This window comes from Metabacillus dongyingensis (assembly GCF_019933155.2).
Taxonomy (GTDB): Bacteria; Bacillota; Bacilli; order Bacillales; family Bacillaceae; genus Bacillus_P; species Bacillus_P dongyingensis.
The window spans coordinates 2,279,340-2,337,010 of record NZ_CP082944.1 but is presented as its reverse complement, the minus strand read 5'-3'; the positions used below and the strand labels follow the sequence as shown (position 1 = coordinate 2,337,010).

55 protein-coding genes and 4 pseudogenes (2 of these 59 cut by a window edge) are annotated in these 57,671 nt (G+C 39.2%); 8 read left to right on the top strand and 51 right to left on the bottom strand.

All coding sequences use genetic code 11. The annotated features are described in order from the left end of the window. The 7 genes from K8L98_RS26690 to K8L98_RS11540 all read right to left on the bottom strand — a co-directional run. On the bottom strand, positions 1 to 318 hold the 5' portion of the coding sequence (locus K8L98_RS26690; protein ID WP_338037039.1) for a Gfo/Idh/MocA family protein. 267 nt of this gene lie to the left of the window's left edge; 318 of the gene's 585 nt are visible here — the first part of the coding sequence; its start codon is at positions 316 to 318; the stop codon falls past the left edge of the window. A gap of 38 nt (positions 319 to 356) precedes the next feature. After that, the gene (locus K8L98_RS26685; protein ID WP_338037028.1) at positions 357 to 575 is read right to left on the bottom strand and encodes a Gfo/Idh/MocA family oxidoreductase; all 219 of its coding nucleotides are present in this window, start codon (positions 573 to 575) and stop codon (positions 357 to 359) included. Positions 576 to 594: 19 nt separating this feature from the next. Continuing rightward, positions 595 to 1,416 (bottom strand): carbohydrate ABC transporter permease, encoded by an 822-nt coding sequence (locus K8L98_RS11560; RefSeq protein WP_223442582.1) that lies wholly within the window; start codon positions 1,414 to 1,416, stop codon positions 595 to 597. Next, positions 1,413 to 2,360, bottom strand: coding sequence for a carbohydrate ABC transporter permease (locus K8L98_RS11555; RefSeq protein ID WP_223442580.1), 948 nt, complete (start codon positions 2,358 to 2,360; stop codon positions 1,413 to 1,415). The genes K8L98_RS11560 and K8L98_RS11555 overlap by 4 nt, the downstream gene beginning before the upstream one ends. 69 nt (positions 2,361 to 2,429) lie before the next feature. After that, positions 2,430 to 3,725: an ABC transporter substrate-binding protein gene (locus K8L98_RS11550; RefSeq protein ID WP_223442579.1), complete on the bottom strand. Its 1,296-nt coding sequence runs from the start codon at positions 3,723 to 3,725 to the stop codon at positions 2,430 to 2,432. A gap of 33 nt (positions 3,726 to 3,758) precedes the next feature. Next, positions 3,759 to 4,523, bottom strand: a complete 765-nt coding sequence (locus K8L98_RS11545; protein ID WP_223442578.1) for a sugar phosphate isomerase/epimerase family protein — start codon at positions 4,521 to 4,523, stop codon at positions 3,759 to 3,761. A 122-nt stretch (positions 4,524 to 4,645) separates the two neighbouring features. After that, complete coding sequence (locus K8L98_RS11540; RefSeq protein ID WP_223442576.1) at positions 4,646 to 5,656, bottom strand: LacI family DNA-binding transcriptional regulator; 1,011 nt, start codon at positions 5,654 to 5,656, stop codon at positions 4,646 to 4,648. A 1,003-nt stretch (positions 5,657 to 6,659) separates the two neighbouring features. Here K8L98_RS11540 and K8L98_RS11535 point away from each other — a divergent pair. Continuing rightward, positions 6,660 to 7,082, top strand: a complete 423-nt coding sequence (locus tag K8L98_RS11535) for a hypothetical protein (RefSeq protein WP_223442575.1) — start codon at positions 6,660 to 6,662, stop codon at positions 7,080 to 7,082. Positions 7,083 to 7,563: 481 nt separating this feature from the next. Here the strand turns inward: K8L98_RS11535 and K8L98_RS11530 are convergent. From K8L98_RS11530 to K8L98_RS11485, 10 genes and pseudogenes are all read right to left on the bottom strand, one after another. Then, positions 7,564 to 8,007: pseudogene (locus K8L98_RS11530) on the bottom strand (ASCH domain-containing protein); the annotation flags it as partial. Between the two features lie 128 nt (positions 8,008 to 8,135). Next, a complete protein-coding gene (locus K8L98_RS11525) occupies positions 8,136 to 8,471 on the bottom strand; it encodes a hypothetical protein (RefSeq protein ID WP_223442574.1) in 336 nt (111 codons plus the stop codon). Positions 8,472 to 8,632: 161 nt separating this feature from the next. After that, entirely contained in the window at positions 8,633 to 8,995 is a 363-nt protein-coding gene (locus K8L98_RS11520) for a YunG family protein (RefSeq protein WP_223442573.1), read from the bottom strand. A gap of 131 nt (positions 8,996 to 9,126) precedes the next feature. Next, positions 9,127 to 10,119, bottom strand: a complete 993-nt coding sequence (locus tag K8L98_RS11515) for an aminoglycoside phosphotransferase family protein (protein WP_223442572.1) — start codon at positions 10,117 to 10,119, stop codon at positions 9,127 to 9,129. Positions 10,120 to 10,488: 369 nt separating this feature from the next. Further along, entirely contained in the window at positions 10,489 to 10,959 is a 471-nt protein-coding gene (locus tag K8L98_RS11510) for a hypothetical protein (RefSeq protein ID WP_223442570.1), read from the bottom strand. 362 nt (positions 10,960 to 11,321) lie between these two features. Next, on the bottom strand, positions 11,322 to 12,383 hold the full coding sequence (locus K8L98_RS11505; protein ID WP_420828845.1) for an alkene reductase: 1,062 nt from the start codon (positions 12,381 to 12,383) through the stop codon (positions 11,322 to 11,324). Between the two features lie 601 nt (positions 12,384 to 12,984). Then, positions 12,985 to 13,716, bottom strand: a complete 732-nt coding sequence (locus K8L98_RS11500) for a class I SAM-dependent methyltransferase (RefSeq protein ID WP_223442568.1) — start codon at positions 13,714 to 13,716, stop codon at positions 12,985 to 12,987. 505 nt (positions 13,717 to 14,221) lie between these two features. Next, entirely contained in the window at positions 14,222 to 14,569 is a 348-nt protein-coding gene (locus K8L98_RS11495) for a hypothetical protein (RefSeq protein ID WP_223442566.1), read from the bottom strand. A gap of 280 nt (positions 14,570 to 14,849) precedes the next feature. Then, the gene (locus K8L98_RS11490; RefSeq protein ID WP_223443336.1) at positions 14,850 to 15,281 is read right to left on the bottom strand and encodes a VOC family protein; all 432 of its coding nucleotides are present in this window, start codon (positions 15,279 to 15,281) and stop codon (positions 14,850 to 14,852) included. Positions 15,282 to 15,571: 290 nt separating this feature from the next. Beyond that, entirely contained in the window at positions 15,572 to 16,108 is a 537-nt protein-coding gene (locus K8L98_RS11485; RefSeq protein WP_223442563.1) for a DinB family protein, read from the bottom strand. 623 nt (positions 16,109 to 16,731) lie between these two features. On the opposite strand from K8L98_RS11485, the pseudogene K8L98_RS11480 reads away from it, so the two are divergent. Then, positions 16,732 to 16,876, top strand: a pseudogene (locus tag K8L98_RS11480) (transcriptional regulator); the annotation flags it as partial. A gap of 95 nt (positions 16,877 to 16,971) precedes the next feature. On the opposite strand, the gene K8L98_RS11475 reads toward K8L98_RS11480, so the two are convergent. The 5 genes and pseudogenes from K8L98_RS11475 to K8L98_RS11455 all read right to left on the bottom strand — a co-directional run bounded on the left by K8L98_RS11475 (position 16,972) and on the right by K8L98_RS11455 (position 20,251). After that, on the bottom strand, positions 16,972 to 17,469 hold the full coding sequence (locus K8L98_RS11475; RefSeq protein WP_223442560.1) for a DinB family protein: 498 nt from the start codon (positions 17,467 to 17,469) through the stop codon (positions 16,972 to 16,974). Between the two features lie 274 nt (positions 17,470 to 17,743). Continuing rightward, complete coding sequence (locus K8L98_RS11470) at positions 17,744 to 18,286, bottom strand: DUF6022 family protein (RefSeq protein WP_223442557.1); 543 nt, start codon at positions 18,284 to 18,286, stop codon at positions 17,744 to 17,746. 83 nt (positions 18,287 to 18,369) lie between these two features. Continuing rightward, a pseudogene (locus K8L98_RS11465) lies at positions 18,370 to 18,510 on the bottom strand (helix-turn-helix domain-containing protein); the annotation flags it as partial. A gap of 205 nt (positions 18,511 to 18,715) precedes the next feature. Next, positions 18,716 to 19,066, bottom strand: coding sequence for a VOC family protein (locus K8L98_RS11460; RefSeq protein WP_223442554.1), 351 nt, complete (start codon positions 19,064 to 19,066; stop codon positions 18,716 to 18,718). Between the two features lie 222 nt (positions 19,067 to 19,288). Further along, entirely contained in the window at positions 19,289 to 20,251 is a 963-nt protein-coding gene (locus K8L98_RS11455) for a LacI family DNA-binding transcriptional regulator (protein ID WP_223442550.1), read from the bottom strand. A 380-nt stretch (positions 20,252 to 20,631) separates the two neighbouring features. Here K8L98_RS11455 and K8L98_RS11450 point away from each other — a divergent pair, with 380 nt between their 5' ends. Beyond that, positions 20,632 to 21,189 carry a GNAT family N-acetyltransferase gene (locus K8L98_RS11450; protein WP_223442547.1) on the top strand — a complete coding sequence of 186 codons (558 nt, stop codon included), beginning with the start codon at positions 20,632 to 20,634 and terminating at the stop codon, positions 21,187 to 21,189. A gap of 461 nt (positions 21,190 to 21,650) precedes the next feature. On the opposite strand, the gene K8L98_RS11445 is transcribed toward K8L98_RS11450, so the two are convergent. Continuing rightward, positions 21,651 to 22,400, bottom strand: coding sequence for an SAM-dependent methyltransferase (locus tag K8L98_RS11445; RefSeq protein WP_223442544.1), 750 nt, complete (start codon positions 22,398 to 22,400; stop codon positions 21,651 to 21,653). A gap of 487 nt (positions 22,401 to 22,887) precedes the next feature. Then, on the bottom strand, positions 22,888 to 23,349 hold the full coding sequence (locus K8L98_RS11440) for a DinB family protein (protein ID WP_223442540.1): 462 nt from the start codon (positions 23,347 to 23,349) through the stop codon (positions 22,888 to 22,890). A gap of 357 nt (positions 23,350 to 23,706) precedes the next feature. Between K8L98_RS11440 and K8L98_RS11435 the strand changes: the two genes are divergently transcribed. Next, a complete protein-coding gene (locus tag K8L98_RS11435; protein ID WP_223442537.1) occupies positions 23,707 to 24,081 on the top strand; it encodes a YmaF family protein in 375 nt (124 codons plus the stop codon). 487 nt (positions 24,082 to 24,568) lie between these two features. Beyond that, positions 24,569 to 25,051 carry a hypothetical protein gene (locus K8L98_RS11430; RefSeq protein ID WP_223442533.1) on the top strand — a complete coding sequence of 161 codons (483 nt, stop codon included), beginning with the start codon at positions 24,569 to 24,571 and terminating at the stop codon, positions 25,049 to 25,051. Positions 25,052 to 25,382: 331 nt separating this feature from the next. On the opposite strand, the gene hmpA is transcribed toward K8L98_RS11430, so the two are convergent. Both hmpA and K8L98_RS11420 read right to left on the bottom strand, forming a co-directional pair. Continuing rightward, on the bottom strand, positions 25,383 to 26,615 hold the full coding sequence (gene hmpA, locus K8L98_RS11425) for an NO-inducible flavohemoprotein (RefSeq protein WP_223442530.1): 1,233 nt from the start codon (positions 26,613 to 26,615) through the stop codon (positions 25,383 to 25,385). A 332-nt stretch (positions 26,616 to 26,947) separates the two neighbouring features. Next, the gene (locus tag K8L98_RS11420; protein ID WP_223442529.1) at positions 26,948 to 28,420 is read right to left on the bottom strand and encodes a flavin monoamine oxidase family protein; all 1,473 of its coding nucleotides are present in this window, start codon (positions 28,418 to 28,420) and stop codon (positions 26,948 to 26,950) included. A 199-nt stretch (positions 28,421 to 28,619) separates the two neighbouring features. On the opposite strand from K8L98_RS11420, the gene K8L98_RS11415 reads away from it, so the two are divergent. Both K8L98_RS11415 and K8L98_RS11410 read left to right on the top strand, forming a co-directional pair. Next, positions 28,620 to 28,868: a hypothetical protein gene (locus tag K8L98_RS11415; protein ID WP_223442528.1), complete on the top strand. Its 249-nt coding sequence runs from the start codon at positions 28,620 to 28,622 to the stop codon at positions 28,866 to 28,868. Between the two features lie 177 nt (positions 28,869 to 29,045). After that, on the top strand, positions 29,046 to 29,285 hold the full coding sequence (locus tag K8L98_RS11410; RefSeq protein WP_240549820.1) for a site-specific integrase: 240 nt from the start codon (positions 29,046 to 29,048) through the stop codon (positions 29,283 to 29,285). On the opposite strand, the gene mutL is transcribed toward K8L98_RS11410, so the two are convergent. The 3 genes from mutL to cotE form a co-directional block, all read right to left on the bottom strand. After that, positions 29,240 to 31,078, bottom strand: a complete 1,839-nt coding sequence (mutL, locus tag K8L98_RS11405) for a DNA mismatch repair endonuclease MutL (RefSeq protein ID WP_223442527.1) — start codon at positions 31,076 to 31,078, stop codon at positions 29,240 to 29,242. The genes K8L98_RS11410 and mutL overlap by 46 nt on opposite strands. Before the next feature lie 16 nt (positions 31,079 to 31,094). Further along, complete coding sequence (gene mutS, locus K8L98_RS11400; RefSeq protein ID WP_223442526.1) at positions 31,095 to 33,683, bottom strand: DNA mismatch repair protein MutS; 2,589 nt, start codon at positions 33,681 to 33,683, stop codon at positions 31,095 to 31,097. Between the two features lie 191 nt (positions 33,684 to 33,874). After that, positions 33,875 to 34,420, bottom strand: a complete 546-nt coding sequence (gene cotE / locus K8L98_RS11395; protein WP_223442525.1) for an outer spore coat protein CotE — start codon at positions 34,418 to 34,420, stop codon at positions 33,875 to 33,877. Positions 34,421 to 34,608: 188 nt separating this feature from the next. Between cotE and K8L98_RS11390 the strand changes: the two genes are divergently transcribed. After that, positions 34,609 to 34,770: a hypothetical protein gene (locus K8L98_RS11390; RefSeq protein ID WP_223442524.1), complete on the top strand. Its 162-nt coding sequence runs from the start codon at positions 34,609 to 34,611 to the stop codon at positions 34,768 to 34,770. 132 nt (positions 34,771 to 34,902) lie between these two features. Here the strand turns inward: K8L98_RS11390 and K8L98_RS11385 are convergent, their stop codons facing one another. From K8L98_RS11385 to K8L98_RS11280, 22 genes and pseudogenes are all read right to left on the bottom strand, one after another. Then, positions 34,903 to 35,334, bottom strand: coding sequence for a YlbF/YmcA family competence regulator (locus K8L98_RS11385; RefSeq protein ID WP_223442522.1), 432 nt, complete (start codon positions 35,332 to 35,334; stop codon positions 34,903 to 34,905). A gap of 3 nt (positions 35,335 to 35,337) precedes the next feature. Further along, positions 35,338 to 36,867 (bottom strand): tRNA (N6-isopentenyl adenosine(37)-C2)-methylthiotransferase MiaB, encoded by a 1,530-nt coding sequence (gene miaB, locus K8L98_RS11380; RefSeq protein WP_223442519.1) that lies wholly within the window; start codon positions 36,865 to 36,867, stop codon positions 35,338 to 35,340. Positions 36,868 to 37,195: 328 nt separating this feature from the next. Further along, a complete protein-coding gene (locus tag K8L98_RS11375) occupies positions 37,196 to 38,374 on the bottom strand; it encodes a glycine C-acetyltransferase (RefSeq protein WP_223442515.1) in 1,179 nt (392 codons plus the stop codon). 235 nt (positions 38,375 to 38,609) lie between these two features. Next, positions 38,610 to 39,650: an L-threonine 3-dehydrogenase gene (gene tdh, locus K8L98_RS11370; protein WP_223442511.1), complete on the bottom strand. Its 1,041-nt coding sequence runs from the start codon at positions 39,648 to 39,650 to the stop codon at positions 38,610 to 38,612. A gap of 199 nt (positions 39,651 to 39,849) precedes the next feature. Then, the gene (locus K8L98_RS11365; protein WP_223442508.1) at positions 39,850 to 40,716 is read right to left on the bottom strand and encodes a 2-oxoacid:ferredoxin oxidoreductase subunit beta; all 867 of its coding nucleotides are present in this window, start codon (positions 40,714 to 40,716) and stop codon (positions 39,850 to 39,852) included. Continuing rightward, positions 40,717 to 42,456, bottom strand: coding sequence for a 2-oxoacid:acceptor oxidoreductase subunit alpha (locus K8L98_RS11360; RefSeq protein WP_338037027.1), 1,740 nt, complete (start codon positions 42,454 to 42,456; stop codon positions 40,717 to 40,719). It abuts the gene before it with no gap. Between the two features lie 236 nt (positions 42,457 to 42,692). Continuing rightward, a complete protein-coding gene (locus tag K8L98_RS11355) occupies positions 42,693 to 43,610 on the bottom strand; it encodes a dipeptidase (RefSeq protein WP_223442505.1) in 918 nt (305 codons plus the stop codon). A gap of 251 nt (positions 43,611 to 43,861) precedes the next feature. Further along, the gene (gene spoVS / locus K8L98_RS11350) at positions 43,862 to 44,122 is read right to left on the bottom strand and encodes a stage V sporulation protein SpoVS (protein WP_029281188.1); all 261 of its coding nucleotides are present in this window, start codon (positions 44,120 to 44,122) and stop codon (positions 43,862 to 43,864) included. A gap of 199 nt (positions 44,123 to 44,321) precedes the next feature. Next, on the bottom strand, positions 44,322 to 45,116 hold the full coding sequence (locus K8L98_RS11345) for a TIGR00282 family metallophosphoesterase (protein WP_223442502.1): 795 nt from the start codon (positions 45,114 to 45,116) through the stop codon (positions 44,322 to 44,324). A gap of 92 nt (positions 45,117 to 45,208) precedes the next feature. After that, the gene (gene rny, locus K8L98_RS11340) at positions 45,209 to 46,771 is read right to left on the bottom strand and encodes a ribonuclease Y (protein ID WP_223442497.1); all 1,563 of its coding nucleotides are present in this window, start codon (positions 46,769 to 46,771) and stop codon (positions 45,209 to 45,211) included. A 370-nt stretch (positions 46,772 to 47,141) separates the two neighbouring features. Further along, positions 47,142 to 48,179, bottom strand: coding sequence for a recombinase RecA (gene recA / locus K8L98_RS11335; protein WP_223442494.1), 1,038 nt, complete (start codon positions 48,177 to 48,179; stop codon positions 47,142 to 47,144). A gap of 232 nt (positions 48,180 to 48,411) precedes the next feature. After that, positions 48,412 to 49,668: a competence/damage-inducible protein A gene (locus K8L98_RS11330; protein ID WP_223442490.1), complete on the bottom strand. Its 1,257-nt coding sequence runs from the start codon at positions 49,666 to 49,668 to the stop codon at positions 48,412 to 48,414. Between the two features lie 25 nt (positions 49,669 to 49,693). Further along, a complete protein-coding gene (pgsA, locus tag K8L98_RS11325; RefSeq protein WP_223442486.1) occupies positions 49,694 to 50,272 on the bottom strand; it encodes a CDP-diacylglycerol--glycerol-3-phosphate 3-phosphatidyltransferase in 579 nt (192 codons plus the stop codon). 73 nt (positions 50,273 to 50,345) lie between these two features. Further along, entirely contained in the window at positions 50,346 to 51,239 is an 894-nt protein-coding gene (locus K8L98_RS11320) for a helix-turn-helix domain-containing protein (protein ID WP_223442483.1), read from the bottom strand. Between the two features lie 18 nt (positions 51,240 to 51,257). Next, positions 51,258 to 52,049, bottom strand: a complete 792-nt coding sequence (locus K8L98_RS11315) for a DUF3388 domain-containing protein (protein WP_223442480.1) — start codon at positions 52,047 to 52,049, stop codon at positions 51,258 to 51,260. Positions 52,050 to 52,304: 255 nt separating this feature from the next. Further along, positions 52,305 to 52,562, bottom strand: a complete 258-nt coding sequence (locus K8L98_RS11310) for a DUF3243 domain-containing protein (protein WP_223442477.1) — start codon at positions 52,560 to 52,562, stop codon at positions 52,305 to 52,307. 80 nt (positions 52,563 to 52,642) lie between these two features. After that, positions 52,643 to 53,359, bottom strand: coding sequence for an elongation factor P 5-aminopentanone reductase (gene ymfI / locus K8L98_RS11305; protein WP_223442474.1), 717 nt, complete (start codon positions 53,357 to 53,359; stop codon positions 52,643 to 52,645). 66 nt (positions 53,360 to 53,425) lie between these two features. Further along, entirely contained in the window at positions 53,426 to 54,712 is a 1,287-nt protein-coding gene (gene yfmH / locus K8L98_RS11300) for an EF-P 5-aminopentanol modification-associated protein YfmH (protein WP_223442472.1), read from the bottom strand. Beyond that, positions 54,709 to 55,992: an EF-P 5-aminopentanol modification-associated protein YfmF gene (gene yfmF / locus K8L98_RS11295; RefSeq protein ID WP_223442469.1), complete on the bottom strand. Its 1,284-nt coding sequence runs from the start codon at positions 55,990 to 55,992 to the stop codon at positions 54,709 to 54,711. The genes yfmH and yfmF overlap by 4 nt, the downstream gene beginning before the upstream one ends. A gap of 174 nt (positions 55,993 to 56,166) precedes the next feature. Further along, a pseudogene (locus tag K8L98_RS11290) lies at positions 56,167 to 56,360 on the bottom strand (MFS transporter); the annotation flags it as partial. A 186-nt stretch (positions 56,361 to 56,546) separates the two neighbouring features. Continuing rightward, positions 56,547 to 57,491 carry an ABC transporter permease gene (locus K8L98_RS11285; protein ID WP_420828865.1) on the bottom strand — a complete coding sequence of 315 codons (945 nt, stop codon included), beginning with the start codon at positions 57,489 to 57,491 and terminating at the stop codon, positions 56,547 to 56,549. 15 nt (positions 57,492 to 57,506) lie between these two features. After that, a protein-coding gene (locus K8L98_RS11280) for an ABC transporter permease (RefSeq protein ID WP_223442465.1) crosses the window boundary here: on the bottom strand, positions 57,507 to 57,671 show its end. 882 nt of this gene lie beyond the right edge of the window; 165 of the gene's 1,047 nt are visible here — the last part of the coding sequence; its start codon lies off the right edge, out of view; it ends in the stop codon at positions 57,507 to 57,509.

The window sequence follows — 57,671 nt, the reverse complement described above, 5'->3', positions numbered from 1 at the left end:
CATAAGAGAAATAAATGCCGTTAAGTAGTAAGGACCCATGTCATACATCGGACCTCCGCCAAATTGATAAAAGAACGCAGGATTCGGATGCCAGTTCTCCGGTCCTCTCTTAAGCATAAAAGCGGTAGCTGCAACTGGCTGGCCGATTGCACCTTTCTCAATGAGCGTCCGGCACGTCTGAAGTCCTGCTCCTAGAAACGTGTCAGGCGCTGCACCTATCAATAAGCCATTCTTTTTGGCTGTAGCCAACAATTCTTTACCTTCTTGAATAGAAGCGCTGAGCGGTTTTTCCACATAGACATGCTTCCCAGCTTTCAAGGCCTGTAGACACAATGTATAATGTCCGCCAGGTGGTGTTAAGTTAAGTTCAGTACAATATCAATTTCCTCATGACAGATTAATTCATCAACCGAGAGTACATAAGGAATGCCATGTTCCTCCGCCTTCTGTTCCACCCGCCCGCGTTCCAAATCGGCAACAGCAATGACATCTAAATGCTCGAAACGACTGCAGTTTGTTAAATAAATATCACTGATTACACCACAGCCAATCAATCCAATGTTTATTTTTTTCAAGGTGTCACTCTCCTGCCTATTACTCTTTTACTGCTCCTCCAGCCAAGCCTTTCACCACTTTTTCCTGCGAAAAAAGATAGACGACAAGGATAGGCAGACTTGCCAGTGTAAGTGCGGCCATTAAGCCCGGAATATTAACGGAAAATTCTCCTTTAAAATCCTGTAAACCGAGTGGCAAGGTCATGTTTTCCGGACTTGAGATCAGCACAAGCGCAAATATAAATTCATTCCATAAATGAATAAAGTTATAGATTAAAACGGTCATTAACGCCGGTGTAAGCATCGGCAAAATCACACGCCAGAAAATGCCGAAGTGATTGCAGCCGTCAATTTTTGCAGCTTCCTCTAGGGACACCGGAATCTCTTGCATGAATTGCGTCAGAATAAAGATGGAAATTGGAAGACTGAATGCAATATATGGACCAAGCAGCGCCCAGATTGTGTCGTACATCCCCATGCTTTCTGAAAGCTTAAAGATAGGAATTAATGTCGCATGGATTGGAAGCATCATGCCGGCAATAAAAAGCAGGAACACGACGCGATTCAACTTGAATTTCATCCTGCTTAAAGGATAACTCGCCAATGCAGCGATCAGCATTACTGCAAATACAGCTACTACTGACACGAGGATGCTGTTTAGAAAATAACGGGACAGTCCCATTTCAAATACACTCTTATAGTTTTCAAGGGTAAAGGAAGAAAAAAGAGAATACGGTTTTTCGAAGAACTCTGTTCGGCTTTTTAAACTGGTCGAAATCATATAAAGAAAAGGAAAGCCTGTAAACACAAGAAGAATAATGGCAATCACGTACAGAGGGATTTTTTTTATCGCTAAATTCATGCATAGGCTCCTTTCTTCTTCCGGTAAAAATCAAGTGCCTGAATGATGATGGTCACTATCATCGCAAGGAAAAACATGACAAACCCTATTGCACTGGCATATCCCATGTTAAAGTTCACAAATGCCTGCTTGAACATGTATGTTCCAAGCAGCTCAGTTCCGTGGTTTGGTCCGCCACCCGTCATAACATAGAAAATATCAAACGCCTTGAGCGATCCGACAATCGCCAAGATGGAAGAACTGATAATCGTAGGCATTAACAGCGGAAAGGTGATACGGAAAAACTTCGTGAACGCATTCGCACCATCGATCTCTGCTGCTTCATAAAGCTCTTCCGGAATACCAACGATTGCTGCTTTAAACAGAATCATATAAAACGGAGAAAACTGCCATACGATAACAAGTAAAACCGCAAACATGGCCGTACGGGATTTGCTCAGCCATTCAACGTTTTCAAAACCTAAAAAACTCACGAGCTGGTTAATGATTCCATTCAACGGATCAAGCATGAGCACCCATAGGAGTCCAACTGCCACAGTGGAGATTAAGAATGGAAAAAAGTAAACACCGCTGAACAGCCGGATGCCTCGGATTGGTGCAAGCAGCATAAGCGCCATAATCAGTCCAAGAGGAATCTGTACAAAAACTGAGGTCAGCACGACCCAAGTGTTATTCGTCAATGACGTCCAAAAAATGCTGTCACTCAATAAATTGACATAGTTCTGCAGTCCAACATATGTGCCCGCACCCACACCGTCCCACTCGTAAAAACTGTAGAGCAAGGTCGAGAAAATCGGGTACAGAACATAAATGACATAAATGATAATTGCCGGAGCTAGAAACAGACTGATGGTTACAAACTTGTTCAATGATTTACTCTTTGGTCTCACAGCCGGCTGCACAACCTTCTTCGCCGTTGGTATTCCTTTTAATTGCGTTTCCACGTCATCCCTCCTCAACGTTTAACAAATGAAAGGATCAAAGGGGTCATAGCCCCTTTGGCACCTCAGCAATTACTCCTTCTTCAGATCTTCCTTGGCTTTTTGCTCCATTTTTTCCGCTGCTTCTTCCGGGGTCATATCAAGACCGAACACTGCTTGCGTTGTATCTTTGTGGAGCTCTGCAAGCTCTGGTGGAAGTGTCTGGTCATATGGCATCTGAAGGTGGGTAGCATTTTTTACCACATCGTAAAAACGTTTAGTGAATGGATCTGTTGGAACGACATTGTCCACCGCTGTTAATGAACCAGTGCGGTCAACATACTGCTGGGCGGTTTCCGTGCTGCTCAGCTCCTTGGCAAGTTTAATTGCCAGCTTCTGGTTTTTGCTGTTTTTTGCAACAGACCATACCGGACTCGCTGATGCGCCAATATGGGTTTGATCGCCTTTGCCGCCATCCACTGTCGGGAATACAAAGAAATCCAGCTTACTTTCAAAATCAGGAGCTTCTTCTTTCATGTTGTTCACAAACGAAATGGTCATATCGGTCATCGCAGCCTTGCCGGAATACATGAGCTGGCGCCCTTGTCCTTCATCGTAGGGAAGACCATTAAAGCCTGAGTTAAACGCTTTCATTTTTACCATTTCCTGAATAAGTTCTCCCGCTTTCAGATAAGCCGGATCATCAAAGCCTTTTCCAGTCCGGTGGAACGCACTGTCAAATAGCTCAGGGCCGCCTATACGGCTCGCAAAGTTCATCAAATAGTACGCACCTGGCCACTTAGTTTTATTCGCCAACGCAATTGGAATGATGTCATTTTTGTTGAGGGTATCAACAATCTTAAGCCACTCATCGTATGTCTCTGGAGGGGTTAACCCGTATTTCTTGAAAATGTCTTTGTTGAAGAATACAACATCAATGGATAAGCCGAGCGGCAATCCGAACACTTTGTTATCATACGTTGAATTGTCCAGAGCCAGTTTGTTGAAATGATCTTTGTCAGTATCGGCAGTAATGTCAAGCACCTTATCTTGATCTACAAAATTCTTCAGCCAGCCTCCGCCCCAGCTTACAAATACGTCTGGAGCACGGTCGCCAGACATGGCAACGGAGAGCTTCTGTTTGTAGGCATCGTTTGGAATCTGCAGCATTTTCACTTTAACGTCCGGATGCTCTTTTTCAAAACGCTCCACGGCTTCCTTGTACACTTTTTCTTTCTCTCCCGGATCAATCTGCCAGAACTCTAGCGTCTGTTTCCCTTTGGAACCTGATTCATTTACTGACGATTCCTTCGCACCCCCGCCGTTTAAACCGCATGCGGATAACAACATAACCGCAACAATACTTAACGTCAACACTACTCTTTTCACAGCTATCCCCTCTTTTCTCATTTAAAATAGCGGTTACACCTTTATGTAGTTCTTTGTAAGGTATTGAAAACTTATTTCGATGCTATCAAGCGGTGAGCGTCGGCTCTGATCTTGCTCTACAATCCACCAATTCACTTTGGATGATTCTCCTTTGTTTAAAATTGCTTCCAGATTCACGCCGCCTGTACCAAGCTCCGCAAAGAACTGTTCGCCTTCGGTGGTCATATCTTTCAAATGAACAAGTGGTGTTCTTCCCTGATATTTTTCCAGCCACTTCACTGGGTCTTCTCCTGCTTTGGTCAGCCAGTACACATCAAACTCCGCTTTCACCCAATCATGATTTGTTTCTTCAAGCAGCAGTTCAAGTGGCTTTATGCCATCAGACAAAGGCTGAAGTTCAAAATCATGGTTATGATAGGCGAACGATAATCCTTCTTTATGACATGTTTCACCAATGGAATTCAGGATGGATACAAGCTCACGGTAATCCTGCTCACTTCGCCGCTCTGGCGGGAGGAACGGACAGACAATGTATTTGTTTCCAATGACGTGCTGATATTCTATGACAGAATTCAAATCCAACTCCAATGTCTCTAAGGGAATATGGCTTGATGCTGGCTTAAGTCCGAAATCATCCAGCGCCTTTTTCAGCTCTGATGCTTCCAGTCCGCCATATCCGGCGAACTCAACGCCATCGTATCCGATATTAGCAACCTTTTTCAGCGTCCCAATAAAATCTTTTTCTGTTTCATTTCGCAGCGTGTACATTTGCAGTGCCACAGGTATGCGTTTTGACATTTCAACCTCTCCTCTTCTAAAACTATTATTTTATTAAATGTAATCAGTTACATTTTCAATTAACCTCAAACCCTCTATTTCAAAAGTTATTCAGTTTTCGAAAAATGAAACCGATTACAATATTAATCATCATTTAGAAGTTTTGCACCGCATGAATCACGAATAATCAATTCGCTCTCTAGTACATATTGCCTTTTTGTCATCTCAACTCCAGTAATCTGATGAAGCAACAGTTCAGCTGCTTTTTTGCCCATCTCAAACATCGGCTGAGCTATTGTGGTTATTCCTGGATCATAAATAGCTGAAAGCTTAATATTATCAAATCCCACAACTGCAAGATCCTCAGGAGCCGAAAGACCGTAATCTTTCGCCGCCTTGATCACGCCTGTTGCCATTTCATCATTCGCAGAAAATACAGCAGTCGGCGGATGTTCCAGCGCCAACATCTTGGTCATCTGGTTGTAGCCGGATTCATGGGAGAAATCTCCCTCCTGTATTAAGATATTATCCACATCCAGGTTATTTTGCAAAAGTGCCTGACGATACCCTTTCAGACGGTCCTGGCTCACCTGAAGATGAAGTGGGCCTGTGATATGAGCGACTCGGGAGTGACCTAGTTTGATGAGATGCTCAGTTGCCGTTCGAGCGCTGCTCACATTATCAATGCTGACAGTTGGAATGGCGATGCCTTCGAGATAGTCCGCCGTAAGAACGACCGGATACTGTTTCATCACTTCAGCTATGATTCCTTTATCCATTCGGGCAGACAGCAAAATCATTCCGTCCACCTGGCGCTGTTTTAGGTGATCAAGGTATTCATATTCCTTTTCCACCTGTTGATTTGTGTTTGCGAGCAACACACGGTAACCATTCTCTCCTGCGGCATGCTCAATCCCGCCAAGAATATGAGAAAACACCGTATTCATGATGTTCGGAACAACGACCAGGATCGTATTGGTCTCACTTCTTCTGAAATGCCGTGCCAAAATATTCGGTTGATAATTCAGCTGCTCAATGATCGCCAACACCTTATCCCGCGTAGCCTTCTTCACCGTTTCTGGGTTCCTCAGCACCCTCGAAACCGTAGCTTTTGAAACATTTGCTCTCTCTGCAACATCGTTCATCTTTACCATTGGTGCATCCCCTATACTACTGAAATTGAATCTATAAAATGTAACCGGTTACATAGAGTATAACATAAACTGTCAGAATTTAAAGATAATTCATTAAAAAACTATTAATATAGTCCGTATTTCCTCTTCAGGGGGGTTACCCCCTCATTTTTTTCTTCTATATAATCCTTTAGTTCCATAGGAACTATCTACCCTTTACCAGAGGAATGTGGCCATCCTCTGTTTAAGCTAGAAACATTTCGCACATCTAATCTGCCCTTTACTTAAAAAGAAGAGAGAACGTTCTCGTTCCGTTATTGAGTAGTTCCATCTAGTTCTGCACAATAAAAAAGCCAGCATTATTTTTGCTGACATCTGATTCTATGTTTAATTGTAATACAATATAAAAAGAAAAAATTTTCAGATGCTACTCATAGCAAGTAGAAATGTACCATTAAAAGTAAAAAACTTATGCCCACTTTAGTAACCATTTTATCTAACACACCCTATCTTCAATAGAATATTGTTGTCTTCATCGTTACAATTTAAAGTTAACATAATTATATTTAGCTAATGTTTATTGATTATAAATACTTTATTAATTTTGTAAACGCGCCCGTTTGTTGAAGATCCTTAACTCTATGAGTTATTTTCTACCCATATTATTGAACTCATTAACTTCCTTCCAAGTTCTATTATCTTAGTTTCAAATTCTATATCATAATTTTCAACTCGATCTTGAGAGATACTTAGTTGTCATCTCCAATTACTACTTATATCAAATTAGGTCTATTCTTATTCAACAATCAAGCCCTTTACCTTAAAAAGAAGAGGCGACACTTTGTTAAGCAATCGCCTCCGATTATGGAAGATTATTATCTTTTCTTATAGAAGATAAGCACCCGAAGCTATTAAATCTGCATTTTCTTATACCGCCTAGGTTTCACGAAATAAGCCTTTGTCCATTTCAATTCAAATGAAGAATACATATCTTATTATATATTCAAAGAAAGGAGGCAATCTCATGTCTAGTATAACAACCGGTCCATTTCGTGTTCCAGTATCTTTTCCCGGTGGCAGTCCTTCGCGTCTAATTATCACTTTAAAGAACCATACAGATAAGGTTAAAGATGTTAGAGTAGTAGTTCAGGAATGTCCTGCACCTACTCAACCACTATTTCCGTCAGGTGCAAGATGCGTAGTGTCAAATGAAACTCCTGAAATAGTAATCTGTGATGAAGATATCGTTTTGGGCAGTCAATCATGTCGTCAAGTATTTGTTGATGTTGCAATAAGAAATATTTACAGAGTTACTGTTATCGGCAAAATAAAAGAGAACGAAAAAGATGTTGAAGTTAGTGTAGTAGGTTCAGATATAAATTTACAATTCCATGAACCTACCATGTTTTTCCGTCATGAAGACTTTGTCAAGGCTGACGATAAGTAACATACCGCCTTACCATTATCAAAGAGATTATAACCTTAGTCAGATATAGCCAACACATGACTAAGGTTGTTTTAATTTTCTCGTAAACGAACCCGATTCGCCATTTTTATATTCTAGTAATTGTAAGTATTGTTAGTTTGATTTTCTTCTTGAACTAACTAACTTGCTTCTTTACTTCAATAAGAAGAGACGACACTTTATTAAGCAATCGCCCCCGATTGTTGAATAACGCAATTCAGCATACATATTCGATATAAGCAGATAATAACCTGAATACTTCAACTAAGAATAGTAAAGGAAGTGGTTATTATTAGGAACATCGTGCTAGTATTGGACCTCTAATTAAACCAGCAAATGCAATCGATAGTGTTGCTTCCGGTGTGCTTAAGACCAATTATTTCAAAATTAGTTGATTAACACTATCTTCTATTCCATTAAAAAGGACACTAACCTTATTACAGATAAGCGCCCAAGTTTTAACTTTTTTCACATCAACTACTATAAAACGTTCACAAATAAGCAGCATATCTTCTGAAAATTCACGTCCTATTGCACTTAGTTCATTTCTAAAGAATTTTTCATGAGCTTCTCTCCAATATTGGTATGTTCTATCCCCTTCTCCTTCTGCAATAGCAAACTCTTCAGACACTTCGTTCATCGGCGTTAATGTGACTTCCACCGTTTTAATGATTGCTAAAGGCTTGTCTTCACTGTTTAAAATAATGCTATAATCCTCTATTGTTGGAACCGGTTCATTTTCCAACTCATAAAAAATATAACCAGAACATGTTGCTGTTTTTATACCATCTATCACTAATTGAGCTAGATGATCTGGATTAGCTCCAAATTGCCATGCACTAACTGACTGAGGTTTTTCTTGACCTTTCCAATGTTCATTCCAGTAAGCCTGAGCTGCCTTATTCATTATGTAGCCCTCCGTAACCCCAAACGTAAATTTGCTTAGAGATAATTTTATCAACTTGGATGTTTATTAATTAGAAAGAGCGATTGCAGTGTGCTGCAGCCGCCCCCGTTTGTTGAGCTAGTTGAGAATTAATTCTCCTTTTTGAAATTGAAGCCTGTCCCTTCTTTTTGTGAAACAAATCCCGCTGAAATTGATGTATTTTCTACCATAGTTTGTTCATCTGCTGTGATTACAGTAGTAATATCTTTTACTTTATATGAGTCTTTCTCTCTCATTTCTTGTTCTTCTACTGATACAACTCTGATTTTATCCTCATCTTCCACGTATACTTGACCTTTGTAATCATTTTCTGAAAATGGGTAAACATTAGCTAAAGCCTTTGGGTTTTCCAAATCTTTCTTTATTCCAATTGATAGTGTAAGAACTGCTACAGCACCAATAACTAATACCGATTTTCTTATCATAAAAAAGCCCCCTTTTAGATTTGCATTGCATTATATTGTAAATAATACCACAAAAATACAAATATTTCTTATTCAACAATCCTGCCCTTTACTTCAATAAGAAGTGGCGACACAATCGCCCCCGATTATTGAATAAGTAAGTTTTATATTAAGAAAACTTATTATTCAGTTTTACTTAGTTCTTTTAAAACACTACTTTTTAGATAGTTGTATTGATTAAAGTTTGTATCCATAAAAGCCTCTTCTCTATTTGAAGGCAAATCTTCATAACTTATACTTTCATTGAATTGAGACTCTGTAAAATCATAGCGTGTATTGTGAATCATATTGTAAAAGTGCCAACCTTCAAATAAGGGGGTTTTTCGTATTTCCCCACCTAAAATGTCGTTGACTACTAATGATGTTACACCACATTGTCCTTTCGAAGGATTATCCATACTCCATTTGGAACTTGATTTAAATGACCACGTTTGTTTTAAAGCGTGTAATAACTGTGCTATTGTAACTTTATCAAGTGTACTCATTAATGGTCCCCCTATTAAAGCAGTATTACTATATTTTCTAGTACCTTATTCCATTAAACTGTCCTTTACTTTAAAAAGAAGAGGTGACACTCTGTTAAGCAATCGCCCCCGTTTGTTGAGGGAATATATTATTATTTAAAGACCTTTTTCATTTCCGATTGAAAACTATCAGTATTTTTACTCGCATCCAGATTTAGTTTTAAGAGTTCAACTGTAACTTCTTTTGATTTTACTAATCCTTCAAAACGTAAATCCTTAATCCATTCCCAGATATCTTCGAGTTTTCGCTTTAGAGAGTAAAACTCCAATGCATCTAAATCGGGATTTTCATATTCTATATATTTTTTATATTCTCTTAAAAACTGCTGAGCATAAGACTCCGTTACAATTAAAATTAAATCTTGTTCTTGTGGAGCAAGTTTTAAGCACTCCCAATCAATAAGCATCAAATTACTACCTTGCATTACATTCCAATTATGGGCATCTGCATGGGACAAAACAAACTTGTGAGGTTTGCATTTCAAAGTTTTTGATAAATACTCCATCCTGTGAATATTATCGAACAAACAACCAGCATAAGGCTTTACGACCTCATATACCGCATCAAATTTTTTATCCAGATCATTATAAATAAAAGAACTCAATAGATCGCAAAAGTCTATGTTAAAACTTTCTTTTGTTTGTTGCTCTTTCAATTCATATGGGATATTGGGAGTATTCTTGTGAAGTATTCCAATAATCTTTGCCAGTTCATTAATCTGTTCTGAATTAAGTTTCTTTTCACCAATTGTAGTGCCCTCTATATACTCTGATAGCAAGTAAACGTACTCTTCGTCTTCACATTTATTACTCTCTGCTTTCGTAAGGATTGGATTTACAATATTATTTTTTAAAACTGTTTGTTCATTCAACCACTTTACTAAGGGAGTATACCTGTCAATTGCTTTAATCCACGGTTTAACAGAAGGCTTTTTTTTGTTATAAACTTTTAAAAAATACTTTTTACTTTCATCCTCGATTAAGAAAGCTAAAGCAGACCATCCGCCTGGCTTTTGTTCAATTAAAGTTACTTTAATTCCATAGTTATCTTTTAATATAGCTACTATCCGATTATTAATTTCCATTTGTACACCTCTTCTTTAAAAGGTTTTTATTTCTATCGGGGATTATATTCATTTCATTTAATGACATTTCCTTCTTCCACAATCCTGCCCTTTGCTTCAATAAGAAGAGGCGACACTTTGTTAAGCAATCGCCCCCGATTGTTGAAAAACTTAGTTATTAAATGGATTATTATTTTTTTGCAATCGAGTTAGTCTCCGTTCTAAATAACCTAAATCATATGTATATCTGTTCAATGTATCTTCAATGGCATCCATTACTATACTTGATATTCGCCACTCAACTCTTTTTCCAATTTTTCAATACATTCGAATTGCTTCTATAATCTCGCTTTTATTAATCATCCGATACACAGGTCTAATGTAAAATAATCATAGGTTTTCTAAAACTTCAATTTTCTTAAGGTCTTTATTATTATTCTTTGTTCTTCTATAACCGTCTTTTAATGCTCTTTTATAAACATTAAGGTAATCTTCAACTGATAGTAAACGATATGATACCCCATCATCATACATTTCTTTTAAATCTTCATAGTTCACACCAGCAAAGGGCTTTAAGTCTTCTTCAAATGAATATCCAATTTCAACCTTCCCGTTTACAAATTTATGTTCGTGTAAATCTACCAATGTGTAGCCTAGCTCTTCCATTGTCTCCTTTAATGTCTGCCACTCATTTTTTATAAATCTCAAAGGAACTAGTATATCTATGTCCTGTGGGGAAAATTCTACTTCAATTACTTTCTCAAGCCCTAAAGAACCATATAAAACGGGAGCTATCTTTAATTTCTGGTTCAATTTCCTGGAGACATTTAAGAATTCTGTATAAAGATAGTCGCTTTTCAAATACCACACCTCCAACCTACAATAATCATTCGCTGCTTATTCAAGAAAACTGCCCTTTACATCAATAAGAAGAGGCCACCATAATCCATTTCCTCTTTCCTCTGTTTCCCCTGAATCCCTTTTATTTATCCTTTCTTGACTACAGTTTTGGGTCTAATATTGATATTAGTGAGCATTAAATATAAAGTTCTCTTTAATAAAACCACTTAATTTGAACAGAATTCTTGAAATCACTCTTCAACTATCCTGCCCGAATGCTTAATACCAATTATTTCAAAATCGGGTGATTAACTCAATCTTTTATTCCATTAAAAAAGACACTTACCTTATTACAGATAAGCGCCCGATTCTTGAATAAAGGACTAAATTAATTCTTTCAGATGAATTTTTGCATCATAGGGAATAATTTCTTCTCCTTTTTCCACTCTATGAAGAAAATTTGGATTGGCAAGTAACGGACGTCCAAAAGCAGCGATATCAACCGTTCCTTCTGCTATTGCTTGTTCAGCTGTTTCAGCATTTAAATCTCCGACTCCGACAATAATTCCATCCCAATATTTACGGACGAGCTGATGCATTGTTTTTCCATCGGCAATTGTTTTGGTAAATTCCATGGTTGACGGATGAATCATTGTCATACCAACCTCTTTATAAGCTTCAATAAAAGTTTGAATAGCTTCTTCCGGATCTTCCCACATGTAATCCGGCTGGTCAATTTTTAACGCTGAAAATCGAATAAGTGTACGATTAGCTCCCACTGCATTAATAACTTCCTTTAAGACTTCTTTCATAAATGTTAGTCTGCCTGCAAGATCTCCTCCGTATCTATCTTTCCGGTGATTGGAAACATCTGAATTAAATTGATCAATTAAATAGCCGTGGGCACCGTGCACTTCAACTCCGTCAAAACCTGCTTCAATCGCATTTATTGCAGCTTGTGCATATTGGCCAATGACTTCTTTAATATCGTCGATACTCATTTCTTCAGGTATATCAAAAGGTTTTCCAAATCGTGATACTTTTCCTTCTGCTCGTATAGCTGATGGTGCCTGTGGTGGTAGATTGCCAGCAATCTCATGATGACTCGCTCTTCCAACATGCCAAATTTGTGCGATGATCGTTCCACCTTCTCGATGCACAGCTTCTGTTACCTTTTTCCACGCATTAATTTGTTCTTGAGTATACAGCCCCGGAACGCCTGGATTACCTTTTGCGCGAGGACTAATGACAATGCCTTCAGTAATAATCAGACCAATTCCATCCGCTGCACGTCGACGGTAATATTCCACGACATCTTCACCAACTACTCCTGTTTGAACATCAGCAAAACAGCGTGTCATTGGTGCCATGGCTGTTCTTGTACGCAACTTCCACCCACCTATGGTTACAGGTTCAAAAAGCTTACTGATCATCGTATGTTCCATTATGCTTTCCTCCTGATTATTTCTTATTTATTTTCAACAGCTAACTTTAAGTAATAGCTATGTTATCTAGGATAAAGATATTTAGTAAATATTACAAATTATATACTCACTCAAAAAAGCTAGTACTCAGTTTAAAAAATGTTTTAGAAAGAAAGATACTGATGTTGTAAGATTTTTACATTTGCTTTTTGTGTATGTTTCATCCGATCTTTAGGAGTCATTTGTTTACTTATATAACGCCAGATTCTCTTATCTAACTTATGATCATATTTATTTATATACCTACCGTATAATCATTGTTTAGTCATAAGCGCTATTCCATTATCTTGACCTTAACATTAAGAAAGAGCACAATTCTTGCTCCAGAATAGCGCCCGTTTGCTTAATAACGATCTCTTTGATTTTCTTTACTTTTATAAACATATAGCGAAATTCCTTTACCTGCCAGAGGTTCATCTCTTGGGATGAGTAACAAGATAGTAGTTGTGCAACTAACGCCACCCGGTAGTTCAACTATCGTTTTCGTTTAACAAAATAATTGCGATGCCCTTACGTCTTCAAGAATACCAGTCCCTTATGTTTAACAAGTATGGATGTATCTTTAGTCTGGGCTGCGAGCGATGAAGACGAATTCTAGTCCAGGGCGATCTGGTGCATCTCGAATATCCTCGACAGGTAAGTTTGCGGTCAATAAAGTGTCAATAATCTCGGACTTACTCCGGAACCTCAATGTCGAATCTGAGGTCAGTACCGTCCCTGTCCTCTGAAAAACGAATGTTTGACGGAACGAAACTAGCGGCAGTTGCACATCGAGAAGATCCACCCACTTCTCTACCTTTCCGATTTTAGGTGCTTCAATCACCTGATAGGACTGCTCACGATTCCAGTCCTTCCACGCTTCCTTTGAAGGGTCACGAACCTCGAATACTAGCCGTCCACCCGGTCGAATAACACTACGACATTCACGAAGTGTTGACATCCACTCTTCGTCAGTTACAAAGACTTGGGCGACGTTTCCAGTCATCATGATTAGATCCACTTGCACTCCAGCGAGCATCGCAGCTGTTCCATGAAGCCATCTGACCCGATCTGCATACGACTTACGGCTTGCGACTTTGAGCGAGGCTGCGGCTGGATCGACCCCAATGACTTCCTTACCAAGTGCAGCAAGTCGGCAGGCAAGGATGCCGGTTCCACAACCAATGTCAATTACGGATTGAGCACCGAATTCGTCTGTCATTGCAACATACGGGTCAAGATCTAGACGTTCTGACGAATCAAACAAATCGTAAATATCTGCAAGCCTTGGCTCTTCAAATATCCTGTCAGCCATGTCTATGTTTCCTCCTTGATACCTTTTTATCTCTTCTGCCATGGTAAAGCCATCTCAAATGAACTGATCCCCATGCTTTTGGGTTTTCAATTTCTAAAAAAGGATTTTCATTTAAATTTCTATTTAATTTAAGTACCCCTTTCGGTTTATAGGGGCATTGCGTGTTTATTGGGAAAATAATGCTATCCCCTCATATTTGTGCCCATATAAATTCTTGCTATTTTTCATTGACACCGACTCCTTTTTATCACATAAATAAAAATATTCTATATTTCCTAAATAAATCCCTTTAAATGACCTACATCTTAGTTTAAATACAATTTTTCACAATCTCGTCTAAATTCCAAAATAAATATCCATTTATTATAAAAGTGAGTTACTCAATAATCTGGCCCGATTGCTGAATAAAAAGTTGAATCCACTCTTCAATTAAACTGCCCTTTACTTCAATAAGAAGAGGCGACACTTTTTTTAAGCAATCGCCCTCTTTAGCTTAATAAGGATTTCACTTTTGCTTCTCATTTAACTGCTTCAACCAATCAATAAACCACACGTGAGGTAACTTTACTTTTGAAAGATCTAATTTCTGCAATTCTTCTAATGAGTATGTATTTACTAAAAACAAATCCCATTGACATTCAATATCTCTTGCTATGTTGAAAGCCATTGAATCATTCTCATCTAATTCGGTACCTTCATCATTATCGAATACCATTGTTAAGTTATCGCACCAATTAACAAAATCATATTGTGAAAAACTGTTTTCTTTACTACACAGGGTTTCTAATAATGTCTTTAAGTTTCCAACTGTATATGGAATATTTATGCTCGTCTCATTACAATTCCAATCCATTTAAGAATCCCTTCATTTATATATATTGACTATAAGTTTATTTTACATCCTGTCATATTCTTTGATAAAGGAGACGATCACAATATGCTGCAATCGCCCCCGATTGCGGAATATCACTTTTTGTTGTCTTATCGAAGAAAAGCGCCCAATTATTGAGGAAACTTGGTCTCGTATGATTTACTCATTAGACACACAACCATTGTATTGCAACTGAGGAAGCCTCCTGTCCATTCGCGAACAGGAGGCTTTGTTTGTTGGTGAAGCGGAAGTCTGTTTGTTATTACTGCGGCTGCTCCCCTGGGACATTCACATTGAAATTAACCCCAAACTTGTCCTTTACCATCCCGTACAAGGGGCTAAAATCCGTCTTATGAAGGGGTATAACGACTTGTCCGCCATCTTCCAAAGCGGCGAAGATTTCCCTCGCTATTGCCTCTTCTTTGGGATGGATTGCAATCTGAATCGTATTCCCTGGCTGATAAGGCATGCCTGCAAACGTATCGGAGAACATGAGATCCGCGTCGCCGACTTTCAAGTGTGCATGCATAACGCGATCCTTCATGTCATCCGTCAACGGATGATTCGGGTCAGCCGGCATATCTCCGTAAGTCATGATACCCATCACTTTCCCGCCAAGCGCTTTCTCGTAAAAATGGACCGCTTCTCTCGTGTTACCGTCAAAAAACAAATACGGGTTCAAACTAATTGACATCATTCAACAACTCCTTTGGAATAATGTGGACAACCTCATACATGATACATCAAAATTGAGCTTGCGCAAACTGGACTAACCCACTTGATGGATAACTGTTCCAATTCTAAATAATCCTTATTCGATTAAATGGCCCGATTGTGGAATAACGATCAAATTCGATTACTCCGTTAAACTGCCCTTTACCTTAATAAGAAGAGGCGACACTTGGTTAAGCAATCGCCCCCTATAATGGAATAACGAGCGCAATCCAATACTTTAGAATTGCGCCCTATAGCGGAATATACAAATTATTCTCGCTCCTTTGGCCAAGAGCCTTGTTGTTTACGAATTAATACAATTTGCCCTGTATGGTATACGTTGTGCAAAATTTGACGAGCCAGCCCCCCAACATGTTCCTCTTCCAGCTGACTGTCATTAATTTGTGCTAGTGATTTACGCAAATTTTCACAAATTTGGCGTGTTTCTGCCAAGACTGCCTCCCATTTTTCAGAATCTGCTGGGTCCCCGATATCTCCAAATGTATTCTCTGCCAAGATTGCCTTCCATTTAGAATCTGCTGGGTCCCCGATATCTCCAAATGTAGCCTCGTTATTAGATGCCTTTTTTCTAGGCGTTGTGTCATTGATTTGTCTAACAAGTAGGGCGTTGTAATAATTTAGATGGTTCATAGTTTGCAAAATTGTATTCCCTCCTCCAGGGGGTTGCCAGCTTGCATCTGTGGAATTTAAACCCTCAAGAGCAGATTCTAAAGGTAAAAACCAGGTCTCAGTATCCCAACTAAAGTCAAATTCCATGCGAAAAATATCCATTAGTTCTAGGTTCATTTGATTTTCTCCCCTCACCTTAAATTATTAAAATTTAGATATAAGGAATAGCTAAAACATTATCACAGGGGCCGGTCGGTTTCTCAAAACAAGATAACACACTTCCTTCACTCCTTTATTTTTATTTTTTTTGATTGGTTTAATAATAAAACAACTCCCCTGACAAACCCAGTCAGTGAAGATGTTATTCTACAATCTGGCCTTTTTGTGGATTAAAGAATCCTGCCCTTTAATGGATACCTTACAAATTCAAGATGAACTATCTAATTTCCTTTCTTACGCTAGAAGCTGGCCATTCTTTTGTGGAGTATGAACAAAAAGAAAAACCGGGTAAATTAATACAGGAGTTTACTCAAACTTTATTCCAAGCGATCAATCTTCTTTATAAAGTATCAGACTTTATTCAAAATCCACATTTAGAATTTTGATAAAATGTCTATTATGAATACACTTAAAATGTACAAAAACAAATCCCTTTGTTATGCAGTTTTTATTGTGAATTTTAAATTGTCTATTAAATAGTAGAAGATTTTTTTGTATTGGGGGTCCTACCAACAAAACGCGGAAAACATACGCTAAGCAAATTTCGACTTAGAAAAAGCCGATTTTCCCTACGCTAAGGACTAAAACAAGTTCGCCATGCTCGAACCTGTTACGATCATCTAGCCGGTGAACTTGGTGTGAAGGTTACTGAGGTACTATTATATTTCCGGTTGGTTAGGATCTGCGATAGCTACTTGTTATTTTGACAAAGGATGGATTACAAAAGCAGTATTCGACGACAATAAAAACAGTCGCAGAGTACCGGCGTTCATGCCGTGCCCTACGACCTTTTTGGCGCGTATCGGGTCGAGAAACTTAGTTCATTGGGCTTCCTCGTCGGCCGAGGGACCGTAGATGCCCGGCACCGGAATATCGAGAAGCCGCAAATATACTCCCAGCTGCGCCCGGTGGTGGACCATGTGGCTTAATCCGAAGGTGCGGAGCGCGATCGCCCGCGGCTCGCTGAGGATGATATGGTTGCCGTGGCGCAGCGTCCATTCCTCGCCGAGCGTTTTCTCGTCGCATTCGGCGAGCAGCTTTTCAAACTTGCCGACGTTCGCGTCGAACTCCTCCAGAACGTCAGCGCGTTTTTCCAAAGGCTCCCGCCGCAACGGCACGGTCGAAAGATCGAACTCAGGGTACTGAAAAATCGCGATTTGCCAGTTCAGCAGGTTGATCAGGTGCGTGGCCAGCCCGCCGAGCGTCATCGATTTCTCGTGCGGCTTCCACAACATATGCTCCTCGGGCAAGCGTTCCAGAATGCGGCGCGTAGTGGCCAGTTCATGCGTTGCATCGCCGACGATCAGTTGTTTGACCATAAATTACTCTCCTTCCATTTTTTCATCTCATAACATTTCTCGGTATTGTCGAATTTATTTATAGTCGTAACAAAAGCAGATAGGTAGTCCGCCCGAAAATCCGAAAAGGCAGAGGAAATCACCCTTATTGTTCTGTTTTGAAGTCCGATCGACAGCTGCCGGCTGCTTTTTTCGTTCGTATTTTAATTTCATACAATAGAAGGCTCATAGGGTTAACCTTGATGCTTCTATTTTTATAGACTGAGGACTCTATAAGCCGTAACCCTTTGGTTCTTCAGCCTTTGTTATGCTGATTCTGCACGTATTCTTCGTATTCAATCTTGAATTCACGCGCCTGCTTGAAGTCAACGGAACTGAAAGAGAGGGCCTCAACGACATCCTCCTTGTGCGTTTCGAGTAAAGCGATGATTTCAGGCTGACGGGGAACCCGAAACTGCGTGTGATCATGAAACACAATAGTGACTAAGGTACCTAAAGGCTCTTCATTCATAGAAAAAATGGTGCTCCACATCCAACGTTGTCTGTCTTCCATGTTGCCCCACTCTCTTGAAATGCCGAAATCGCCTGGCAATCTAGGTTCCGCACGCAATCCTGCCTTATTAAGCTCTTTATGAACAGATAAAAACAGCAGATGCAAATACGTCCCGTACGCCCTATCGCCTGCCTCATTATATGCTTGCATCAACTTATCCCGGTTATTCTCGAAGAGGCTTTGCCAGTTTTCCGCGATATGGTCCTCAATGTACTGAGCGATCGTGGCAATGCTACTTTCTTTCCTTTCCTGAAGAAACTCTTTTAACGGTTTGGTCTCATTCATTGTTAATCCCCTCCCAAATGTTCTTCATTCAGTGACAACAGCATCTTTCGAATCCATTTTAACAAATAATACCAACTTTGCAATTATTTTTTATGAATGAACAATTGGTTTAAATGGAATAAAGAAAGACTATTTGTTCCTTCTGATAGCTTTCTATATAATGAAGCTCTAGACACATTTGTAATTTCACAAATTTGATTAACCGTCATATTTCCTTCTTTATAGGGATACCGTCAGGAAAATGCGGATATACAACGATAAGGAAATTCCAATACTAAAAAACTCAGCTTCTCCGTAAATTAATAGGAGAAATTTACTTCATTAAAGAGCCCGTTTGCGGAACAACTTTATCTACGTGATTACATATTTCACTGGCGGTATGTCAAAATCCATCAATTATTGGCCCGATAACTATTAATTACCCTTAATTTATTTGATTTGCTGCGCCAACTCTAAAATAATTTCCTCTGGCCCACGACAGTAGCATAACTTATATCTTTCTTCATAGTTTTGTATCTCACTAAAGATTTCCATACCTTTCTTTTTCAATTTGGCAACAACGGCTTCAATATCTTCAACAGCAAATGCAATATGCCGGATACCCAGGGTATTTGCAAAAGGTTGCTGAATATCTTTTTCATCTGACGGCGTATAAAAATTGATTAGCTCTATCCATGCCTGACCGTCTGGCGTCCCCAATCCTACACATGCTACTTTAACGTCATTAAGCCCAACTACCTGATCCATCAACTCTCCTTCCATTTCCCATTCCCCTTGCACCTCAAGGCCAAAACCGAGAAAAAACTCTTTAGCGGCAGAGAGATCATTTACTGATCTATTCTATGGATCTTCAAATCTCATATCCCCTATGTTCCTGTTATTTTGCAATATCCTGTATTCCTGATAAGTTTGTTTGTATTTCTAATTTGCTAAAAACAGAAAATATCCTTCTTCAACAAACTGGTCCGATTGCTGAACAAGAAAAGCAAATTTCTATTTTTACTATACCGTTAGTCGTTCGACTAATTTCACTGATATTTCTTCCTGAGAAATATTTTTATTATTGATTGCCCGAAGAAATAATTTTCTTCCCATCTCCACTAAAGGTATTTCAATTGTAGTGATATTCATTATTTTAGCTATAGGCTGATTATCAAATCCTATAATTGCCAGTTCATGCGGTATTGAAATTCGTTTTTCCTTACTGCATGTAACAATTCCTGCAGCTACTTGGTCATTAGAAACCAATAAAGCAGAGGGAGGATTATTCATATTTATTAATCTTTGAACAATCTCCTCCCCGTTTTCGAAATCATAACAATCAGAGAAAATATATTCTGATTCAAAAGGTTCGTTGATTTTATTCAGAAAATCCCTGTAGGCTAATATTCTTTGTTCACCGTTGAATCCCGTTCTTCTCCCTACACATATGCCAACCTTTCTATGACCTTTAAAATGCAAATACTCTAACGCTTTGGAGAAACTTTTATAATGATCCATAAAGATTGAAGATACTTTTTTATCTCTTGTATCTTCACAAAAGATTATCGGACCATAGTCTAAATAAGCATCTATAGTGTCCCATTGACAAATTCTAGAACAAATGATTAAAGCATCTATTTGCTTTTGTTTTAACATATCTAACGCTTCAATTTCCCTAAATTCCTCATAATTAGTTTGGAAAAGAACAAGCTTATAGTTATTATTCAATGCTTCATTCGCTATTCCCTCGACTATCAAAGCAAAAAATGGATGATTTGAAAATGGAATAGCAATACCTATAAGGAAGGTTTTCCCTTTACTCAAATGGACAGCATTTATATTTTTTTCATATTTGCTTACCTCAATGGCACGCAAAACGGCTTCCCTTTTTTCAAAGCTTACATATGGATGATTATTTATCACACGGGATACGGTTGTAACTGAGACTCCGGCCATCTTTGCTATATCCTTAATGTTTGCCATATTTTACTTTCTCCTCTCAAAATTTATGCCTTGCTCTGAAACGGTTTCCATAATTTAAGCTGTTGTTAAAAAGAAAAATGAGGAGGAAACTTGTATGGTCTTTTTGTTAGGCATACTGTGCTTAATTTTCTTGTGTACTTCTATTATAATATTAGCATCTTTTCCTATTTCACTATGTGAAAAAAAGACATTTGAAGAAAAGAAAAATGATCCTTTTGGCTATTTATTCGATATTTATGAGTAATAAATGCCTAAGGGTGTTAGTGTATATCACAACTATTAATGGAGTATTTACCAAAAAGCATGTAGCCAAATAAATTTGAAGTTAATAACCAAATTTGCATTCACAAAAAAACTAAATAGGGGAAAGAGGAATAAAAATGAGCAATAAACAAGTAACTCTTCATGCATTTGAAACAGAAAATATAAAGGAATTACATCGCTGGTTGAACGACTCTGTTTCCATTTCAATGGTAGGAAGAACACCATTGACTTTTGAACAAACTGTAAATCATGTGGAGAAAAAACGACAAAACGGAGACCTTTTGTTAGCTATTAAAAATGAAGAAAAACGGCTCATCGGATGGATTTTTCTTCGAAATATAGAACTTGAACATGGTAGAGCAAGTATCGGTATCTTGTTAGCCCCTGAAGCTCGTGGCCAAGGTTATGGAAAACCTGCTATGGAGCAAATGATTGACATTGGTTTCAAGCAACTGCGTCTAAATAAAATTTATTTAACAACAAGGGGAGTTAACGAACAAGCAATTAGTTTGTATAAAAAGATTGGATTTATTGTAGAAGGACAGTTAAGGAAGCATGCTTTTTTTGAGGGAAACTTCTATGATACGTATTTTATGGGAGTATTAGCTTCAGAATGGGGTGGCAAAATTAATCAAGAGGGGTATCGTCAGGAAAATGCGGATTTACAACATTAAGGAAATTCCCATATTAAAAAGCCCAATTTCTCAATTTCTCAGCATTAAAATTGAGAAATTGGTTTTTTTTCAATACTCTACAAACGCGCCCGATTGCTGAATATCGATTTTACTCAGAATATAGTAAAAAGACTTCCGTTAAAGCCCCCGATTATTAAATAATGGTCGTCAAGTAAGCTAATAAATATATCGGTGAGTCTCATATTCTCCATATTTAATTTCAGTCATATATTCCTCTCCACCATTTTTATCACTTAGGACAGAGCTTATTTCTTCACAGATGATGTTGTAATGGGCTTTTATTCAGAAATCCTACATTTCGTTGGATGGTCTATTATTGGTGATAAGTCGCCATCTAACACCCTATCATTTATAGGCAATCACGTTTTGCTGCAATCGCCCCCGATTGTTGAAGATCATTTATTTTGTCTTATCGAAGAATAGCGCCCTTTAATTGAATTTTACATATTCCTAAAAAGATATATCCCAAATCCAAGGGTATCTCTGCCCCATTTCAGATATGTACTTCTCCAAGTCCGGATCTTTTGTAACATTGCATCGCAATCTGGATCATCAGGATGTTCGTAGCAATAATTCTCAATGGACATAGCATAAAGCCACTCGTATTCATCCCATTCATCGTCGTTAGTAGTGTAAGACCAGAGTGGAATTAGGCCTAGTTTTTCGCCAACCTTCACATTCTCGAAGTGGCTTAGTAATTCGGATTCTTCCGCTCCTCCGAGCGCCTCCAAATATTCGTTACTTGGCTGCTGCTTCCAGTAGCCTTCACCGATGAGCACATATCCACCCTTTTTTACACACTTCCTCAGCGTATCCAACGTTTCATGCAATCCGCCTAATGCGTGAGTTGAACCAATACAAATCGCTACATCAAACTGCTCATTTATTGTGTTAATTGCTACTTTAGCATCTTCTGTAATGATTTCAATATTATTTAAAACCCCTCTATTTTTAGCATTTATTTGAAGTTGTTCTGTGAAATCACCATATTTCTCGATAGCAATACATTTAGATTTGTACCTTTCAATAATCCGAAGAAGAATTTCACCTTTCCCAGCACCTATATCAATTACTTTGTCATTATCTTTTAAAGCAAGTAACTCAATAACTTTGTCTATTTTTGATGGATTAATCGGATTATAAAAAGTATGGCTTTGATGGGCTATTGCTGAATATCTGTTTCTATCCATAATACCTCCAGAGACTTATTTTATTTCCCTCTATCATATTGTAAAAGTAAGGGAAAGGGGAAGCTTATTCGATTATCTGGCCCGATTGTTGAACAAAAAGTTGAATCCACTCTTCAATTAAACTCCCCGATTGCTTAATACCAATTATTTAAAAATCAGATGATTAACTCAATCTTTTTTCCATTAAACAGGACGCTTACCTTTACAGATAAGCGCCATTTCATGGAAGATTAATCATGAATATTCCATGCTGAACAGATATTCAAGAAAAACCCTCGATTGTGAAATATCATTTAAGTTGTCTTATTGAAGAAAAACACCCGTAGCCATCCATGCAGCAGAAATATTGTCGCTGCACCAGAGAGAATGAAAATATGTTGAACTTGTCCATACTGGTTTTTAATCCAGTCAACCCAATCCATAGTTTAATGATTTTGCGGCGGAATTATAGAAGTTTATTTTCATGGTAGCTGAATAAGAATTAAATTTAAAAGTCGCTATTTTCAATCAAGATTTGATTGTGAATATGGTGTTCCATATGCCCAAGATAATCTTGTATAAGCCACTCCAGTGTTTTATGTTGATTATTTCCTATGTCACAAAGGTTGGATAGCTTTTCGTTAGGAACATTCTTAACAATATTAACAATTTGCTTATTTAACGTCTGAAAAAGGTTTACTATTTCATCAAGTGTTCTATCTTGATAATTCTGAACCGTTACCCATTGGTCTTGATTATACGATTGAATAACATAAACTTGTTCTTCATATTGAATTTTTATAAACCTCTCAATATTATTTATCGCAGAGTCACATAGATGTCCTAAAATTTCTTTTTTTGACCATTTATTTGGTAATGGCCGATTTGAAATTTCTTCTTCAGACATAGAGTTGTACTCTTCTGGTAATGTTTTTATCCAATGACTTATTCCCTCAGCTACCTTTTGCATTTTTCTACTCCTCCTAAATTTCTTATAAATCCACTATTCGGCTTCCTCCCTTAAAATCCCTTTTTTAAACAATCCTGCGGCGTTAGCATAATAAGAAAAAAGAGCTGCGGATTCATTCAGTGATCTACCACTCTTGCACCCGCACCTTCTCTCCATTTTAAATAAACTTAGAAGCAGCTAAAGAAGCAAGCTTATTTTAATTTAATCGATAACTCCTCCCTTTTTGGAGAGGTATTTTATTTATTAATTCTTTAAAGTGTCAATTGTGTTAATTTCCTTTAATAACTTTTCCCAATCTTACATCTTTTGTTTTGTCCTTGAATAATGTGTTAAAAAGGATTTAAGGGGCGGTTATTAATGGATATCCCTGTTAATGGTTTCTTGTATCATTCAGATGATTCAGACCCAATGCATTCCCATAAACTCTTTATAACATCATGGGATGGAATGCCGGTTCATACCCACGAATTTAAAGGCATTACATCTTTTGATGACGGACACAGTCATCAATATGCTGGAACTACTGAACCTGCACCAAGTGGAATCCAACATACACACAGATATTTTACTTTTACATCTATTGATAACAGACATAGACATCAAATACGCGGTATAACTGGACCAGCAATTCCTGTTCAGAATGGTGGTCATTATCATGAATTTAGTGGGGTAACCACTGTCGATGGAATTACACCACATAGACACAGATATAGCGGAAGAACAAGTCTATAACATAAATTTCTTAACTCACCGATAAGGTGAGTTTTTATTATTCAGGGAATCAATTACTCTTCTGCACACTAAAAAAGCTGAGCTATTAAACATCGAAATATATTAATCATTTTCCTTACAAATAGGACATTCTTAAAAAACTAAATTTCATCGCTATTCAGTAAAAAAGCGAGCCTCCAAAATTGAAGAATGCCCCTCTTTATAGAAGATGGATAAAACTCCTCTTGCTGCACTTTGAGAAGAGTTAACTTAAAAGTGTTATAGGCAATTAAAGGAGTTGAAGATTATCTCTCGCACTCCTTTATTATTTTCGATTTATATGTTTCATTTTCAACTAATCCGCACCTTTACTTTAATAAGTAATAACTTTATTCCTTATTAAAGTAAAGCACGCTTTAGCTTAAGAAGAAGGTCTTACATTAATTTTGATACTAAATCATAGTATGGAAATGGGGGATCCAATTTTCTATAAAAAGGAGATGTTTTTTTGCAGCCTTACTATTTTTATCGGGTTAACAACTGGGGACATATTTTAAATTTGTTACACAAAAGTTTATATGCTGAAGAAATGGTATGTGCTATGAGCTCTGAACTTTTCCATATACCAAAAACCAAAAATTTAAAAGGGAATCGCGAGATGCATAATCATCTAGTGCCTGCTTCCTATCATCGCGTTACAGCAGTAGGTTCATCTCAGAGACTAGTAAATGGTGAGCAGCAGCAATCCATTGTAGAAACACTGGTGGCTTGTATAAAAAATGCAGAAAACCAGGATAAAAAGGTAAGTGAAGGATTAATAACTATGGAGGAAAATGCAAGTCCTGAGTTCAAAACGTTTATTAAAGTGATTATCAAGTGGCAAGAACAAGCAGAATCCTATTTAAAACAAGCAAAAGAATCTTTGCGAACTATGGGAGTTTCGGTTCCTGCTGAAAGTGATCAGCAGAATGGAGATGACAATTTTTATTAAAATATTATCAGGTTGGTTCTAGCAACCAACCTCTTTTTGTATGGAAGAATCGCTTTTTTTATTGAGCTTACGCTGCAGGTTAGTTTAATAAGAAATTTCTGTCAGAGAAAAACAAGGGATTACCTTAAAATTTCGGTCAGAGCACTTTCGAGCATTGTGAGAAATAAAAAGCATGTGACGGACGATCAAATTGTAAGAGTTTGTAAATTATTTGATGTCGATACAGATGATTTGAAGGAGTAATTCTTCAATAAATGTCACTAAAAAATATGAGGTGAGAATGAAGGACAAAAAAAGCCAACATCATTTGTTGACTCGTTTTCACTTTCATTCACAGGTTCATGTCTTCTTCCCCCAACATTGCCACTGGACGAAAAACCTCGTAGTGTATATGTTCTTTCGGAACTTCCCATTCATTTAAGGCTTTAATTATCGCTTCCATAAACGGAATTGAACCGCAGAAATAAAAATCAGCTTCTTTTGTAGGAAGTAAGGATTGCAGGAAGTTCAAGTCAATATGACCTTCTTTATCATAATTTTTTGCTTTTTTATCCTCTACAGTTGGTGAATTATAACAAACATATGACTTTAAGTAATCAAAGTTGTTTTCTAATTCCTTCACATGTTCTCTAAAAGCATGTGTTTTGCTGTTACTTGTAGCATGAATGAACGTAACTTGACGTGATAGTTTTTCTTCTGCGATTGTATTTAACATGCTTAATAAAGGAGTAATTCCAATTCCTCCACTAATCAGCACAATTGGTACATTATCTTTGCGGATAACAAAATCACCAGCAGGTGCGGAAAATTGCAGTGTATCACCAGATTGAATCTGATCATGCAGATAGTTTGAAACAATTCCATCTGGAGAATTTCCATGCTCATCTTCACGCTTAACGCTGATGCGATAGTAATCTTTACCAGGTGCCTCAGATAGGCTGTAATGACGAATATGCGTGTATTGCTCTCCAGGGATTTCTGCCCTGATCGTAAGATATTGACCAGCTTTATACGAAGATATTGCTTCTCCATCTTTGGACTTTAAATAAAATGATGTGACCTCATCACTTTCCTTTACTTTTTTATCTACATAAAAAGTCCGATATCCTTCCCAACCTCCTGGTTGTTGTTCTGATTCTTCATAAAGTTTTTTCTCCAGACTAATAAAAGCGTCTGATATATATCCATATGCTTTACCCCACGCTTCAATAATTTCATCTGTTGCATTATCACCAAGAACATCTTTTACTGCTTGAAGTAACGTTTCACCTACAACTGGATATTGTTCAGGTTTTATTCCAATGGCACGGTGTTTTTGAGAAATCCTTTCAATTACTGGTTTAATAGCATCCAGATTTGTAATGTATTCTCCAGCTGCATAAACGGCATATCCTAATGCTTCCTGCTGAAGACCTCTTTTTTGATTCGTTTGGTTGAAGATGTTAAGTAAGTCTGGAGCTTTTTCAAATAATAGCTTGTAAAATCTTTTTCCTATTTCTTTACTATTCTCTTTTAAAACAGGGGCGGTTGATTGTACAATATTAATGGTTTTATCATCAAGCATATTAATGCACCCTTCTATGTTTAATTTTCTCGGATTTTACTAACATGCCCAAACGATTTTACCAATAAACAACAATTCTGCCGATTTTACCTCACAACAGAACAAGTTAAAGCTTGCCTTCACTGCCTTTTAACTTCGGCTAAAGGTATATAAAATCATTATTTTCGTTAAAAACGCACTTTTTAATATTACCAGCTGGTGAACCATCTTCAAAAGAGAGTAAAATTCCAAATTGCTTCTTTCTTAATCCGTAGATTAAGATATTTTTATACTGATAGTCAATGACTTTAAGCCAGTTCCTATTTATACAGTCCTGATCTATCTATTTTGTTTTACTTTGGCATGTCATTCACTTCATAAGCAACCCGTATTCCGGATTCAATTGCGCCTTGCATCCAACCGTGGATAAGAGTAGTATGTTCACCGGCAAAGTGCACTCTTCCTTCAGGTATAGCAATATAAGGATATAGATCGGTTTCCTGACCCGTTTCAAAAGCCGTGAAAGCACCAGAAGAATATGGATTATCTATCCAGCTAAAGGAAGTTCCTGATACAAACTCAGAATAGACTTGGTCTCCGTATATTTCAGCTAAGTTCTTTAAAGCATAGCGAATGCGATCTTCGTTTGATAGCCCGTTCCAAGTTAAAGCCTCGTCCGCCCATGTATAGCTTGCCAAAACCACAGCAGGTCCTTTTGTACCAATCCCTTGACTTGGGTAATAAGTGAATCGAATCGGCAGGTCTGTTATGGATTTACCGCCATATTGATCATGCCTTTCCCAAAACCTGCTTTTAAACTCGATACCGATTTTTATTGCGCCTATATAGTTCAGTTCCCGAATCGCTCTCCGTTTGTAATAGGAAAAAGAATGGTATGGTTCAATTTCCACAAATCGCAACACTGAAAAGGGAATGGTTATGATGGCAAGATCACCCGTTATGGTGGAGTGCTCTAAGGTGTCCTGATGGGTGGAATGGATAGTTACTCTGTTGTTATGTTGGACAATTTTCGTCATCCTTTGAGAGAATGCAATGTCTTCTTTTAATTGCGGAAGAAATGCCCTTGGCAGCAGATCCATGCCGCCGGTTATCTCATAGAAACGATTTGCGCTAAAGGACATTTCTTCTCGCAAAGCTTCAACAAATGACATTCCCATAAATGCTTCTAAGTCAAGAAGTACACCGATCATATCAATTGCTCCAGCTGAAAAAGTCGTTCCATATTGATAATGGTAAGATTTTAAGAAAGAACCCAGCGAATAGTCTTCAAATTCTTTTTCTACGAGTTGCCAATTTCTAGTTGGGTTTTGGTTAATGAAATCGATAATTGGCTGTATAGCTAATTTCCACAGATCCTCTGCACTTTTACCACGTTCATTCGGAGCAATGGGAAAGTTTAAAATACTTGGATTACGTTCAAATATAGTAAGACGTGTTTTGATTCCATTTACATAAAGAATATCCAATGGAGTTCGGTTAATAAAAGGGTTTACGGTTAGCCCGAATTTATTAATATACTCTAATGTCAAAAAATGACTATGAGGAATACGCATTGCGCCTGCGTTAAAATAAAGCCCATCGCTAAAGGGGGATCGTATGGTAAAGACACGTCCGCCAACCCTATTGCTGGCTTCAAGAATTGCAACGTTGTGCCCTGCCTCCTTCAATAGAGATGCCGTAACCAGTCCTGCTAGTCCTGCGCCGACAATAGTAATTTGTTTGGGAACTTGCGACTTTTTAAGACCATTTCTAATAATGTTAATCATTTGTTGCGTCGATAATTGATAATTTATGTTTTTAGGCATCTCTTCATCCCCAGTGAAATAGATTTATTCCATTGTATTCACCGGAATAGATGCCTATGAATTCTTACTATTTATGTATAAACCCTAACAAGGAACAGCTTCTTCGAATTACTCATGAGTATAATTGGGCTAATCATGGTATTCAAAGCTCCTTGGATGGCAGCCTGGTTTACGACTGATGCAGAAGCGATTCGAGTGGTTGCCATTACTTTGCGAATCGATGCTTTTATCCCAACTTGCCTTGGCGATTGGACTCGTTTTAGCAGGCGCCCTGCAGGCGGCTGGTGATACTAAGGGCACGATGTATAGACGGCTGTTGGGATGTGGTTATAGGGTTGTAGGAATCTATATTTTAGGAATCTATTCTCATATGGGGATTGCAGAAATATGGATCGCCATTGCATTAGATATTCACAATACGTGCGATATTCCTAACTTGGAAATATAGAACCTTTTTTAGACGCTGAATAAGAAAGACATTGAAGAGCAGGGATATTTGGTATCAAAGTGAAAAAATTTTGAGCTGTAAATAAAATAATACCCCTCTCAGGTTAAGAGAAGGGCTTTTGGTTACTTCTAGATTATTTCATAATGCCATCAGGGATTAAGACATACACATGCCATAATGCTTTTGGAAAGCGATGCAGATATTAAATTTGTTAGTGATAGACTAGGTCATAGTACTGTAACTATGACTGCAGACGTTTATCTCCACATTACAAAGAAATACGAGGAAGAAAACGTCAGTAAGTTTGAAAAGTATTTAAACACTAGGTGGGCAAAAAGTGGGCAAAGTCTTATTTCCTTCGTTAAAACCCTCTACATAATGCGCTTAAACATCTTTTCCATCTCATACGTCGAATAATGAATAATAATTGGTCTTCCGTGCGGACAAGTAAAAGGATCTGTTGATTTCCTCAGCGTTTCAAGCAAAGCAAACATTTCATCATTGCGAAGATGATGATTTGCTTTTATAGCTGCCTTGCAGCTCATCATAATCGCTGCTTCTTCACGAAGCTTTTTAATATCCGCCTGTTTATGATCGAGCACTTCCTGAATAATTTCTTCAATTAATTCCCGTTCTTCTCCGCGTGGAAACCATTGAGGGTGAGAACGCACGATAAAACTATTTCCCCCAAAGGGCTCAAGGAAGATTCCGACTTCACCCAATGCCTGCATTTTCTCATTGATGATCAGGGCTTCATCTGCAGAATAGTGCATGGTAATCGGGACTAGGAGCTCTTGAACTTCCGTAGCAACTTGTCCTACTTTTTCTTTAAAGTATTCATAATTGATTCTCTCCTGAGCCGCGTGCTGATCGATAATGTATAATCCAGTCTCATTTTGAGCGAGGATATATGTTCCATGCATTTGGCCTATTGGATAAAGTACAGGCACTCTCGGTTCAGATTCTGTCGTTAACAGTTCTTCATGATAATCAGCTGGCTGTTCATCATAAACTTCAAATTCCTCCTCAATAACTGGAGAACTTTGTTCGATGATCTTTTCTTCTGGTTCTAGAGCTTCTGCTGCTTCAATCACTGGCTTTTCCATTACTTGCGGAAGAGATGCTGCTGATAGTGGTTTTTTCTCAGCATGACTGAACGAAAATGTTTGCTGTTCATCAAAGCTTTTTTCTTTCCGCTTCGGCAAGACGGCTTCAGGAATCAGCTTTTGATGCGAAAATGCGTCTTTAATTCCAGCAGTAATCAGATCATTTAATTCAGCCTCTTTGCTTAGCCGGACTTCCATTTTGGCAGGGTGAACGTTTACGTCGACTAAAATAGGATCCATATTAATTTCCAGAAAGACAATTGGAAACCGGCCGATTGGAAGCAGGGTATGATAGCCTTGCTGAATGGCTTTTACAAGCGGATAGTTTTTAATAAATCTGCCATTTACGATCGTTGATATATAGTTTCTTGATGCTCTGGTGATTTCAGGAAGAGATATATAGCCTTTCACTTCAAAATCAAGAGACTGTAAGTTAATAGGAATCATTTTTTTTGCAATGCCCAGTCCATAAATGCCCGCTATGACTTGGCGCACATCACCGTTCCCGCTCGTATGCAGCATTGGCTTTCCGTTATGAGTCAGCTTGAAAGAAATAGTTGGATTGGACAATGCCAGGCGATTGACAACATCTGTAATGTTGCCAAGCTCGGTATGAACTGTTTTGACATATTTTAAACGGGCTGGTGTGTTGAAAAATAAATTCGTAACAGTAAGGTCGCTTCCTTTTCTGCTTGAAGCAGCTTCATGGATGTCTACCTTTCCTCCTGAAAGCACCATTCTCGTGCCTGCACCAGACCCTGTGCTTGTTTTTAATTCAACATGGGAAACAGACGCGATACTCGGCAGGGCCTCTCCCCGGAAACCAAGAGTCCGGATCCGGAAAAGGTCGTTTTCATCTTTGATTTTGCTTGTAGCATGCCTGTGAAAAGCGTTCAGACAATCTTCAGGCAGAATGCCGTCTCCATTGTCTATGATGCGGATTTTGCTTAAACCCGCTTCTTCTATATGAATTTCAATGACAGTGCTGCCGGCGTCTATACTATTTTCCGTTAACTCTTTTACAACAGAAGCCGGACGTTCGACAACTTCTCCTGCAGCTATCTTATTTGATAGTGAATCGTCAAGGCGAATAATTTTCCCCATGCTGTTCACCTCTTCATTATTTTAATTTTTTTTGAATTTGATAGAGTTCATTCATTGCATCAAGCGGCGTCATTTCAAGCAGATTGATCGCCCGTATCTGTTCTAGTACCAGTATATCTTTTTTCGGAACCGGTCTGCTTTCCTTCTTAGCAGGCTGTTCATTAAAAAAGGAGAGCTGAGCTTCATCGCTTTTAAATGTTTCCGACTTTTCCATGATAGATGCTGGGACTTTTACTGTCTGTTCGGCTTCAAGGCTTTCTAAAATTGCTTTTGCTCTGATGATCAGCTCATTTGGCAGCTCGGCAAGCTCGGCGACATGAATTCCATAACTTTTATCTGCCGGACCTTCCTCGATTTTGTGAAGGAACACTACCTTGCCGTTTTCTTCTACGGCTGATACATGGACATTCTGAAGCTGCGGCAAACCGTCAGCAAGACCAGTCAGTTCATGATAATGCGTGGAGAACAAAGTTTTAGCTCCGATATGATGGTGAATATGTTCAATAATGGCCTGCGCGAGTGCCATTCCATCATACGTTGAAGTTCCCCGCCCGATTTCATCAAATAATATTAAACTTCTTTCCGTAGCATTGACAATCGCATTCTTCGCTTCAAGCATTTCAACCATAAAGGTACTTTGCCCTGATATTAGGTCATCCGCTGCTCCTATTCGGGTAAAAATTTGATCAAAGATCGGAAGAACAGCTTCTGAAGCAGGAACAAAACACCCGATCTGAGCGAGGATGGCTGTTAATGCAACCTGTCTCATATACGTGCTTTTTCCGGACATGTTAGGTCCTGTAATCAGCAGCATTCCGCGGTCATTTGAGAAATAACAATCGTTTGGAACATATTCTTGAGAATTCATTACTTTTTCAACAACTGGATGTCTGCCGTCCTTAATGAACAGCTCCTGATCTGAAAAAGAGGGTTTAGAATAATGTCTTTTTTCACTGATGACAGCAAAGCACTGAAGCACATCCAATTCACTTATGCACTTAGATAAGGATTGAAGTCTTGGAATAAACTTCTTCACCTGTTCACGAAGCTCGACAAACAATTCATATTCAATGTCTACCATTTTTTCTTCTGCTTCTAGAATGAGCGTTTCTTTCTCTTTAAGCTCCGGTGTTATAAATCTTTCAGCGTTTGTCAATGTTTGCTTCCGTGTGTACCTGCCTTCTTCAAGCAAGTGTACATTTGCTCTTGTCACTTCAATATAGTAGCCGAATACCCTGTTAAACCCTATTTTAAGTGATTTGATGCCTGTACGCACCCGCTCTTGCTGTTCAAGCTCTGCTATCCATGATTTGCCGTTTCTGCTTGCATCTCTGAATTGATCGAGCTGTTCATGAAAGCCGTCTTTCATGATATTGCCGTCTTTAATAGACAGGGGCGGATTCTCTACTAAAGCAGAATCAAGTAAGTCTGTCAGTTCTGTACAAGTGTCAATTTGTTCTGCCTTTTCATTTATTTGGTTATCCTTTACAGATGTTATCACTTCTTTGATCGCAGGCACCTGCTGCAATGATTTCTTGAGCTGGATTAAGTCTCTTGCATTGACATTTCCGAATGCCACTCTCCCCGCAAGTCTTTCAAGATCATAGACTTCCTTTAGCCGTTCTCTGAGGTCTTCGCGTTCAAAATAGTGATCAAGCAAGGATTGGACCATTTGAAGACGGCTTTTGATTTCATTTTTGGAAAGCAATGGCCGATCGATCCACTGCTTGAGCATTCTCGCGCCCATTGCTGTTTTAGTCTCGTCAAGAAGCCAGAGCAGCGAGCCTTTTTTGCCTTTAGAACGGATCGTTTCCGTCAGCTCCAAATTCCGCTTTGAGTATAAATCGATTTTCATAAAATCCTGCAGCTGATAGACTTTTACTTTTTGCAGATGATCAAGGCTTCTCTTTTGCGTTTTCTGCAAATAGTTATGCAGTCTCCCAAATGTTTCTTTTAATCTCACATCTTCAAGATGATCGATAATCGCTTCAAATTTCTCTGTGCCCGCATCTATTTCAAACGAAACGGTCACTCTTGATTTTTCAGCAATTTTTTTAATATATGATTCAGGAAAGTCAGGATGTACAACTAATTCCTTTGCACCAAGTGAATACACTTCATTTATAATTTCATCAATATGATTTAATAAGGTCACTTGATTTTCACCAGTCGATAGATCTGTAACCGCAAAACCAAACTTAGAAGGAAAGGCAGTTACAGACGCTAAATAGTTATTTTCCCGCTCCTGCAGACCTTTTCCATTCATAACCGTTCCTGGTGTGATCAGCTGCACAACTTCGCGGCGTACAACACCTTTTGCCTGTTTTGGATCTTCAGTTTGTTCACATATGGCTACCTTGTAGCCTTTTTCAATTAAAGATTCTATATATCCAGGAGCAGAATGATACGGTACACCGCACATTGGAATTCGCTCGGCGCCTCCACCATCTCTGCTCGTTAATGTAATTTCAAGTTCAGCAGATGCTCTTTTTGCATCTTCAAAAAACATTTCATAAAAGTCGCCTAAACGAAAAAATAAAAAGGCATCCTGATACTCTGCCTTTATTTTTAAATATTGCTGTATCATCGGCGTATATGTAGCCATAGTAATCCCCCATTGCATTTGCGTACGTTTCAAAACAAACTTTATTATAACATACATGGAGGATTTTTTGCTTCGCCCGAATCCCGGAAGGTTGTCCCAGGAATAGTATATTAAGAATACGAAAGGTGCAAAATTATTAGAATTCCATAAAAAAAGAAAAACCAGGAAGATAGATTCTCCCTAGTTTCCTCTTATTCTTCATCTCCGCCGACTAAAAATTCCGGATTCAGATCTTCAAACTCCTCATCAAGATCTTCTTCCCAGTCTTCATCCGCTTCAGCAAATGATTCTGTGTTAATTGCGACAACCACCTTTGTTTCCCCGACAACTTCCGCCAAAAACTCACGCTCAGCTGAAACAACAACCTTGCTTCCATTTGGAGAAATATTGACCTCCATGCAGTTTGGCTGCTGCATAACCTTTGCAATGACTTCATGCTCATCGTCCAAAAAGTTGTTATCTTTATATTTCAACTTAATGACGTCCACATATGAAACTTTTTCAGTGACAACTTCTGTTTTCGTATTATCAGCATACGAATACCATACGTTAATGTCGTAAGTACCTTCAACCTCGACTGTTTTCCCAACCTTTTTGGCATCATATTTATGGTTGATCAACCAGCCGCCTAGAATGCTTGTTGGTTTTTGCGAAGGAGCAATGCTGTGCGTGGATTGAGTAAACTTCTTGCCTTTCGCAACTACCGCTTTGGTGATTATTTCTCTGTATTCAGCCATTCGTACATACCCTCCTCAATCAATCTTCATTTAATCCTATGCTGGGCTAGTAGGGTTTGTGCTACTAATATAAAGGAATAAATAATATGTTCCACCAATACATGAATCGGTATAGTTCATTGTATGCGTGTACGCCCAGATATGTGCCTAAAATTTGAAAAGAAAAGCTGAATTGCCAAGGGGGTCAGTTGATCACAAAGGTTTTGGCAGGAAAGGCGCTTTTTGCCTTTGCTGCCGGCAGTATAAAAAACTATGATTATTTAGAACATAGTTTAATTAGATATTTATTTAGTGAAGTGGCGTGGTTTTCTGCAGGAATTTTTAACGCTGTTGGAGCTAGGGCGGATTAGCAATAAATTTTATCGGTCTCTATATAATTTTTATCAGGCTCTTTTCGAAATTTATCAGAAACATCCTCTATTGAAGCTTTGCAATATAAAGAAAATAAAAAAGCACACTGCTCTGAACAGTGTGCTCCTCTTTTAGTGACAGGCTGAGCCTGGTGAATTATTTAGTTTTGAACCCGTTTCACCGCTTAACAGATCTCCGCCGGTTGTGCGGATAATTTCGTCTGTCACATGGTTTGAGATCGTGACTGCAATCAATTGAAGCAAATCGTTCACTTCAACTTGAGATTCTTTAAATTCCTGAATGATTGGAAGTTCATCCAATTCTTCCTGAATTTTATCAATTTTATCTTCTACCTGCTTTAATGCTTCCTGCTTGCTGTAATGCTGGAAGTTAACAGCCTGTTTTTGAAGACTTTTAATACTTGCTACTTTTTCACGGATTTTTTGATTCTCATTGATTTGCGCTTCCGCTTTTTTGAAAAACTCAACTTCTTTGGTATCAGCAACCATTTGTGCTAATTCACGGGCTTTTGCTACGATTTCTTCTTTAGTATATAATGACATCCCCTATTTCACCTCTATCGCTTCTTCTACCATTTCCCCATCTAAAGACCACGTTTTTGCTTTGTTTATTTTCACTTTAACAATTTGGCCGACAGCAGACTTTGGACCTTTAAAGTTTACAAGTTTGCTTTTAGTTGTATAGCCTGCAAGTACTTCAGGGTTATTTTTGCTTTCCCCTTCTACAAGCACTTCTACAACCTGACCTTCGTATTCCATCATTTTTTTAGCTGAAATTTCTTTAACAAGATCATTCAGTTTTTGCAGACGTGCTTTCTTTACTTCCATAGGAACGTTATCTTGCATTTTTGCTGCAGGCGTCCCTTCACGAGGAGAGTAAATGAACGTATAAGCACTGTCGAATTCAACTTCACGGTACATTGACAGCGTTTCTTCAAATTGCTCATTTGTTTCATTTGGGAAACCTACAATGATATCTGTCGTCAAAGAAGCCGTTGGAATCGCTTCCTTAATTTTTTTCACTAATGTCATATATTTTTCCCGGTCGTATTTGCGGGCCATCAGCTTTAAGATCTCAGAGCTTCCTGACTGAACAGGCAAGTGAATATGATCAAGCAGGTTACCGCCTTTAGCAAGCACCTCAATCAGATGATCATCAAAATCACGAGGGTGACTTGTTGTAAAGCGGACACGGGCAACATCAATTTTACGGATTTCATCCATTAAATCGCCGAGGCCGTATGAGATGTCTTCAAAATCTTTTCCATATGCATTTACATTCTGGCCAAGCAAAGTAATTTCCTTATATCCGCTTGCAGCAAGCTGACGCACTTCCTGAATGATTTCCTCAGGGCGTCTGCTTCTTTCTTTTCCGCGAGTATAAGGAACGATGCAGTACGTACAAAATTTATCGCAGCCAAACATGATATTAACCCATGCTTTGACATTTCCTTTGCGCTCTCTTGGAAGGTTTTCAATAACGTCGCCTTCTTTAGACCAAACTTCGATGACCATTTCTTTCGACATGTAGGCGTCTTTAAGAATATTAGGCAAGCGGTGAATGTTATGCGTTCCAAAGATCATGTCAACATGCTGATGTTTCTTCATGATTCTTGTGACAACAGATTCTTCCTGCGACATACATCCGCAGACACCGATCAATAAACCTGGTTTTTCTCTTTTAAGGGACTTCAGGTGACCGATTTCACCGAATACTTTATTTTCTGCATTTTCACGGATGGCACATGTATTCAAGAGAATCACATCTGCATCTTCTGTTGTGTTCGTAGCTTCATAGCCGAGTGCCATGAAAATTCCAGCCATGACTTCAGTATCATGTTCGTTCATTTGGCATCCGTATGTGCGAATCAGAAATTTCTTTCCATTCCCAAGGCCTCTGAACTCTTCTGAAATGCTGAAATCATTTTGGTATTTCACTTCCTCTTTGCCGCGCTTTTTTGCATCCTTTAAGGAAGGTGGCATATAAACGGCTTGGAAATACTTGCTGTAATCCTTTTCGGATTTTTTGTCCGCAGGATTTACCTGTGTATTTTCCAAACGCTGCTTTTCATTCATGTAAAACAGTCTCCTTTCAAACCCTTCTAACCTTACTCTCGGAGTGAGAGTATACCAATTTTATAGTATATATGTTCTTAAATGACAAAACAATATACAAATCAAGAAAGGACATATATCTATAGTAAAACAATCTTACTAAATAAACAAATCAAGAAACGCGAAAGCGTCTTTTAGTCACCCGCAGAAAATAAGAATTGACGGGAGGAAGGTGCTTTTTCTTCAATTGTTTTCAAAGTGGGCTATGAACTGCAGCAAGACATCAGAATTTGATGGAATGAAATTTGTTTCTAATGGAAAAGAGAGGACTTAGCCTCTCTTTAAAAAATTATGACAAAATATTCAATTCTTTTGCTGCTTTTTCAAAGATATCTAAAGCTGTTTGCAATTCTTCTTTAGAATGCTCAGCTGTTACAATTGTACGCACGCGAGCCTGCCCTTTTGCAACTGTCGGGAATGCTATGCCTTGTGCAAAAACACCATATTCCCGCAATTTATCTGAGAACTGATGAGACAAGGCTTCGTCCCCGACTATAACCGGTGTTACAGGTGTTTCGCTTTTACCTGTATCAAAACCTAGATCTTCAAGGCCTTTTTTGAAGAATTTTGCGTTATCCCATAGCTTTTCAATCAGTTCAGGCTCTTCTATAAGTACGTTGATCGCTTCTATACAGGCGGCTGTAACAGCTGGAGGATGGGACGTACTGAATAAAAATGGACGGCCTTTTTGAATAAGGTAATCAATTAGAGTACGTGTGCTTGCTACATATCCTCCTAAAACACCAACCGCTTTGCTTAATGTCCCGACCTGGATATGTACACGTCCATCAAGTCCAAAGTGATTAACTGTTCCGCGGCCGTTTTGTCCAAGAACACCAGAAGCGTGGGCATCATCCACCATGACAAGTGCATCGTATTTTTCAGCAAGCTCAACAATTTCCGGAAGTGGAGCAATATTTCCATCCATAGAGAAAACACCATCAGTAACAATTAGACGGACTCTAAAGTCTCCTGATTCTTTTAATGCTCTTTCTAAATCTGCCATATCAACATGGTTATACACTTTGCGCGCAGCCTTTGTTAATCGGATTCCGTCGATGATTGAAGCATGATTCAGAGAATCTGAGATCACAACGTCTTCTTTTGTCAGAATAGAAGAAAGAACGCCCTGGTTTGTTGTAAAACCTGACTGAAACACTAGTGCAGCTTCTGTATGCTTAAATTCAGCAAGCTTTGTTTCAAGTTCTTCATGCATTGTAAAAGTACCGGCAATCGTTCTGACAGATCCGGTTCCTGCACCAAATTTCTCTGCAGCCTTGATTGCTGCTTCTACCAGTCTTGGATGAGTTGTTAATCCTAAATAGTTATTAGATGATAATTGAATTAATTCTTTTCCATCGATGACAACTTTTGATGCCTGGTCTGATTCGAGAGGAATCAGCGTCCGGAATGTTCCTTGCTGTTTCATTTCATCAAGTTCTGCCTGTAAATATTCAAAACCTTTCATCATAGCCCCTCCATTTTCATTCTTTTATCACGCATTAATGGACAGTAATTCCTCCGCCTTATGGTATGTATGGTGGATTCTAGAAAACTAAGGTTGGATTTACTGCCAGTAATAGCACTAGCTTAGAACACATACTAATGGCTCCACTCACTGCGGCAACGTCTGTGTACCTGCAATTCTGCGGGCCTTAACTAACATTCAACGGGGGAGAAGCCCCCGCTGAATGAAGTTCACACTATGGGTGTAATACGACTTTACCACATTTACCTTCGATCATTAAATCGAAGCCTTTTTTAAATTCTTCTAAAGAGAAGTGATGAGTAATCAGCGGGGTTACATCTACTTGCCCTGATTTTAAAAGTCTTGAAACCTGCTGCCACGTTTCATACATTTTTCTCCCTGTAATTCCCTGTACCGTGATTCCTTTAAAAACGACATCATTGGTGATATCTATTTCAACTGGACGGACAGGAAGACTCAGGATCGAAACACGTCCGCCATTGGTTACCATTTTAAATCCTTGATCCATCGCAATTGGATGCCCTGACATTTCACAGACAACATCTACACCGTTGCCGTCTGTTAATTCATTAATCTTCGCCAAAGGATCTTCATTTTTCGAATTGACGACCGTTGTTGCGCCCATTTCTTTTGCTAAATTTAAACGGTAGTCGTTCAAATCAAGGGCAATGACCTGAGATGCTCCTGCTGCTTTTGCAACTCCTACAGCCATAATCCCAATAGGGCCGCATCCAATGACAGCAACACTTTTCCCTGCAACATCTCCTGCTAAAACTGTGTGCACCGCATTTCCCATCGGTTCTTGAATAGATGCTACATCAAAAGGCATTTCATTTGGATTTTTCCAAAGGTTCACTGCCGGCAAAGCCACATACTCTGCAAAGCATCCATCTGTATCGACACCTATAATTTTTGTGTTTTTGCAAATATGATACTGTCCTGTTAAACATTGCGGACATTCATAGCATACTAAATGCGTTTCAGCGGAAACAAAATCTCCGATTTCAACGCTTGTTACTTTACTTCCTATTTCTACAACTTCTCCAGAAAATTCATGGCCAAAAACATAAGGCGGATTCACTCTGCTTTCCGACCATGCATCCCATGTATATATATGAACATCTGTTCCGCAGATTGAAGTAGCTTTTACTTTGATCAGCACTTCATTTTCTTTAATCTGAGGGATGTCTACCATCTGCAGTTCAGCACCAAAGCCTTTGCGGTGCTTAACGATTGCTTTCATTTTTCCATTCACTGTGAACACTCCTCGCTCCAAAAAACATCTATTTTAATGAGTATATATGAAATTCTATCATCCTTAAATAGTGGTGTAAAGGAGACTGTCCACCCAGTGTAGACGTTTGAACACATGAGAAAAAAACTCGCTTATTTTTTTATAAAACTTAAAATCAATAAAAAAAAAACGCCTATCCTGAGGATAGACATTTTTCTCATTACATAAATTCTGAGAGCAATTCGTTGAATTTCTCTTCGCTGATTTGCAGATCGGCATGTGATAAAGGAGTTTCGCTGTAGTTGTAGACAAGCTCCTGATAGGATGGCTGATTCTTGTTTTGATAAATCAAACCCGTTACAAGTCCGTTTTTCTCCATCAGAGTCTGCATGGCAGTCATGCGGTTTGATGGGTCATATCCTTCAATATCACTAAGTTTTGTAAGATTTTCTTTAAACCAGTCATATGTGTTGATTTTATTGTAAGTGACACATGGACTGAAGACGTTGATTAAAGAAAATCCTTTATGATTGATCCCTGCTTCAATGATTGACGTCAAATCTTTTAAATCAGTTGAGAAGCTCTGTGCTACAAATGTTGCTCCTGCCGTAAGTGCCATTTCCATGACTGATAAGGAAGATTCAATTGAACCTTTCGGCGTGCTCTTAGTTTTGAAGCCAACATCACTTCGCGGAGACGTCTGGCCCTTTGTCAATCCATAAATTTGATTGTCCATTACGATATAGGTGACATCAATATTTCTTCTGATGGCATGAATCGTATGGCCCATTCCGATGGCAAATCCGTCACCGTCGCCGCCTGATGCAATGACGGTTAAATCTTTATTTGCCATTTTTACACCTTGCGCAATTGGAAGGGAACGGCCGTGAATACCATGGAAACCGTAAGCGTTGATATAGCCCGAAATACGGCCTGAACATCCGATTCCTGAAACTACAGCAAGCTGATCAGGTTCGAGGCCTGCATTTGCAGCAGCACGCTGAATGGCGGCTTGTACAGAGAAGTCTCCGCAGCCGGGGCACCAGTTAGGCTTTACATTGTTTCTAAATTCTTTAAACGTCGCCATTTAGAACAACTCCTTGCATTTTGAATGAACTTCATGCGGCAAGAGCGGATTTCCATCATATTTAAGAATACTGGAAATTTTCTCTGCATGACCCACATTCATTTTTATAAGACTAGCAAGCTGTCCAGTTGCATTATTTTCTACCACTACAACCTTTTTAGCTGCTTTAACAAGCGGAAGCAACTCAACGGACGGGAATGGATGAAGCAGACGGACATGTGCATGATTCACTTTTACACCGTCATTTTCAAGGCGGATCATCGCTTCTTCAATTGTGCCTCTTGTAGAGTTAAATCCAACGAATAGTACATCCGGATCAGGATGAGTCAGATTTTGATGGACGGGCGTGTCAAACTTGATGTCTGACAGCTTACGCAGACGTTTGTCCATTTGGGCTTTACGGTTTGTTGCCACCTCGGAAGGTTTGCCGGTCTCATCATGTTCAACACCTGTAACATGGTGAATGCCATTCTTCATTCCCGGCACTACACGCGGCGATACGCCATCTTCTGTTACTTCAAATCGTTTAAAGTATCCTTTATTTTCTATCTCAGGCAGCTCCTCGCCCTGTACAAGCTTGCCTCTTCGTATTTGGATTTTATCATATTGAAGCGGTTCTACAGACTGTTTACCAAGTGAGAGCTGAAGATCTGTCAGCAAAATAACAGGACATTGATATTCCTCCGCTAAGTTGAAAGCTTCAATTGTATCGTAAAATGCTTCTTGTACTGTGCTTGGCGCCATGACGATTTTCGGAATTTCTCCATGCGTTCCGTAAATCATCGCCATTAAATCGGATTGCTCCTGTTTCGTCGGAAGTCCTGTACTTGGTCCGCCGCGCTGAGTATCAATGATCACCAGCGGCTGCTCTGTAATGCCTGAGAGCCCGATTGCTTCCATCATCAATGACAACCCCGGTCCTGCAGAAGCCGTCAATGTGCGGGTGCCTGCATAGTTTGCACCAATGGCCATCGTACAAGCGGCAATTTCATCTTCTGTTTGAATAACTGTACCGCCGAAATCAGGCAGCTTCTTAATGAGATATTCCATGATTTCAGAAGCTGGTGTAATTGGGTATGCAGCCATGAAACGTGCTCCGCCGGCAACTGCGCCTAATGCTATCGCATCGTTGCCGATCATGAACATGCGTTTTTGCCCGTCCGCTTTTTCTAGATACATATCTACACGGTCAAAGTTCAGTTCTTGTTTCATATAAGCTGAGCCTTTTTTAATGGCTTCAAGATTCTTTTCAACAATCTGCTGCCCTTTTTTTCCGTAAATCTCCTGCACGACATTTTGGAATTGTGATGTTCCAAGATCAAGCACAGCACTTGTTGCACCAATTGCAACCATATTTTTCATTAATGAAGTGCCTAATTCTGCGGCAATCTCTGTAAAAGGCACGGAATACAAAACAGCGTTGCAGTCATCAGGAATCACTGGATTAAACTTTGAATCTGCAAGAACAAGGCCGCCCTTGCGAAGCTCATATACGTTCACATCGATTGTTTCCTGATCAAAAGCTACTAATATATCAAGATCATCCGAAATAGAACGAACTTGAGTTGTGCTGACGCGGATTTTATTATTTGTATGACCGCCTTTAATTCGAGATGAAAAATGACGGTAACCATATAAATAATAGCCCATTCTGTTTAATGCGATTGAAAACACTTCTCCGGTACTTTCGATACCTTCACCTTGCTGTCCTCCAACTTTCCATGAAAGTTGACTGATCATGTGCCCTACACCCCTTCTTAAGAAACACTCATATATTTTTCGCCCTATTTAAGAGCTCTTACACACGGAATTAAATATTGTTAGAATATGTACTAAACGTTTACAATTGTAGAACGAACATGAGAAAAAAACAAGCGTTTCAGGGAAATAAACATGCTTTTGCTGTTTATTTTTTTGATTTTTCCAAATCTTATATTCATTCATTCCGTATACTTGATATGCAATAGAACCTTTGTCTAAAAAGGAATGGAATCAGCAAAATTTTTATACATAAATTTTTCAACCTGACTTTCTGAATAATGCTTCGAGAGTGTATTCAGCAAGTAAGGATACTGTTCATAACCTTCAAGCCCTTCAATCGTTTCATCTATCCCGTCAAAATCAGACCCAAATCCTACAGCATTTTCTCCTGCAAGACCACTCACGTAATCTAAATGATTAAGTAGATGCTTCATTGAAGCCCTCGAGCGGGAAGAGGTAAATTGCGGCACGAACGTTATGCCAATCAAACCATTTTTTGCAACGATTGCTTTAATTTGATCGTCTTTTAAATTTCTTGGATGGGGACACAGTGCATATGAATTTGAATGACTGGCAATCGGATGGTCTGCAAGCTGAATGACATCCCAAAAGCTTCGTTCGGAAAGGTGAGATACGTCAGTCCACATGTGATAATGATTTAATTTCCCGACTACATGTCTCCCATAAAATGATAGACCTGCATTTCTTGTTTCGAGCGCTCCATCAGCAAGTAAGTTGGCAAAATTCCAAGTCAGTCCCGCGGATCTAACACCTAGCTGATGAAAAATGGAAAGAAGGCTTAAATCATGGCCGATCGGGTCGCAGCCTTCAAGTGTCAAAATGGCTCCAATTTCATCATCCTTTAATGCAAGAAGATCCTGTTTTGTCCTTAAATGTATGATCTTTTCAAACCCATTAATAATCCGATCATAAAAGATGGAAGCCTGTGCAAAGGCGGCTTCTAATTTATTCGTGACATCAACTGGTATAAAGATGGCAAAGCACTGGACTTTTGCTCCAAACTGAAATAGCTTTTCAATGGTGACATGCAGATTCATGTCATTCCATTCACTAATTTCAGGCCTGCGCCATAATTGATAGAGCAAATCACAATGAGCATCAAAAATACGCACGTCATCATCTCTCCTAAAGATAAATAAAGGACTGTGTTCGTAAAAAATTTCTGTATGAAAATCGTTCACCTAATAAACTTTATATGGTGCTCTTTTCCTGTAAAAACTGTTACGGAATCAACTCCCGTTTATGATGAAAAAAATCCAAAAGTCATTTATTTAGTGATCTATGATTGAAAAGGATATGAAAAGTGCGAAATAAAAACAAACCTGTTTGCGTGACCCGCAAACAGGTTGATCATTTTGTCTATTTAACGAGGCTCAATAATTAATTTAATGGCCGTACGCTCTTCTCCATCAATGAGAATATCCGTAAAGGCAGGAATACAGATTAAATCAACACCGCTCGGGGCAACAAACCCTCTGGCAATAGCTACTGCTTTTACAGCCTGGTTAAGTGCTCCAGCTCCAATTGCCTGGATTTCGGCAGCGCCTCTTTCACGCAGGACACCTGCTAGTGCTCCCGCTACAGAGTTAGGATTGGACTTTGCTGAAACTTTTAATATTTCCATTTCTAGTATCCCCCTTATTTTTCAATAGATCGTGAATGTACATTGGATCATGCCTTATTAGATCTGTTCGGAGGGCCCATCCCCTTTATGAAGCCTTCTGAACCTCTTTCACAGCCATTCCATTGATACTATATTCACTAGAGGGAACTAGTATTCCTGCTTGGTTCATTATTTTTTCTAAAATTTCTAAATATATATTCTATTCAAAAAACATATGATCGTCATTAATTAAAATGCGGTCAATTTTCAAGGCTCTGCCTGTTTTTTCTTGAACATCGATTACTACTGCGCTCAGCTGCGCCTTGCCTTCAGTTACCTCAAATCGCACAGGGAGGCTAGTCAGGAAACGTTTTATGACCGCCTCTCTCTCTACTCCCAAGATGCCATCATAAGGGCCTGTCATGCCCACATCTGTGATAAAAGCAGTCCCCTGATCAAGAATTCGCTCATCTGCCGTTTGAACGTGAGTATGAGTTCCAACAACGGCCGTCACTTCTCCGTCCAAATACCAGCCCATGGCCTGCTTCTCACTCGTTGCTTCAGCATGAAAATCCACAAAAATGATGGATGTTCTCTTTTTAGCTTCTTCAATCAGCTCATCCGCTTTTTTAAATGGACAATCAATAGGCGCCAAGAACGTTCGTCCCTGTAAGTTAATCACAGCGATTTCTTTGCCGTCGCAAGTTATATATGTAATGCCGTTACCCGGAGTGCCTTCAGGAAAATTCGCAGGACGGATTAGATTTGGATAATTATCAATAAATTCAAAGATTTCCCGCTTATCCCATGTATGATTTCCCATTGTCACAACCTGTGCGCCAGCCTGATTCAGCTCGTGATAAATCTTTTCAGTAATCCCTTTTCCGTGTGCTGCATTCTCTCCGTTTACAATCGTCAGGGACGGTCTGTATTTACGTTTTAGCTTTGGCAAATATTCTTTTATCATATCTCTACCTGGAGATCCTACTACATCTCCTACAAATAATAGTTTCATGCTTCGCTTATACCTTCTCTCAAATGGTGTGTGTTTACCCTTAAGTTTTGCACAGATTGCAAAAAAAATAAAGCGATGCAGAAAGCATCGCTTTATTTCGCATATTCCACAGCTCTCGTTTCACGGATAACTGTTACTTTAATATGACCTGGGTAATCTAATTCTTCTTCAATCCGCTTGCGGATATCCCGTGCTAAACGGTGTGCCTGAAGATCGTCGATCGTATCAGGTTTAACCATAATACGCACTTCACGTCCTGCCTGAATAGCGAAGGATTTTTCAACTCCTTCGTAAGATTCGGAAATCTCTTCAAGCTTTTCTAAGCGGCGAATATAGTTTTCAAGCGTTTCGCTTCTTGCGCCGGGACGTGCTGCAGATAAAGCATCTGCTGCCGCGACCAGAACGGCAATAACCGAAGTCGGCTCCTGATCGCCATGATGCGAAGCAATACTGTTGATAACAACCGGGTGTTCCTTGTACTTCGTAGCAAGTTCGACTCCAATTTCAACATGGCTTCCTTCTACTTCATGATCAATCGCCTTACCGATATCGTGCAGTAATCCTGCGCGTTTGGCAAGAGTAACATCTTCACCCAGTTCTGCAGCCATGAGTCCTGATAAATAAGCGACCTCCATGGAATGCTTTAATACATTTTGACCATAGCTCGTTCTGAACTTCAAACGGCCCATAATCTTGATTAAATCTGGATGCAGTCCGTGAACACCAACTTCAAATGTTGTTTGCTCACCAACCTCGCGGATGTACTCATCAACTTCACGGCGTGATTTTTCAACCATTTCTTCAATACGTGCTGGATGGATGCGTCCATCTTGAACAAGCTTGTCTAGGGCAATTCTGGCTGTTTCCCTGCGGATTGGGTCAAATCCAGATAAAATAACTGCTTCTGGAGTATCATCAATAATGAGGTCAATACCAGTTAATGTTTCAAGCGTTCTAATGTTTCGCCCTTCACGTCCAATGATGCGGCCTTTCATTTCATCATTTGGAAGGTTAACGACAGATACCGTTGTTTCAGCTACATGATCTGCTGCACAACGCTGGATTGCAAGGGAAAGTATTTCTTTCGCTCGTTTATCCGCTTCTTCTTTCGCACGGTTTTCGCTTTCTTTAACAGTTACAGCGATATCATGCGAAAGCTCATTTTCAACCTTTTCGAGAATGATCTGTTTTGCCTCATCACGAGTCAAGCTGGAAATACGCTCAAGCTCTGATTGCTGTTTACGCACCATCTCGTCCACTTTGCTTTCCATCTCTTCAATATGCTGTTGTCTTTCATTTAGAGAATCTTCTTTTTTCTCAAGCATGTTCTCGCGCTTGTCTAAAGATTCATCCTTACGATCAAGATTCTCTTCTTTTTGTAATAAGCGATTTTCTTGTTTTTGCAGCTCATTTCGTCGTTCACGAATTTCTTGCTCTGCTTCTGTCCGAAGCTTGTGAATGTCATCCTTTGCCTCAAGCAACGCTTCTTTCTTCGTCGCTTCAGCATCACGCTTCGCATCTTCAAGAATTTGCTCAGCAGTTCCTTTCGCACCGGCAATTTTCGCTTCTGCAATGGATTTACGAACAAAATAGCCAACAACTGCACCGACGATTAGGCCAAGCAAAATGGAGATGATCATTGTAATGGGATCCATCATTTCACCTCCTCTTGCTATGAACTTGGTTCTTGCTAGATTTAAGTGTCGGCATGTATATTGCATAACGTTCTTCAACATACAGCACAAAGCTTAAGGGTTTCATGGAGACCTTGCAGCAATCCTGCTGCACAGATCAACATTTGCTTTCATAGTGCCTCGCTAAAAGTTCTAACAAAATAATAATACACCCTAATTGTAAATGTGTGAAATTTTCTTGTCAAGCCTGTCATTCTGGCGTTTCTAAAGCAATTGAGAATTTTCAGGCATTGCCTTACATTTCTTGAACAGGAAAAGTCAGGATTGTCTCTCCATTGTATCGTGTATTTTTACTTTTCACATACAAAAAAGAGGCGATAATCGCCTCTTTTTAATCTTCCAGTAAATCTAATTCTTCTTGTCCATCTGGAGCAACTGCAACTTCATCCAAGCCGTAGTGGCTGCGGATTTTCCCCTGAATCTCTAAGCGGATGCTAGGATTCTCCTTTAGGAAGATTTTTGCGTTTTCTCTTCCCTGTCCTAAACGCTCCTCATTGTACGAATACCATGAACCGCTCTTTTGAACAATATCAATATCTGTTCCTAGATCAATGATTTCGCCTTCTTTAGAGATGCCTTCCCCGTACATAATGTCAACTTCTGCAACACGGAAAGGAGGTGCAACTTTGTTTTTGACAACTTTGATTTTGGTTTTATTGCCGACCATCTCATTGCCCTGTTTCAGCGTTTCAGCACGGCGAACCTCTAAACGCACCGAAGAATAAAACTTCAGAGCGCGTCCGCCTGGAGTTGTTTCAGGATTACCGAACATAACTCCTACTTTTTCACGGATCTGGTTAATGAAAATAGCAATTGTTTTTGATTTGCTGATTGCTCCGGATAATTTACGCAATGCCTGAGACATAAGACGAGCCTGCAAGCCTACGTGAGCATCTCCCATTTCACCTTCAATTTCAGCTTTTGGAACTAAAGCTGCTACCGAGTCAATGACTAGAATATCTACCGCTCCGCTTCGAACCAGCGCTTCAGCAATTTCAAGCGCCTGCTCTCCTGTATCCGGCTGTGAGAGAAGAAGTTCATCTATATTTACACCAAGCTTTTGAGCATATACAGGGTCAAGGGCATGTTCTGCATCTATAAACGCAGCCTGTCCTCCCTTTTGCTGTACTTCTGCTATCGCATGAAGGGCAACTGTCGTTTTACCTGAGCTCTCAGGTCCATATATTTCTATAATTCTTCCACGCGGATATCCGCCAACACCAAGTGCTGTATCAAGTGCAAGTGAACCGCTTGGAGATGTAGAGATCTTCCGGTCAGTCTGTTCACCGAGTTTCATAATTGAACCTTTACCAAATTGCTTTTCTATTTGTTTCAGTGCCATATCTAAGGCAGCTTGACGATCGCTCACTGAGTTTCCTCCTTTAGTTATCAACCTATTAATAATATACCTTTTATTCGAACGTTTGACAAGTAAAAAACGAACATTTATTCGGTTTTTTCAAACGTAATAACAGACTGAAAATTCTCTTTTCTCTTTATGAAAATAAGAAATTTATGCCTCTTAATCAGCTAAAATACTAAATTACCTTTTTTCCTGATTTTAGAAACGCGGATGATCTAGTAAAAAAGAAAAATACAGCTTATTCTGCTGTATTTTCCATTAATGCTTTAATAATCAAGTAACAGCCGTATTTCACTGTACGTCTGCGAATGCCGTTGCGGCTGCCTGCAAGATGAAGGAGAACGGTTCTTACCGGCTGATCTTTAAATGCCAGCCCGATATAGACGGTTCCAGGTTTTTTCCCTTCAACAGGATCTTCCCCTGCGATGCCGGTAAAGCTGATTCCGATATCACTATTTGCAAGCTTCCTGATTTGTTCAGCCATTTCTTTGGCACATTGTTCACTGACAGCCCCATGCTGATCAAGTGTTTCTTCAGATACGTTTAATATGGATTGCTTTACTTCATTAGTGTAGCAGACAATTGTACCTTTAAAAACATCAGATGTTCCTTTAACTGCTGTCAGCTGATCTGAAAAAAGGCCTCCGGTTAAACTCTCTGCAGCTGAAATTGTCATGTCTCTTTGTCTGAGATGTCTGAGTAATTCATCAGCGAGAGTTGTCTGGTCATAACCGTAGAAAAAAGTCCCCACTCTGCTGTTTATTGTCTTCTCCATTTCATTAATCAGGCGGACAGCTTCAGATTCATTTTGATGGCGCGCAGTCAATCTGAGCGTTACTTCCCCGTCACCCGCAAGAGGTGCAATCGTTGGATTGGTTTGCGCATCGATCAAATCCTGAATATCTGTCTCAAGCTGCGATTCGCCTATGCCAAAGTATCGAAGAACCCTCGAAATGATTTTGTCATTCTGGCCAAGCTTCTCTCTAAAGTATGGGAGCCCGAATTTCATAAACATAGGTTTCATTTCGCTTGGCGGGCCAGGAAGCAGCATATAAATTCGCTCATCCGCATCTATTGCCATTCCAGGCGCCATTCCCTGCTCATTTTTTAAGACGTGAGAATCCTCAATGACCAGAGCTTGTTTTTTATTATTTTCAGACATGCTTCTTTTTACTTTGACAAAATAGTCTTCAATGCTGCGAAGGGCTTCTTCATCAATCACAAGCTTCTTGCCCAGAATATTTGCGATTGTTTCTTTAGTTAGATCATCTTTAGTAGGTCCAAGGCCGCCTGTGAAAATGATAATGTTCGAACGCTCTTTGGCAATCTTTACTGCCTGCTCAAGCCTTGAAGGATTATCACCTACAACCGTGTGATAATAGACATTAAGACCATTTTCAGCCAGCTGCTGAGATAAAAACTGGGCATTAGAGTTAACGATTTGCCCAAGAAGCAATTCAGAACCTACTGCAATAATTTCTGTTTTTGACGTCATATGAACTCCCCCTCTGAATGAAGAATTACTTGGAATTCAGTAATGCGGCTTTATTTTTTGCAAAATAGTCCCATCCTGAATAAACCGTAAAGAATAATGCTACCCATAATGCGATATCTGCAAACGGGAATGAAATGAAAACAAATGGAATGTTGTGTAAAAGCAAGGCTGAAATGGCGATAATTTGTGCCCATGTTTTAATTTTTCCAAGCATGTTTGCTGCAACCACTTCCCCTTCTCCGGCGAGCACAAGACGCAAACCTGTTACAGCGAATTCACGGCTGATGATGATAATTACGATCCAGGATGGGGCAAGTCCAAGCTCAACTAAAATAATTAAGGCTGCAGAAACAAGCAATTTATCTGCAAGCGGATCTAAAAATTTCCCTAAATTCGTAACCATATTCAGCTTTCGCGCATAATAGCCGTCAATCCAGTCAGTAGTAGACGCTATAATGAATAATATTGCCCCGGCGAGATGCGTGACGGGAATAGAAGCGTCCCCTATATACATGGTTCCCCAGTCAAAAGGAGCAAGCATAATCACCATGAATACTGGGATTAATAGAATTCTTGAGATTGTAATGCGATTCGGTAAATTCATGTTTTTTCCTCCAGAGTGTAAAAAGTATGTATCAGAAAATATAAAAGAAAGAAAAGCCATCTTGAAGATGACTTTACTCCTTAGTATATACAATCTGCATATCTTGTCTTACTGTTTTTTTAGGATCAATCTGATATTCTACAGGCTGTCCATTTACCTTCACTTCAGCAGCTGAAGCATTTCCAATGACAATAAAGGCTTCAGTTTCATTTGTAAAGTCATGCACCTCGGTTTGGTCCTTCTTCAGCATGCCGCTGAAGAATTTTTTTCCAGATGCATTTCGGATCTCAATCCAAGTCTGCCCTTTAGAGCTGACCTCAAGCTTAAATTCTTTTGCTTTTTTCAGCTCATATACCGCTTTTCTGGCTGTTTTTTCTTTGAATGTGATTTCTGAAGCCTGTTCTTCAGGTTTTTCAGCTTCCTGCTTTTCTTCTTTGACGTTTTCATCAGCTGCATCTTTCTCTTTTGGCTCTTTAGAATCAGATGCATTTTCGTCGTTTTCAATGGAATCATATTCATTTTCGCCGCTTGAAATTTGCTTAGTCTGGTCTACTGTGTTTTTTGCACCGTCCGGCTTGTCCTTCTGTACAAAAATCCAGATTACGACCGCTACTAGTAAAACCAATACGATTATTAAGATCCTGGGCAATATTTCCAAAGCCTTTGATGCTGACTTCGGAAGCTCTTTATGTGTTTTCACCCTTGAAAGCTCAGTAGTTTCATCTGAATAAACAACCGGTATTTCGTTTTTATGCTCCTCGAAAATCCGATCAGGATCCAGTCCTACTGTTTCTGCATACTGTTTAATAAAAGCCCGCACATAAAAATTACCCGGCATAATGCCGTAATTGCCTTCTTCAATTCCGATCAGATACCGCTTTTGAATTTTCGTCATTGCCTGGAGATCGTCAAGACTTAACTTCCGCTCTTCTCTCGCCTGTTTTAGTCGATTTCCTAGTTCACTCAACCGTAACACCTTCCATATCTAAAAATCAAACCCGGAAAAACTCGATTCATCAAACATTTGAGGTCCAGATGCTTCCTCATATGTAATCTTTTCATCCGGATCGTTTCGAAGTTCAATTATATAGTCAAAATCATCAAGTGTATACTCCGTATTTTGCACAAACATGTCCGGATGCTCGACAACTTTTGTAGCAGACAGCCTCATTATTTCTCTCACAAGCTGTAAATGCTTTTCAGAGCCTCTTCTTGTGGAAACAATCCCATCAATAATGAAGACATTATCAACACTGTACTCATCTGCAATAAGCTGGCTTCTGATTGTCTGTTTTAATAAAGTGGAAGACACAAAAAGCCATCTTTTGTTTGCACACACACTCGAAGCGACAATTGATTCTGTTTTGCCGACGCGGGGCATGCCTCTTATGCCGATCAGCTTGTGGCCTTCCTGCTTATATAATTCAGCCAAAAAGTCCACAAGCAATCCAAGCTCATCTCTTACAAACCGGAATGTCTTTTTATCATCTGCATCACGCTGTATGTATCTTCCGTGCCGGACAGCAAGTGTATCTCTTAATTTAGGCTTGCGCAATTTCGTTACTTTTATATGATCCATTGTATTTAAAATCGATTCAAGACGCTGGATTTGCTCATTATTCGAGCATTTAAGCAGCAGTCCCCTGCGGCTGTCATCCACACCGTTAATAGTGACAATATTTATAGAAAGCATCCCGAGCAGCGAAGAAATATCGCCAAGCAGTCCGGGACGGTTTTTTTGAATTTCATACTCTAAATACCATTCCTGCATCTCCAAAAAAGGACCCCCTTCAAAACCAGGTCTATAACACCTATATCCTTATCATAAAGCATTTTGATGAAAGAGGAAAGAATAATTCCTTGACAATATAAAAGGGGGTATGTGGACCTAGAATGCACGGCTCCTTTTCATTCTTTTGAGAGACTCATCGATTAGATAAAAACAGACATTGGAAAAATGGAACTTTCAGAGGGATCCTAATCACTGATTTCCGTTTTTTTTCATAAAAAAGAGAGGACCTGCGTCCCCTCTTTATCTTGTACCGTTATTTTGCACTAGTTTAACCATCATGTTTGCAATGGCATGCTGTTCTTCTTTAGAAGCCACGCTCCAAAGATCAGCCAATACTCTTTCCTGATCATTCTTTGGATCAACCTGTTTTGCTAAGTAATCGCCGATTTCGTAAGCTAAGTCAGTTACAGCTTCTGTTTTCATTCCATCTCCTTCAGCGTGATGCAGACGGTCGCCGAGGAAATTTTTCCATGAATCCCAGTTTTCTAAAACAGACATTATAACCCCTCCTAATTAAGTGGAATACACTGTTAGTTTGTCTTGCATGACCTGTTTTATACGGATAGCTGCAGAAAAATTTATGTATGCCAGCCGCCGTTTACTGAAAGCACTTGACCTGTTATATAGCTTGCATGATTTGAGGATAAAAACAAAACAGCGTCCGCAATCTCTTCAGGCTTGCCAATTCGCCCTAATGGAATTTCCTCCTCAAGATCAGCCAGATCCTCCTCAGAAAAAGATTGAAGCATGTCAGTAGCAACCGCTCCCGGCGCTATCGCATTAACTCTGATGCCTGATGGGGCCAATTCTTTTGCCAGTGCCTTTACAAATGTATTCTGTCCGCCTTTAACCATGCTGTAAAGAACTTCACAAGAAGCGCCTATTTCTCCCCAAATAGAGGATATCACAACAATGTTCCCGCATTTTCTGCTTACCATGGAAGGAATCAATTCCTTTGATATCATATAGGGACTTGTTATTTGCAGCTGCACCATTTGCTGAATTTCTTCATTTTCCATATCTGTCATTAATCCAAAGAAACTTCTGCCGCTATTTAATACGAGCAAATCAATCGGATCTGCAAGCTGTTTTACAAGCTGACCCGGCCCATCCGCATTTGAAAGATCTGCTTTTACCATCGTACAGTCAGCCTGCAGTTCTTTTATAAGTGTTAGTATGCTTTCTTCATTTTTGTGGTAGTGGAGATATAATTTATATCCTTCCCCTGCGAGCTTTTTGGCAATGGCTTTTCCGATTCCGCCGCTCGCACCTGTAATTAAAGCTGTTTTTTTCATTTTTTTCTCCTTATAGATAAAGGCTATATCTGTTCAAGATAAAAAAACATCCTTAGAAAGGATGCTTTACTTCGGCACTACTTGACAGACTGAAAACAATTTTTCATCAATCACTTCATTCAGCGTATGGTGAATATCATCATTTGTCAATTGTTCGAGCGTCGGGACAACATCAAACAAATTCATTTCGTTAAAGGAATAGCGGGTGAATTGGTTCGCAATATATTCCGGTGAATTAATCGCTCTTAAAAAAGAACCGATTTTCTTTTTCTTGGCATTCTCAAGACGTTCTGCAGGAATTCCTTCCTGTTTTGCCTTAAGCAGCGTATTCTTAATTTCCTCAGCCAGCTGATCGGGCTGATCTGTATCTCCGCCTATCATTGCAAAGCCAAAACCGTTCTCTTCTGTGTAATCAAAACTGAATGTGTCATCAATAAGACCATTCTCATAGAGCTGGGTATAGGTGTCAGTGCTTTTTCCAAAAACCATATCAAGAATCAGATTCATTGACAGTTCGTGTTTTAAAAGCTCCTCACCGGACCGATCTGCCTGTTTGGCCTTTAATCCAACTAAACACTTAGAAGATTGAACGTTCATTTTTAGTTTTTCTAATGGTTTTGCAACAGTATCCGGCTCATCCACTTCAGCACGTTTGATTTCAGATTGAGGTTTAAATTCTTTCTTATCCTGATTTTCACGGATTTGGGAAAGAATTTGCTCTGGATCGATCGGACCAACAACAAAAAGCAGCATATTGCTTGGATGGTAAAACGTATTGTAGCATTCGTAGAGCAGGTCTTTCGTAATTTTTGAAATTGATTCAACGGTTCCTGCAATATCAATTCCTACCGGATGTTTATGAAACATATTCTGAATTAATCCAAAATAGAGTCTCCAGTCAGGGTTGTCATCGTACATATTAATCTCCTGTCCGATGATGCCTTTTTCTTTCTCAACCGATTTTTCGCTAAAATAAGGCTCCTGAACGAAATCGATGAGCGTTTCTAAATTCTTCTCGACATTTGACGTGCTTGAAAATAGGTAAGCCGTTCGTGTAAACGATGTAAAAGCATTAGAAGACGCACCCTGTTTGCTGAAATCTTGAAAAACATCACCGTCTTCTTTTTCAAACAGCTTATGCTCTAAAAAATGAGCGATCCCATCTGGAACTACTTTCATTTCATTTTGGTCAAGAGGCACAAATTGATTATCGATTGAACCGTATTTTGTTGTAAATGTTGCATAGGTCTTATTAAAACCTTTTTTTGGAAGGACATATACATCAAGTCCATTTTTCATTTTTTCATAAAAGAGTTCTTCTTGAAGCTGATCAAACTTTATGGATTTTGTCATTGTGCACCCTCCATTCCTTTTAAGAAATAGATCGTATCAAGCTGAATCTTTTCAGCTGCCGCGATGATTTCCTCTTTTGTAACCTTTTCAATGCCCTGCAGATATTTATCAAAAGGTTCATTTATATTGGAAATCACGTTATGATAGAGAACTTCAACAGATCCGTATGAAGTATCAATCGTTTCAAGGAGCTGATTTTTAATGACTGCTTTAGTCTGTTCAATATCTTTTTCTTCAAAATCTCCAGTTTTCATTGCTTCGAGCTGTTCTTTAATAATCGTTACCGCACGTTCATAATTGGCAAATTCTATTCCTGACATAACCATTAAGAGTCCTTTGTGACTTTCAACTCTTGAAGCGGCATAGTAAGCAAGGCTTTCTTTTTCACGGACATTTATGAAAAGCTTTGAATGCGAAAATCCGCCGAAAATGCCATTGAACACTTGAAGAGCATAATAAGATTGGTCGCCATATGTGCAGTTGGTGCGATAGCCGATGTTCAATTTCCCTTGTTTAACATCCTGATTTTCAATCACTTCATTAGGCTCTGAAATCTCTTTTTCAGTAATGGATTTTTCTACAGATTGGTGAGCATTTTCGCTGAATGTAAAGAATCTTTTTGTATATTCGCTGACCTCTTCTGCCGAAACATCGCCAACAACATACAAATCCATTTTATCTTCTTTTAAAGCTTTTTTATAATACTCATACAGACTTGCAGATGTAATTTGTTCTAGATGATCTATCTCCCCGTTTACATGAAGGCGATAAGGTTCATCCTTGCACATCTCTTGAACAAGTCTTAAATTGGAATATCTCATTTTGTCATCATATACAGCCTGAATGCGCTGTTTCATTGTCCGTTTTTCCTGATTTATGATTTCATCAGGGAATGACTCATCCTTTACAACTGGAGACAGGATGATTTCAGACAGCAGCTGAAGCGCTTTTTCCAGCAGGGGTGTCTGATCTGATAAAAAGCGTTCATTTGCAACTTCAATCCGGATCGATATGATATGATGATCGCCTTTTTTTGATAAATCCACAAATAAAGTCGCTCCGTAAAGCTCATCAAGATGCTTTCTAAGCTCCGTGCTGGTCGGAAAAGATTTCGTGCCCCGCTGCAGCACGTAAGGCAGCAGCGCTCTGAACGTGACATCCTCTTCGTTCAGCGGTGCCAGCATTTTAAATACAAGTGAATTTGTTTTAAATTTATTCGTTTGAACGGTGTGCAGTGTTAACCCATTAATTGTTTCAATTTGTTCTTTTAAAAAATCCATTGTAAGCCTCCTTGCGTGACAGATTCCATTTTATTTTTTCCTGTTTTATAAATTAGCGTATGGATTCATTCTAGTAATTATATCAACTTTAGGATAATTAAGGAAATGTAAACCTTGAATCAATAAATAAAGAAAAGACGCAATGCAGCCAATTTACGTCTTAAGCATGCTTTAAAGCATTACTATTTTACTTCCGCAACAATCAGATAAATAACCCGCAGCCGGTATGAGAAGAATTGCAACAACAGAATAAACCGTTATTATGTGAGACACTTGTAGGGCTGAGATGCCTAATCGATTATGGGCAAAAATCGGAATTAACATTGAATTTCCAAGTGTCATCACACCGGAACAGATGACAAAACAATATAAGATCAAGCTTCTTTTTCGCTCCCATTCTTTTCACCTTTGTTTCGCAGTCTATTGCATTGTTTAGATTTTGCCTCTAATAGAAAAAACTATACTCTGGCACCGAAATAACTGCTCTTTGCGATTACTGAAAATAAAAAAGCGGCCTGACCTCAATAAATGAGGCCAAGCCGCTTTAAGTCTGTTTAGCGTTTTCCTTTTTCGTAAGGAGTTCCAAGAGCTTTTGGTGCATCTGCACGACCAATGAATCCAGTTAAAGCCAGGATTGTTAAAACGTAAGGAGTAATTAACAAGTACATTGTCGGTATGCCTTCAAGCAATGGCAGCTGCCCGCCGATTACGCTCAAACCCTGAGCCAGTCCAAAGAAAATGGCAGCTCCCATAGCACCAAGAGGATGCCATTTACCGAAGATAAGAGCAGCAAGAGCCATGAACCCCTGTCCGCTGATTGTTGCATGGCTGAAATCACGAGCAATGATTGTCGCATAAACAGCACCGCCGACACCCGCGAAAGCTCCGCTTAAAATAACGCCGATATAACGCATTTTTACAACATTAATACCCATCGTATCTGCTGCCATCGGATGTTCTCCGACTGAACGCAAGCGAAGACCAAATGGTGTTTTATACATGACAAACCAAACGGCAAACGCTGTAATAATCGCAATGTAAGTTGTTATATATCCATTTGAGAAAAAGAGCGGTCCGATTACAGGTATATCGCTCAGCAGCGGTATATCCATTTTGCTGAAACTTTCTGTAATGCGATCGGTTTGTCCTTTTCCGTAAAACAATTTTACGAGGAAAAGCGATAAACCAATGGCAAGAAAGTTAATGGCTACTCCGCTTACAACCTGATCAGCACGGAATGTGATCGACGCTACGGCATGAAGAATGGAAAGCAGCGCTCCTGCACCCATCGCAACTAAAATGGAAAGCCACGGGGTTGCATCTCCTAATGCGTCGGCATATGTCAGGTTAAAAACGATGGCAACGAAGGCTCCAATAACCATTAATCCTTCTAGGCCTATATTAACTACTCCGGACCGTTCACTGAACATGCCTCCAAGTGCAGTGAAAATAAGCGGAGCGGCAACAAATAACGCTGTAGGGATGATGAGTTCTAGCATTTGCAGAATGCTCACTTATTTCCCCTCCTTCTTGAAACGCAGTAAAATCCAACGTATGAAATAGCTTGAAGCAACGAATAGAATAATTAGGGCAATAACAATTTCAACAAGCTCATAAGGCACTCCGGCTTCAGACGGCATGTTAAGTGCCCCAACTTTTAAACCGCCAAATAAGGCAGC

Bases quoted from the DNA above. Each gene is read 5' to 3' on its own strand.
- K8L98_RS11445 (WP_223442544.1), bottom strand. From the start codon at position 22,400: ATGGATAGAAACAGATATTCAGCAATAGCCCATCAAAGCCATACTTTT.
- K8L98_RS11500 (WP_223442568.1), bottom strand. From the start codon at position 13,716: ATGGCTGACAGGATATTTGAAGAGCCAAGGCTTGCAGATATTTACGAT.
- mutL (WP_223442527.1), bottom strand. From the start codon at position 31,078: ATGGGGAAAATTATTCGCCTTGACGATTCACTATCAAATAAGATAGCT.
- K8L98_RS11330 (WP_223442490.1), bottom strand. From the start codon at position 49,668: ATGACGTCAAAAACAGAAATTATTGCAGTAGGTTCTGAATTGCTTCTT.
- K8L98_RS11495 (WP_223442566.1), bottom strand. From the start codon at position 14,569: ATGGATTGGAATTGTAATGAGACGAGCATAAATATTCCATATACAGTT.
- ymfI (WP_223442474.1), bottom strand. From the start codon at position 53,359: ATGAAAAAAACAGCTTTAATTACAGGTGCGAGCGGCGGAATCGGAAAA.
- K8L98_RS11490 (WP_223443336.1), bottom strand. From the start codon at position 15,281: ATGTCAATTAGTTTGAACCCGTATTTGTTTTTTGACGGTAACACGAGA.
- K8L98_RS11540 (WP_223442576.1), bottom strand. From the start codon at position 5,656: ATGGTAAAGATGAACGATGTTGCAGAGAGAGCAAATGTTTCAAAAGCT.
- K8L98_RS11385 (WP_223442522.1), bottom strand. From the start codon at position 35,334: ATGTCATTATATACTAAAGAAGAAATCGTAGCAAAAGCCCGTGAATTA.
- K8L98_RS11475 (WP_223442560.1), bottom strand. From the start codon at position 17,469: ATGGTCAAACAACTGATCGTCGGCGATGCAACGCATGAACTGGCCACT.
- pgsA (WP_223442486.1), bottom strand. From the start codon at position 50,272: ATGAATTTACCGAATCGCATTACAATCTCAAGAATTCTATTAATCCCA.
- K8L98_RS11485 (WP_223442563.1), bottom strand. From the start codon at position 16,108: ATGAACCTAGAACTAATGGATATTTTTCGCATGGAATTTGACTTTAGT.
- K8L98_RS11505 (WP_420828845.1), bottom strand. From the start codon at position 12,383: ATGGAACATACGATGATCAGTAAGCTTTTTGAACCTGTAACCATAGGT.
- K8L98_RS11345 (WP_223442502.1), bottom strand. From the start codon at position 45,116: ATGAAACTATTATTTGTAGGAGATGTAGTAGGATCTCCAGGTAGAGAT.
- K8L98_RS11525 (WP_223442574.1), bottom strand. From the start codon at position 8,471: ATGATAAGAAAATCGGTATTAGTTATTGGTGCTGTAGCAGTTCTTACA.
- K8L98_RS11375 (WP_223442515.1), bottom strand. From the start codon at position 38,374: ATGAAAGGTTTTGAATATTTACAGGCAGAACTTGATGAAATGAAACAG.
- K8L98_RS11365 (WP_223442508.1), bottom strand. From the start codon at position 40,716: ATGGCGACGTTTAAAGAATTTAGAAACAATGTAAAGCCTAACTGGTGC.
- K8L98_RS11410 (WP_240549820.1), top strand. From the start codon at position 29,046: ATGCTTTTGGAAAGCGATGCAGATATTAAATTTGTTAGTGATAGACTA.
- K8L98_RS11545 (WP_223442578.1), bottom strand. From the start codon at position 4,523: ATGTCAAAACGCATACCTGTGGCACTGCAAATGTACACGCTGCGAAAT.
- K8L98_RS11515 (WP_223442572.1), bottom strand. From the start codon at position 10,119: ATGGAAATTAATAATCGGATAGTAGCTATATTAAAAGATAACTATGGA.
- K8L98_RS11420 (WP_223442529.1), bottom strand. From the start codon at position 28,420: ATGCCTAAAAACATAAATTATCAATTATCGACGCAACAAATGATTAAC.
- K8L98_RS11285 (WP_420828865.1), bottom strand. From the start codon at position 57,491: ATGCTAGAACTCATCATCCCTACAGCGTTATTTGTTGCCGCTCCGCTT.
- K8L98_RS11360 (WP_338037027.1), bottom strand. From the start codon at position 42,456: ATGATCAGTCAACTTTCATGGAAAGTTGGAGGACAGCAAGGTGAAGGT.
- yfmH (WP_223442472.1), bottom strand. From the start codon at position 54,712: ATGACAAAATCCATAAAGTTTGATCAGCTTCAAGAAGAACTCTTTTAT.
- miaB (WP_223442519.1), bottom strand. From the start codon at position 36,867: ATGAATGAAAAGCAGCGTTTGGAAAATACACAGGTAAATCCTGCGGAC.
- K8L98_RS11520 (WP_223442573.1), bottom strand. From the start codon at position 8,995: ATGAGTACACTTGATAAAGTTACAATAGCACAGTTATTACACGCTTTA.
- K8L98_RS11435 (WP_223442537.1), top strand. From the start codon at position 23,707: ATGGATATCCCTGTTAATGGTTTCTTGTATCATTCAGATGATTCAGAC.
- K8L98_RS11450 (WP_223442547.1), top strand. From the start codon at position 20,632: ATGAGCAATAAACAAGTAACTCTTCATGCATTTGAAACAGAAAATATA.
- cotE (WP_223442525.1), bottom strand. From the start codon at position 34,420: ATGGCTGAATACAGAGAAATAATCACCAAAGCGGTAGTTGCGAAAGGC.
- spoVS (WP_029281188.1), bottom strand. From the start codon at position 44,122: ATGGAAATATTAAAAGTTTCAGCAAAGTCCAATCCTAACTCTGTAGCG.
- K8L98_RS11455 (WP_223442550.1), bottom strand. From the start codon at position 20,251: ATGGCAAACATTAAGGATATAGCAAAGATGGCCGGAGTCTCAGTTACA.
- rny (WP_223442497.1), bottom strand. From the start codon at position 46,771: ATGGATCCCATTACAATGATCATCTCCATTTTGCTTGGCCTAATCGTC.
- yfmF (WP_223442469.1), bottom strand. From the start codon at position 55,992: ATGGATTTTTTAAAAGAACAAATTGAAACAATTAATGGGTTAACACTG.
- K8L98_RS11440 (WP_223442540.1), bottom strand. From the start codon at position 23,349: ATGCAAAAGGTAGCTGAGGGAATAAGTCATTGGATAAAAACATTACCA.
- K8L98_RS11560 (WP_223442582.1), bottom strand. From the start codon at position 1,416: ATGAATTTAGCGATAAAAAAAATCCCTCTGTACGTGATTGCCATTATT.
- K8L98_RS11470 (WP_223442557.1), bottom strand. From the start codon at position 18,286: ATGAATGAGACCAAACCGTTAAAAGAGTTTCTTCAGGAAAGGAAAGAA.
- K8L98_RS11310 (WP_223442477.1), bottom strand. From the start codon at position 52,562: ATGTCTGTTTTAGAAAACTGGGATTCATGGAAAAATTTCCTCGGCGAC.
- K8L98_RS11535 (WP_223442575.1), top strand. From the start codon at position 6,660: ATGTCTAGTATAACAACCGGTCCATTTCGTGTTCCAGTATCTTTTCCC.
- mutS (WP_223442526.1), bottom strand. From the start codon at position 33,683: ATGGCTACATATACGCCGATGATACAGCAATATTTAAAAATAAAGGCA.
- hmpA (WP_223442530.1), bottom strand. From the start codon at position 26,615: ATGCTTGATGATAAAACCATTAATATTGTACAATCAACCGCCCCTGTT.